The following is a 51,605-nucleotide window of genomic DNA, read 5'->3' on the forward strand; positions in this document are numbered from 1 at the left end:
ACAGAATACCCTTGTTCGGTAATAAGGCCGATTGCCTCTTCTTTAAATTCTTTCGTATAAGTTCGATATTGACGTTTTGTATTCATATTCACCTCGATTGATTATCGTATTATCCACAATCAAGGTGCCCAGATCGATTAGACCAGAATACGCCTTAACGGATTAGGCAGATAAGGCGTTATGAATTCAATTTTTGAGGCGATTAACAACCGGGTCCGCAGTCTAGGCAATGTTTAATTGTGTCTGGGCCTAAATGCAGTTTGGCATTTAAATCTCGTAGCGCGGTTCGTACTCCCTCTTCGATCACTGGGTGATAAAACGGCATATCTAACATTTCTGAGATGGTCATCTTATTTTGATGTGCCCACGCCAATAAATGCGCTAAGTGTTCCGCATTTGGCCCAATCATCTCAGCGCCTAAAAAGCGTCCGGTGCCTTGTTCGCCATAAACATGCAATACACCTTTATTACGCAACATTACTCGCGAGCGACCCTGGCCCTCAAACGATACTTCACCGCGGCTAAAGCAGCCACAATTGCCTAAACGAGCTTCTAGCGCTTTATAGCTTTCACCGACCATCGCAATTTGTGGATCGGAAAACACCGCTGAAATGGTGGAGCGACGCAGACCTGCACGAATATGAGGGAAGCGTCCAGCATTATTGCCGGCAATTCGAGCTTGGTCGGCAGCTTCATGCAATAACGGTAGTTGGTTACTGGCGTCACCGGCGATAAAAATGGACTCGACCGAGGTTTGCAGCGTGTAAAAGTCGGCACTTGGCACGCCACGCTGATCAAGCTCTAAGTCGGTATTATCAATATCAAGCTTATCAACATTGGGGCGACGACCCGTTGCAGCTAACAGATAATCGGTAACGAAAGTTTCTAACTCGCCATCATGGTTGATAAACTTAATTTCAACTTTATCGCCATCTTCTGTTTCGATCCGTTTGATGCTTTCGGTTTTCACATCGGCATCAAGGTAAAACTCATCTTGGAAGGTTTTATACGCATAGGCCATTACATCAGGATCGGTGAGAGGGCCAACTTGTCCGCCAAGACCAAACATCTTCACTTTCACGCCAAGGCGATGCAAAGCTTGACCTAATTCAAGGCCGATAACTCCAGGGCCAAATACAGCCACCGATTGAGGTAAATCGTCCCACTCAAATACATCATCATTGATGATCAGTTTGTCGCCCAGTTCATTCCAAGCGCCAGGGTAAGCAGGGCGAGATCCAGTAGCGATCACAATGCGCTTAGCGGTAATTTGAGTATGGTCATCCACTTGTAAGGTGTGGTTATTCATAAACTTAGCCAAGCCGGCCAGTTTATGCTCGCTAGGGATCTCATCAACCCCTTCCAATACAAAGCCGACAAAGCGATCACGCTCACTTTTGATACGCGCCATAACTTGTTTGCCATTAATGATGGTTTCGCCTTGCGGGTGGACACCAAAGGCATGAGCTTTTTCAATATGATGCGCACTTTCTGCTGCTGCAATAAGTAATTTAGATGGCATGCAACCGACACGCGCACAGGTTGTACCATAAGGACCACCTTCAATCATAACAAGGCTATCGGTATACTCTTTGGCGGCGCGATAGGCCCCTAATCCTGCTGTACCACCACCAATGATGGCGACATCGACTGATATTTTTTTCATAATAGAATTCTCACCACAAGTCAAAAAAGCGGAGGTCAAAGCTGACCTCCAAAACGAGTATTTTAATGATGCGCTCTTAGGGGCGGTTGATCTTTCGTGATTAAATTTTGTTCGAGATAAAAGCCTTTTAATCGAGGCAAGTCGATTGAAGCCTAGTTATTCTAAGTAAATGAGACTTAACGAAGAGTAAAAGGCTTTTAGCCGAACCCTTCGGGCTGCGTTTGTTGGTCTTTTCTACTTCGTCATCGGCTTTTCGTGTAGCCAGCTACACCACAAAGCCTCTTCCTTGTATAAAAACCCAACAATTCGCAGCAAAAACAACCACGAAAGATCAACAGACCCTAGTATTAACCTAAGTAGGTTTCTAGTTCTTCACTACCACCAATATGTTTCCCACCGATGAAGATTTGAGGAACGGTGCTACGACCACTCACGGCGCGCAGGCTGACGGTTGTTGCGTCTTTACCTAATACCACTTCTTCATATTGCAGCCCTTTGTCGATTAGGTTCTGTTTTGCTTTGGCGCAGAATGGGCAACCCGGCTTGGTGAATACCGTGATGGACTCTTGCAGTTTTTGCTCTGGCGCGATGTATTTCAACATGGTGTCAGCATCAGAAACTTCAAACGGGTCACCTGGTTTGTTTGGCTCAATAAACATTTTTTCTACCACACCATTTTTAACTAACATGCTGTAGCGCCATGAACGCTTACCAAAACCAATGTCATTCTTGTCGACCAATAAACCCATACCATCGGTAAAATCGCCATTGCCGTCTGGAATAAACGTAATGTTTTCGGCTTCTTGATCGGCCTTCCAAGCGTTCATAACAAAAGTATCGTTAACCGAAACACAGACGACTGAATCGACACCGTGCTGTTGGAATACTGGGAATAACTCGTTATAGCGAGGCAAGTGGCTTGATGAACATGTTGGGGTAAATGCCCCTGGAAGGCTAAATACAATCACGGTTTTATCTTTAAATAACGCTTCTGTAGTGACATTAACCCAGCTATCACCCTGACGAGTTGGGAAAGTAACGTTTGGAATGGTTTGGCCTTCTTTTGATGTAAACATAAATAACTGTCCTTTAAATAAATTATGTTGAGAGAGTAAGACGGATGTTAGTACAACATCGTGACACTACAATGTCTGTGAGTGTGGCCTTATTCTCTATAGTGTAATCAGTTTAATTGCTACGTTTTGTTTCGATGGAGTGATTATGCTAAAAAACCGTTGATAGCTCTAATCGTTTAATGTTATCGTTTTGATAGTTTTTATCTATTATTTTATCATTGAGGAGTGGCGGCGTGAATATTCGAGACTTTGAATACTTGGTGGCATTGGCACAGCATCAACATTTTCGTAAAGCCGCAGAGGCGTGCTTTGTCAGTCAACCGACCTTAAGTGGCCAAATTCGTAAATTAGAAGATGAACTAGGAACCTCGTTACTTGAGCGCAGCAGTCGCCGGGTGTTGTTTACCGATTCTGGTTTGCAGTTAGTGGCCCAAGCTCAGCGTATTTTAGATGAGGTCAAAACCTTTAGGGATATGGCAAGCTTGCAAGGTAAAGAGATGAGTGGCCCATTGCATATCGGTTTTATTCCCACCGTCGGCCCTTATTTATTACCTAAAATCATTTTGCCGCTTAAACAAGCGTTTCCTGATTTGGAGTTATTTTTGCATGAAGCTCAAACTAATCAATTAGTTCGTCAATTAGAAGAAGGGCGTTTAGATTGTTTGATCTTGGCATCGGTGGCAGAGACCGCGCCCTTTATTGAATTGGATTTACTGGAAGAGCCGTTAAGTTTAGCGGTGCCGGAAGCGCATGAATGGGCGCAGTTACCCCAGATTGATTTACAGCAATTGAATGGTAGAACGGTGTTGTCATTAGGCGAAGGGCATTGCTTAAGAGATCAAGCGCTTGGTTTTTGTTTTGCTGCAGGGGCGCGTGATGATGAGCGCTTTAAAGCCACCAGTTTAGAAACGTTGCGTAATATGGTGGCCGCAGGTGGCGGGATCACCTTGTTACCTCAATTAGCGCTGCCAGCAGAAAAAATCAAAGATGGGGTGTGTTATTTGCCGGCTATCAATCCCACCCCTTCACGCAAGCTAGTATTGGCTTATCGTCCCGGCTCACCATTGAAACAACGTTTTCAGCAACTCGCCCGTTTTATTGCGCAGACAGTGAAATAAATGTAATTAAATCGTCACTCCATACGCGAGTAGAACGAGCAGATAGGGAGTCTCGCTTTTAAGAGCGACTGCAATAAAAAATGGCCACCGGATCGCTCTGGTGGCCATTATTGCTTATGTACACAATCGTTGATTAGAACAAGCTATCGCCGTCTTCATCTTCATTGTACAAATTATTCGTTGCGGCATCGGGTACATACTCTGTTGGTTGAGTGCCAACTTTAAAGTATTCCCACATCGAAGAATCATCATTCTTACGAGTCAACAAACCACTGTCACGGTCAATACGAACGCGAATAATACCAGCTGGTAATTGCAGATCTTTTTCTGGTACATCTTTCAATGCCACCTTCATAAAGTCTACCCACGCAGGTTGGGCGGTCGTACCACCCGATTCACCACCGGTATATTGCTCTTTACGAGTAAAGTTCGGGTTTACGCTTGTGTAACCTAATGGACGGTTAGCCTGATCAAAACCAACCCAAGTAGTGGCAACAATGCCAGGGCCATATCCGTTATACCAAGTATCGACTGAATCGTTGGTAGTACCGGTTTTCCCACCGATATCACGACGTTTTAGCGCTTGTCCACGCCAGCCCGTACCATTCCAACCGGTCTTATTACTCCATAAACCGCCACCCCAAATATTGCTGTACATCATTTGACGTACTAGGAATGCGGTTTGTGGTGAGATTATTTTCTCAGCGTAATTTGGTACTTCGGTCGTGCCCTTATTATCAACCACAATCGGTTCGTGTGAGCAGTTGTAGGTGCAAACACGAGTCGGATTAGCACGGAACACTAAGCTGCCGTAAGGATCGTTAACATGATCAATATAGAACGGCTTCACATAGTAACCACCATTGGCAAAGGCAGAAACACCTTGCGCCATCTTGATTGGGGTTAAGCTACCTGCGCCTAGTGCGACGGTTTCTGAATGTGGCAGTTTTTCTGGATCAAAACCAAAACGAGGTAAGTAATCCAGCACATAATCTAAACCGACACGACGCAGGGTGCGCACTGCCATCACGTTTTTAGATTGAGCTAGACCACGACGCAGCATGGTTGGGCCTAAGTAAGTTGGTGGCGAGTTTTTCGGTCTCCACGCAGTGCCTTGTCCTTCATCCCACTGGTTAATAGGCGCATCATTGATTAGTGTGGCTAAAGTTAACCCTTTATCAATTGCAGACGAATAGATAAATGGTTTAATACTTGAACCCACTTGACGCTCGGCCATGGTGGCACGGTCAAATTTACTATGAGTAAAGTTAAAGCCACCCACAAGAGACAACACGGCGCCATCTTCAGGGTTGAGTGCTACAAACGCGGTATTCACAATTGGCACTTGGCTAAGCTGCCACGTCATTGGTGCTTGTGCATCTTTAGCGTCAGTATTCGTTGCTGTATCACTGGTTGCATCTGTATCAACGATTTCAGTATTCTCATCGGCATCGTTAGCAGATACAGAATGTAATATTCCAAATGGACGCACCCAAATTGCTTGACCCGTAACTAAAATATCGGAAGCACGACGTGGTGGTGGACCTTGATACTTATCATTATAGTACTTACGAGCCCATTTTAAGCCGTCCCAAGCGATGGTTTGTGCACCAAAGTGTTTGATATAAACCGTCGCTGTTTTGCTATTTATGCTGGTGACAATCGCAGGGCGAACCAAACCAAAAGTCGGTTGCTTATTTAGGTATTCATCCATTTTATCTTGCGATAATGCAGGTTGACCTTTTTTCCACAATTCAGCAATCGGACCGCGATAACCATGACGTTCATCGTAGCGGAATAAGTTGCCAATCGCCGCTTCATTAGCCGCTTCTTGTAGGTTTGATTTTACTGTGGTGTAGATCTTCATACCCGATGAATAAGCATCTTCACCGTAGTTTTTTAGTGCCCAAGAACGTGCTAATTCCGCCACGTATGGAGCATTAACTTGTATCTCTGCACCATGGTATTTACCATCAATCGGTTCGGCATTAGCTGCATCGTATTCGGCTTTGGTGATGTATTTCTCTTCTAGCATCCGCAATAAAACCACATGACGACGAGTGGTCGCACGGTCAATCGAGTAAATCGGATTCATGGTCGATGGCGCTTTAGGTAAACCCGCAATAATCGCCATTTCACCAAGAGTTAAATCTTTTGGCTCTTTACCAAAATAGGTCAGTGACGCCGCACCGACACCATAAGAGCGGTAACCTAAATAAATTTTATTTAAGTACAACTCTAAAATTTCTTTCTTATTTAATACTTGCTCAATATGAATCGCGATAAAGATCTCTTTGATCTTTCGCATGATCTTTTTGTCATTGGATAAGAAGAAATTACGAGCAAGCTGTTGAGTAATGGTACTGGCACCTTGTTTGGCATGACCAGAAATGGCCACCACAAATGCAGCGCGAGTAATACCAATTGGATCAATACCATAGTGAGAATAAAAGCGACTATCCTCAGTGGCAATAAAGGCTTCCTGCATTTTGACAGGAATATCATCGATTTTAAGTGGTATGCGTCGCTTTTCGCCAAACTGAGCAATCAATTTGTCGTCTTGGCTAAACACTTGCATTGGGGTTTGTAGCTGAACATCTTTCAATGTCGCGACGTCTGGGAGTTGTGGTTTTAGGTAAAAATAGAACCCAAAAATCGTTGTCACTCCAAGAATAATGCAAATTAATGAAAATATAAGCAATGGCTTTATGAACTTCACCGGATATTCCCTGATTGTATGAGGATGTGTCGATATAAACACCTGTACAGTAGGCGATATATTAGCATAACGACAAATAAATTCGTTCTTAACTTTTTTATTTAACCTTTTTTAAGAGTACGAATACTCAAGCTGGAGCCTAGTTAAATGGGTAAATCTTTTGTTACAGGCATTGATATTGGTCACCACAGCATTAAAGCAGTAGTACTAAAATCGGCCGGAGAACAGTTCGAACTGGTGAGTTATAAAGAAATTCCAGTTTCGGAAGGCATTTTTGCAGAAAACCATACCTTTAGTCATCAGGGCATTGTTAAAAAATTAAAAGAGTTGAAGAAACAATTGCCGCTGATGTCGCGTCAGGTTGCTTTAGCGCTGCCAGATAATGCCGTTATCAGTAAGTTATTGCATATTGACGGCGATCTTGAAGATCGCGAAAAAGAATTCGCCATTTACCAAGTGTTCGGCCAGCAATCGCCATTTCCAATCGAAGATCTTAGCTTAGATTACGTCAAAGTAGAGCAAGACAGCTTAAAGCGTGGCACCACCGCCACCTATCAAGTGTACGCCACGCGTAAAGAAGTGGTCGAAAGTCGAGTGGAGGTGATTAAAAAATCAGGCTTTAAACCAGTGGTTATCGATCTGCAAGCGCATAGCTTATTGCGAGTGTGGCAATTAGCGGCGCAACAACAGGAGGATAAGCAAGCGTGGATGATGGTCGATATTGGTCAATCTCAAACCTCGATCTGCATTATTCCGAAAGGCCGCCCGGCTTATTACAAAGACCTACCTTATGGCATGAGCAATATGCCAGAGGCGACGCAAAAACTTGATCTTAATGTGGTGGAGTTTGAACACGGCGAAAGCGTGATTGATTTAGGCAAGGCGAAAGACAGCGGGATTGATCACCATGAAGATGAATTTATTGCTGAGCTGGCCGACCGCCTGACGCGACAAATGAGTTTATATGGTTCAGTTAATCAGCAGACAAAAATTGAAGGATTGTGGTTGACGGGGGGCGGCGCGTGTATTTCGGGGATCACCGAAGCGTTAACCCAACAATTACAAATCCCGGTTGAAGTCCTAAACCCATTTCAATTACTCGAAAGCAAAAAGAATAAAAAAGTTTCCAACTTAGCACCATGCACTTTTAGTGTGGCGGCCGGATTAGCCATACGCGGCCTGCAATGGCAAAGGAGGATTCATGTTGCATGATATTAACCTCTTGCCATGGCGAGAAGAGAAGCGTGAAGAATATAAGCAACGTTTTTACGGCATGGTGGTATTGGGAGTGTTACTCGCGCTCGCACTGCAATGGTTTGGTAGCTTGTATATCGATCACTTAAAGACGCAGCAACAAACCCGTAATCAGCAGTTGCAAACTTACGTTAAAGAACTGGACAAACAACTGGTCAGTTTAAAAGCAATTGAAGCCAAGCATAGATCTATTTTAACTCGTCTGCGCTTGGTGGAGTCACTGCAAAATGAGCGTAATAAAACCACCGATTTTATGAACCTGATGCCAGAACTTGTTCCTGAAGGGGTCTACATCGATAAGATGAAAATGAATGGTCGAGAGGTTGAAATTGCTGGTATCAGTGATAGTACCGCACGCTTAGCCACCATGCTCGATAGTTTTGAAAGCTCAGCTTGGTTAAGTGATGTTGAAATGCACTCTATTATCTCTGGTAAGGTTCTGTTTGGTAAAAAATTTCAAACCTTTAAAGTCTCGTTTCGTTTTGAATCCAAACAGCCAGAAACCGCGCAAGCTAAAACGAAAGGAGCGAAATAATGATCGACTTTCGTGATTTAGATTTTGAAGAAATGCCTGAGTGGCCAGTACTGCCACAGGTGATTGTGATTGGCGTGTTGGTTCTGATTTTGCAAGTTGTTGGTGCTTGGTTTTATTTATCTCCTCAGCATGATGAGTTAGATCAAATTCGCCAACAAGAAGTTACGCTCAAAAGCTCTATTCGGATTAAAGCGGCAAAAGTGGCTGCATTGCCTCAATTGCAAGCGCAGTTAGATGAATTGAATACACGTTATGAATTCTTATTGAAGCAGTTACCAGTACAAAAAGAATTGGCGAGCATGTTGTCATCTGTGAATGATTTAGGACTTAAAAATGACTTGTCTTTTACGCGTGTGGATTGGGGGGAAAAACAAGTACAGGAGTTTTTATATCGGCTGCCACTCAATATTGAATTAACCGGTGCTTACGACAATATTGGTCAATTTTCTGAGGCGATAGCCAAATTGCCCCGCATCATTAGTTTGCATGATGTGGAATGGAACCGTGTTAGTCAGGAGAGTGGCACCTTGCACTTTAGGGTTCGAGCTTACACCTATCAATTTAAACCGGAGGAGACTAAAAAATGAGACCTTATTGGATCTTAATGGCTCCGGCTTTGCTGGTGGGGTGCGGACAAGAAAACGATTCGATTCATGCTTTTATTTCGCAAGTTGAAAATCAATCTCGCAAAGAAATGGCACAATTGGCTCCAGAGAAACCTTATGTTGCAACGGTTTATCATGCAACGGAACAGCGTTCACCTTTTTTATTGCCTAAAGTTGCGCTGGTCGCCAATCAACCGAGAACCAAGCAAGATTGTTGGCAACCTGGCTTTAGAAGTAAGAGCGGAGCGTTAGAAAAATTCCCATTAGATAAGTTGCGTTTGCGTGGCGTGATGGGGCGTGAAAATAACATTTCAGGTTTGGTTCAGACCCCAACAGGTAATGTGCTTAAAATACAAAAAGGTGAGTACATGGGCTTAAACAACGGTCAAGTATCGGAAGTCAGCTCGCAATATATTGTGGTCAAAGAAACCCTACCGGATGGTTTGGGCTGCTGGCAGCAACGTAGTGTCAAATTAGCCCTGAAATAAACAATCAGAGTATTAACTATTTATTGAGTAGGAAACTATGCATAAAGGAATAACGCATACAGGATTAACGTGCACCGGATTGAATAAAGCGTTCTCATCGCTATTGAATAGCTTAAGAATCTGTTTGTTGCCGGTTTGTTTGATATTAGTCGCTCAAGTCGCCTCTGCTGCGCCAGCCTCAAGCATTGCGGCCAATGCCAATAAACCGTTGGTCAAAGATAATGGATTGAAAAATACATTCTTAGGCTTGGATTTTCGGTTAAACCAGCAAAAAGAAGCAGTGATAGTGGTTAAATTATCCTCGTCAGTGTCAGCGGTGGATATTAAGAAGAACAAAGAAGGTTTAGAAATTGAGTTAATCCATACAGAGGTTAAAGATGATGATCTTTATGTGATTGATGTAAAAGATTTCTCTACCGCAGTAAGCACGGTGGAAGTGTTCCGCGATAATGATAACACTCGTTTGCAAGCTCATATCCGTGGCGAGTTTACTTATGATTACCGGTTGAAGGGGAAGCAGCTTGAAATTACCGTCACCGAAGTCGCCCCAGAAGCGGCTAAAAAAATCAAAGACAGTAAAGGCTCGCTCGGGGCGGATAACAAGTTAATCTCAATCAACTTCCAAGACATTCCAGTGCGTAATGTCTTGCAGTTGATTGCCGATTACAACAAATTTAACTTGGTAGTTTCTGATTCAGTGACGGGTAATTTAACCTTACGTCTGGATGGCGTTCCTTGGCAGCAAGTGTTAGATATTATCTTGCAAGTCAAAGGGCTAGATAAACGAGTGGAAGGGAATGTGGTATTAATTGCGCCCAAAGCTGAAATGGATGAGCAACAAAAGAAGCGTTTAGAGCAAGCGCGTTTACAAGATGAACTGGGTGATTTAGCGTCCGAGCTTATACAAATCAATTTTGCTAAAGCCTCAGATATTGCTGACATGATTGGCGGTGAAGGTGAAGTGAGTATGCTATCAAGCCGTGGAAATATTACGGTTGATGAGCGCACGAACTCATTATTAATTCGTGATTTACCCTCTAATATCGAAATTATCAAAGGCATTGTTGAGTCTTTAGATATTCCGGTTAAACAAGTGCAGATCGAAGCGCGCATTGTGACGATCAATGAAGGTAATATCGAAGACTTAGGGGTTCGTTGGGGCGTCGCGAGTACCAATGGTAACTTTTCGACTGGTGGCAGTATAGAAAGTACTACGGGGCAAGCTGGTATCGCCGATGGCCGAAACGGGATCAATTTTATTCCAGGTCAAGGTGATTCAACGACAGGCATCGACGACTTCTTGAACGTTAACTTAGCAGCGACAAGTGGTAATGCTTCAAGTATTGCATTCCAAGTAGCTAAATTGGGCTCCGATACATTACTGGATTTAGAATTATCAGCGTTACAAAGTGAGAATAAAGCGGAAATAATTTCAAGCCCACGTTTGATCACCACCAATAAACAACCTGCTTATATTGAGCAAGGCACTGAAATTCCTTATTTAGAGGCTTCTTCTAGTGGTGCGACATCGGTTAGCTTTAAGAAAGCAGTACTGAGCTTAATGGTAACGCCACAAATCACACCCGATAACCGTTTGGTGCTTGATTTAAGTGTGACTCAAGATAGGCCAGGAGCGGTAGTGAAAACCGGTGATGGTGAAGCGGTGGCGATTGATACTCAGCGTATCGGTACTCAGGTACTGGTTAACAATGGCGAAACTGTGGTACTCGGTGGTATTTATCAACACTCGGTACAAAAAAGTGTCGATAAAGTGCCACTACTGGGCGATATTCCTTATTTAGGCGCGTTGTTCCGTCGTAGCTATGAAAACTACGGTAAGAGCGAGTTGTTGATATTTGTTACCCCAAAAGTGATCTTGCAGTAATGACATTATCACTAATATACCCGTGGTACTTGAATCTGCAGCTTTGTTAGCTACGCGCACTTACCCAATCACTTAGACGATAAGTGATTGGGGATTCGTTTACTTGCCGCCTCGCTGTAACCTCAAATACTTAGGGTGCAACCTGTGTATATTGGTGATTTTTTATCGGGATTTCGCAGTAAGATGTGAAATAAATAAAATTAAAGTTGCATTAGTGGCACCATACTTAGATAATTTCAGGTCTGATCACGAATTATCTGTGAGGAATTTGGTGCCACAATGATGTCCAGTCTGGCTTCCCGCCTAGTTTTAGGGGATGTAGACCTGCGATATCGGATGGCAATGTCCATTATATTAACGTTGAATTAATGCTAAACATGGCCGAAAAACGCAATATTTTTCTTGTTGGCCCTATGGGTGCCGGCAAAAGTACAATTGGTAGACATCTAGCGGAGCAACTCCATATGGAGTTCCTAGATTCTGACACTGTTATTGAACAACGCACTGGTGCGGATATCAGCTGGGTGTTTGATGTTGAGGGTGAAGCAGGTTTTCGCGTGCGCGAAGAGTCTGTACTCGACGATCTTACTCAAGAGCAAGGTATCGTACTTGCAACTGGTGGTGGTTCAGTAATTAGTAAAGATAATCGTAATCGTTTATCTGCGCGTGGTGTTGTCATTTATCTTGAAACCACAATCGAAAAGCAATTAGCACGCACTAACCGTGATAAAAAGCGTCCGTTATTACAAACGGAACAACCACGAGAAGTATTAGAAGAATTGGCTCAAGGTCGCAATCCTCTTTATGAAGAAATTGCTGATTATACCATTCGAACTGATGATCAAAGTGCCAAAGTGGTTGCGAATCAAATCGTGAAAATGCTAGAAGAGAGCTAATCTTTTCTCTAAGGAGACCCTACCATGGAACGGCTCAATGTAGAGCTCGGTGAGCGCAGCTATCCTATTTCGATTGGCGCTGGATTATTAAGCGATCCAGCGCTTTTCTCTTACTTAAAGCCTAATCAAAAAGTTGTTGTGATCAGTAATGTCACCGTCGCGCCTTTGTACGCAGATCGTTTAATCACGACACTGCGTTCCTTAGATTGCGATGTTGCTTTGTTGAGTCTACCAGACGGCGAGCAATACAAAACTCTCGATACCTTCGATACTATTATGAGCTTTTTGCTACAAGGCAATTACAGCCGTGATGTGCTCTTGGTGGCTTTAGGTGGTGGTGTCATTGGTGATTTAGTGGGTTTTGCTGCGGCAAGCTATCAGCGTGGTGTGGATTTTATTCAAGTTCCCACCACATTATTGTCTCAAGTGGATTCATCAGTAGGGGGCAAAACCGCTGTTAATCATCCGCTGGGTAAGAATATGATTGGTGCTTTTTATCAGCCTAAATCGGTGATTATCGATATTGAATGCCTGACTACGTTACCTGCCAGAGAGTTTGCCGCTGGAATGGCAGAAGTAATCAAGTACGGCATTATTATTGATGGCGACTTTTTCAGTTGGTTAGAAGCCAATAGTGAGCGATTAAATCAACTCGACCATGCGGCATTAACTTATGCGATAGCTCGTTGTTGCCAAATTAAAGCCGATGTTGTTAAAGCAGATGAAAAAGAGAACGGTGTGCGCGCGTTGTTAAATCTTGGTCATACCTATGGGCACGCAATTGAAGCGCAAATGGGGTACGGTAATTGGTTGCATGGTGAGGCGGTCTCAGCTGGCACTATGATGGCAGCCAAAACCTCACTGTTACGGGGCTTACTTAATCAAAAGCAAGTTGAACGAATTGAAGCCTTGTTACTCAAAGTAGCGCTACCGATTCATACTCCCAGCAGTATGAATTTTGATGATTTTATGCAACATATGATGCGAGACAAAAAAGTACTTGCGGGACAATTAAGGTTGATTTTACCTATCGCGATTGGTCAAGCAGAAGTCCTAGCGGACACTCCTCCCGAGATGATTGCACAAGCTATTGAGTTATGTCGTATTAGTGGCTGATCTGATATTCAATCTAGTCATGATGTTCGCTTTAAAATTGAATGAATGTTGAGCTGTATTAGTGAGTGAGAAAACCATGAGTCATGATGTAAAGTTAGGATCCCAAACACAGTTATTTGAAGCATTACAGTTATTTACTCAGTTTAACTCTAATCTTATTAGTGTTGAAGGGGATACTGGTTCGGGTAAATCTTGGTTAGCTCAACATTTTTTAAATAGTGATAAAGAAATTCAAACCCTCTCTTTTTTACTGTGTTTGCCTTCACAAACTACCAAGCAGCAACGTTGCATCTTAATGGGGCAATTACTGGCAGATAGTTTGTGCGGTACTGATGAAACCCTGACGCAAAGTCTAGAGCATTACCGAAAAGATCAAGAATGCAATACCACTTTGATTGTCGATGATGCCGATTTATTGTGCCAAGGCCTGTTGAGTGAGTTGTGTGAATTAATCGTAACGGCACAAAACAATCCTTTATGGCAGGTTAATGTCATTTTATTTAGCAAGCCTGGTGCACTTGATCAGAAGTTGTCAGTTGTTGCGCAGTTACCGGATATTAAATCAATCATTATTCCACCATTTAATGATGAAGATACTCAAACTTTTCTTGAACAGTTGGTTGTACCACATGCCAAAAAAGACAAACAACGTATTCGCATTTATCAAATCGCAGAAAAAATTGACCACACCCCAGGTAAATTATTAGCTTTAGCTGAACCTTATATTCATAACTCACATTGGATGCGCCGATTTTTATTGGTTTTAATTGCGTTATTGATTGCGATGGGCGGGTGGTCATGGTGGACCAGTTATCAATCTCGTATTGATGATCAAAAAAATGATGCGATGCTTATTTCTCAGCCTCAAATAAAACCCGAACAATCTTTAACTGATAGTGAGCCGGCCTCAAGTGCACAAGCCACTTTACCTAATACTCAGCCTGTAAAATTAGAAGATGATGCTAAAAATTTGCCACCAGAGGTGATGGAAAAAACCGTCAGTGTGGGAGAACAATCGGCTGATAATCAAAAACGTGTTGTGGTATCGGCCAAAGTAGTTGATGCATTAGTCGATGGTGATAACTCTGTCGGTAACAAGTCGACGGTGGAGAATACATCGGCGGTAGTCGCAAATAATGCCGTGGCCACGTCAGGTGATAAATCTTCAGCCACTGCAATCACAAGCTTAGTTTTGAATACGGATGAATTACTTAATATCTCTGAAGATCGCTATACGTTACAACTGGCCGCGGTAACCTCTAAGCAAGAAGCACTTGGTTTTATTAATCAATTTTCGCTGCAGCATAAAGTACGAGTCTACCGTACCATTCGCAACCAAAAGCAATGGTTTGTTGTGACTTACCAAGACTTTGCCACCATTCAAAAAACGAGCGAAGCGGCACAAGATTTACCGATTAACTTGCAAAAAGAATTACCTTGGCCAAAATCAATGGCGCAAGTGCAACAAGAAATCCTACGGGCGAAGTAATCGCTATATAGGCTATACGATGCAGTTACTTGGGTATAAATATAGTAAGGCAGGGGCTAAATGTGGTACATTCCTCTGCCCATCGAAACATACGGTGGATTGAAGGTATTAATAGTCGTCGGTGAGTAGTTAACGTCATGAAGAAGCAACGAGCTTTCCTCAAATGGGCAGGTGGTAAATACGGTTTAGTCGATGATATTCAACGTCATCTACCTGAAGGTAGGAAGTTAGTTGAACCTTTCGTTGGTGCTGGCTCTGTCTTTTTGAATACCGATTATGATCAATATTTGCTGGCAGATATTAATCCTGATCTGATCAATTTTTATAATCTTCTTAAACAAAAACCAGACTTCTTTATCGAGGAAGCGCTGCGTTTTTTCACCCCTGAACATAATAACAAAGACGTCTATTTAGGTATCCGTGCTGACTTTAATGCCAGCGATGATATTGTCTTTCGTTCTTTAGCGTTTTTATATATGAATCGTTTTGGTTTTAATGGCTTATGTCGTTATAACAAAAAGGGTGGCTTTAATGTGCCATTTGGTTCGTATAAAAAGCCGTATTTTCCAGAAAAAGAATTACTTAACTTTGCTGAAAAAGCCAAAAAAGCCACGTTTGTGTGTGAAGGTTATCCGCAGACGTTTGCTCGTGCACGTAAAGGTTGCGTGGTGTATTGCGATCCGCCTTATGCCCCATTAGCACAAGCCAGTAATTTCACTTCTTACGCCGGCAATGGCTTTTCGCTTGATGATCAAGCTCAGTTAGCCAGCATTGCCGAACAGGCCGCCACCCAGCGTGATATTCCGGTGCTTATTTCAAATCACGATACCGCGTTAACTCGTCGCTTATATAAAGGCGCGAGTTTAAATGTCGTTCGCGTTAAACGTACGATCAGCAGTAATGGTGCTGGCCGTAATAAAGTGGACGAACTGTTGGCTTTGTTTGAAGCGGGTTCTAAAGCAGAAAAGCCTGAGTAGAATAATGCGTGACGAATAAAGCGAGATTCCCTATCTGCCCGTGCTACTTGCGTATGGAATGACAGCGTTTTTTCAAAACCTCGCAGCGTCCTCGTCTTCTATAACTCATCTTTACGCTTTGACATAAATATCTCGATCACCCAACCAGCGTTCAATAATCGCTTTGGTATTATCTGGATAGTGATCATAAAGATGGCGAGCAATACGCTGAACTTCGGGGATTAAGTACTGATCTCGCATCAAATCGGCAATTTTAAAATCAGTCACGCCCGTTTGCTTGGTGCCAAGTACTTCACCTGGGCCGCGGATCTCAAGATCCTTTTGCGCGATCACAAAGCCATCGTTACTTTCACGCAAGACTCCTAAACGCTTTTGCGCCGTTTTCGATAATGGGGCGTGATAAAGCAATACACAATGGCTAGCAACTTGACCTCGACCGACGCGTCCCCGTAATTGGTGCAACTGTGCCAAGCCTAGACGTTCAGGGTTTTCGATGATCATCAAACTGGCATTTGGTACATCCACCCCAACTTCAATCACGGTAGTGGCGACTAATAAATGCAATTCGCCTTGTTTGAACTGCTGCATTATTTTCTGTTTTTCTGCCGGTTTCATGCGGCCATGCACTAAGCCAATATTAAGCTCGGGCAATTGACGTTGCAGATCCTCGGCAGTATCGGCGGCGGCTTGCGCTTCTAATACTTCAGACTCATCAATTAAGGTACACACCCAATAGGCTTGCTTACCAGCTTGTCCATTCACATCAGGACTACAAGCTTGTCGTACTCGTTCAACAATATCTTGGCGACGAGTATCGGCGATCGCAACAGTTTGAATCGGAGTACGGCCAGGTGGCAGTTCATCAATAATTGAGGTTTCGAGATCGGCATAAGCGGTCATGGCGAGGGTACGCGGAATAGGCGTGGCGGTCATAATCAACTGATGCGGGTAACTGGCGTGTTCGCTATTCTCACGTTGCTTCTTGCCTTTTTCTCGTAACTCTAACCGTTGGTGTACCCCAAAGCGATGTTGTTCATCAATGATCACCAAAGCTAAATGATCGAACTCAACTTGATCTTGAAACAGGGCGTGTGTACCGACCACCATTTTTGCCTCGCCCGATCTAATTGCATCGAGTTGGGCTTGCTTGGCCTTACCTTTTACTTTACCGGCTAGCCAGCCGACTTTAATACCTAGAGGTTCAAGCCACTGGGCAAAGTTGATCGCATGTTGCTCGGCCAGTAATTCGGTCGGCGCCATTAATGCGACTTGATAACCTTGTTCGAGCGCATGGGTGGCGGCTAATACTGCCACTAAGGTTTTACCTGAACCCACATCGCCTTGCACTAAACGCATCATAGGGTGAGGTTTGGCTAAATCACGCTCAATATCTTGTACCACTCGAGCTTGGGCATTGGTGGGAGTAAAAGGTAAAGCTTGAAGTAATTGTTGTTTTAATTGGCCAGCACAAGCAAGTGGCAAAGCAGGATCTTGCTGACCTTGGTTACGAATGTCGATCATTGAAAGGTTTTGCGCCAACAACTCTTCCATAATTAAGCGGTGTTGGGCGGGCAGTTTGCCTTGTTCGAATTGCTGCATATCCAAACTAGGGGGGGGGCGATGTACCGTATGCAGCGCTTGATTTAAGCTAATTTGGTTATCGTATAATCCGGCGGGTAATAACTCACTGACCGTTGCACTATCGAGCAATTCTAATGCTTGGTCGGTGAGATTTTTGAGTGTGGTTTGGCGCAACCCCTCGGTGGTAGGGTAAATAGGTGTTAAGGTTTGTTCCAACTCTGGCCCATCCGCGCCGCTAATAAAATGATAATCGGGATGCATGATCTCAAGCCCCATACCACCACGCTTGATTTCACCATAAGCATAAAGCAAGCGACCTTCGCTAAAACTGTTTTTCATACCGGCGTTAAAATTGAAAAAGCGTAAAGTCACGGTGCCATGGCCATCACTGATCTTAACCGTCAGCATCTTGCGTCGACCAAAGTGGGTATCACAATGCATCACTTTGCCTTGCACGGCGGCAAATAGCCCAGCATGTAATTGCGGCATCGGATAAATTCGAGTGCGATCTTCATAGCGCAAAGGCAGATGAAACAATAAATCCTGAATCGAATTCAAACCTATTTTACTCAGCTTTTCAGCGGCTTTCGCGCCAACACCAGCAAGAGAAGTTAAAGGCACCGCCGAAAGAAGTTGAGTTTGCATTACTTATACCGAATCCCTTTATTTTTACCATCCGGCATACTTTTAAAGCGTTTATGCACCCACATCCATTGATCGCCACCACGTAGAATTAAGTCTTCGACCACTTTATTCATCACTCGTGCTGCCCCTTCTGGATCGCGACGAGGGAATTTATGGCTAATATCTTGCTCAATCCTAAAGTCATAACGGCCACCAGTTCTAAAGCATGATACGGGCAATACTGCACATTTACTGGCATCGACTAAAACACCGGTTCCCATGGTGGTACAGGCTTCATCAATGGCAAATAAGGGGACAAAGACGGAGTTTTTTTGGCCGTAATCATGATCGGGTAAATAAAACAGTTTTTTGCCTTTTCGTAAAACTTTGAGCATACCCTTTAGATCTTTACGATCGACCATAATATTGCCGAAATGAGTACGGCCCCAATGCTGAATAAAGTCATAAGCTGGGTTACTGTGCGGGCGGTAAACACCATAGCCTGGCGAGAATAAGGCGCAGCAGCGTGCAGTTAATTCAACATTTAAGGCGTGCACACCACAAATTAAGGTGCCGCGTCCTTGGTCTTCAAAGGTGGTTAAACGATCAACATGGTGATAACTGACAATGCGCTTTAAACGCCAGTCAGGCCAAAACCAAGCAATAGCACTTTCGAACAGCGCAAAGCCGGTATTTTTAAAGTTCTCTTTCACAATAAAGTCGCGCCGAGTACCGCTAATATCAGGAAAGCATAACTCTAGGTTGCGACGAGCAATATGCACTCGTTTTTTGGCTACGAACATGGCGAGAAAACCAAGTCCGCGACCAGTCCAAAATAATAAGCGATAAGGAAGAATATTAACTAACACCGCCAAAATACCAAAGCCTAGCCAGACACCCCAATATTTAGGGTGCAGCAAAGAGAATGAAAACTTCGGTGGGATGAAGTTCACTAAGGACTCAGGTTTATCTGATGGTTGTTTTTCTGCCATTCTTTTTTCTCTATTCTATTTGTGCTTTTAACAAGGCCCAATATTGGTCAAAATTTTCTGTCGGCTGATATTTGAAATCAGAACGAACAAAGCGATTCAAACTGCCTTCCACTTGACCAAGCAATTGCGCGGCTAAAATGGACTCATCAACTGGAAAGCTTTTTCCTTCACGCAGTTGACGCTCGCGTAATATTTGGCGTAATTGAGCTTCAATTCGGTCGTATAATTGATTGATACGACCACGCAGGCGCTCATTTTCAAACATTAATGCATGACCAGACATAATGCGTGATAAACCGGGGTTACGCTCGGCAAAGGCTAACAATAATTGTAGAACTAAACGAATACGTTTTAAGGTATCTTTTTCTTCATCCAGAATACGATTAATCCGCGACAATAATGAATCTTCAATAAACTCGATTAAACCTTCAAACATTCTGGCTTTGCTGGGAAAGTGGCGATACAACGCCGCCTCCGAAACGCCGACTTGTTTGGCTAGCTTAGCGGTAGTAATGCGAGCTGCGCCATCGGTGGATTCCAGCATTTGCGCTAAGGCTTGTAAGATCTCTTCGCGGCGATTGTGTTTTCTAGAGCCTGCCATGGGGCGACTTCCTTTGTTTATGTGTTGAGGCAATGTTGAAAATTGTTTTTTCTGGTTTTTCTAGCTTTTACCCGAGTGACCAAATCCGCCTTCACCGCGTTCGCTGCTATCAAAACTATCGACCAGATTAAACTCCACTTGAACCACAGGCACGAACACTAGCTGAGCAATGCGATCGCCCGGTTCGATAGTGAAAGCTTCTTGTCCACGGTTCCATACCGAAATCATTAGCGGGCCTTGGTAGTCAGAATCAATCAAACCGACTAAATTGCCAAGCACAATGCCATGCTTATGGCCTAAACCTGAACGCGGTAAAATAGTGGCCGCTAAACTTGGATCGCCAATATGAATTGAGAGGCCGGTTGCCACTAGGTGAGTTTGACCCGGTGCGACGATTAACGCCTCATCTAAACAGGCGCGCAGATCTAAACCAGCCGAGCCTTCGGTGGCATAAGTTGGCAGGGGAAATTGGGTGCCAATGCGGCTATCAAGGATTTTTAAATCAATCTTATTCATCATTCTATGGCTCACTAATATGGTTTACTAAATATGGCTAATGGGTTATACCCGCTTTACTTACAGCTACAAGGTCAATGGCTTTGGGTATAGTTTACAATGTAGCTTAATGCTTATATTGCTCGGCGATCAAACCAAGTAATTGTTGTGCTAGTTGCTGCTTATTGGCAATGGCGAGGGCTTGATCGCCTTCAGGCCAATACACATGCAGCGCATTATCATCACTATTAAAGCCTAAACCTTGCACCGACACATCGTTGGCGCAAATCATATCGAGATTCTTTTTGTCGAGCTTGCCACGCGCATAACGTTCGACATCTTGGGTTTCGGCGGCAAAACCAATCGTAAATGGGCGATCTTGCGTTAACGCAGCAACCGAGGCGACGATATCGGGATTTTTCACCATAGTAATGGTCATTTGATCGCTGTCATCGGTTTTCTTGATTTTCTGGTCTGCCACTTGGCTCGGGCGATAATCGGCCACCGCAGCGCAACTAATAAAGATTTGATGAGTGGGTGCATGCTGCATTGCCGCTTGGTGCATCGACTGAGCACTATCAACATCGATCCGTTCAACATTCTTCGGAGTTGCTAATGACACTGGGCCACTAATTAATGTTACTTGAGCGCCCATTTGAGCTGCGGTATCGGCAATCGCAAATCCCATTTTTCCAGAGCTGTGATTGGATATATAACGTACCGGATCAATCGCTTCACGGGTTGGCCCTGCGGTAATGGCGATGCGAATACCTGCCAATGGTTTCGGGCCAAAGAATTGTTCACACAAAGCGACCAACTGCATCGGCTCTAACATGCGGCCATAACCGACATCGCCACAGGCTTGTTGTCCTGCGGCGGGGCCCCACATCATCATGCCGCGTTGGCTTAATGCTTGGATATTATCTTGAGTGGCAACATTGGCATGCATTTGTTGGTTCATTGCTGGCGCCACGGCGATAGGGGCGTTTGAGGCAAGTACCAAGGTTGAGAGTAAATCATTGCCCATACCGGCGCGTAAACGGGCAATTAAATCCGCCGTCGCTGGCGCCAGTAATACCAGATCGGCCCATTTAGCTAATTCTATATGTCCCATAGAAGCTTCAGCAGCAGGATCTAATAAACTTAATGAGACCGGCTTACCCGACACCGCTTGCATGGTGAGAGGAGTAATGAATTCTTTAGCTGCGGGGGTCATCACCACTTGTACTTGCGCGCCACGTTCGATCAAACGGCGAGTTAAATCGGCGCATTTATACGCGGCAATACCCCCGCTGATCCCAAGTAGGATTTTCTTTCCTGCAAGAGTTTGTGCGATGGCGCTTGAGGTCGTTGGGCTGGTGATGTTGAGTTGTGACATATCCATTCTCATCAATGAAATCAGGCTCAACTTTACCATAGCTTGGCTTAAAACGTACTGCCAAACATGGAAAATTAGCCAACAAATTTATAAAAAAACCTGTTACAGGCTGCTTTGCTGGGTATGCGGTCACTCTCACTTTTGATGTAAGCGATGTTGCTTAACGTCAGATCTAAGATTAAGACGATAAAGCGAAGATTAAAGCAATAATGTGACTGTTTGAATTTGAATCTCGCTTACTTGACTGCTTTTATTTGATTACTTCCTTATCTATAGACGCTTGTTATGTCCTTAAAACAATTACCACCAGAATCTCGTCCGCGTGAAAAACTGTTAGCCCGTGGTGCGTTGGCATTATCCGATGCAGAATTACTGGCGATTTTTTTGCGTACCGGTTTACAGGGAATGAATGCGATAGAACTGGCCGATCATCTATTAAAACAATTCGGCTCATTGCGCGCGCTGTTGTCGGCTAGCCAAACACAATTTTGCGATTATAAAGGCTTAGGTCCAGCCAAATTCGCACAATTGCAGGCGGTGGTCGAAATGACTAAACGATATCTAGCCGAAACCATGAAAAAAGGCGATGCGCTAACCAGTCCTGAAAATACCAAGCAATATTTAAGTAGCATGTTGCGCGATCGTCATCGAGAGGCTTTTTATGTACTCTTTTTGGATAACCAACACCGAGTAGTGGAAGATGAGATTTTGTTTGAAGGTACAATTGATGCCGCGTCGGTCTACCCACGCGAAGTCGTGAAGCGCGCGATGCAACATAATGCTGCGGCGTTAATACTGGCGCATAACCATCCTTCTGGTATTGCCGAGCCGAGTGACGCCGATCGCCGAATCACTCGCCGCTTGGTGGACGCCCTTGCATTGGTGGATATTCGGATTTTAGACCATTTTGTTGTTGGTGATGGCGAGGTGGTGTCGTTTGCTGAAAGAGGGTGGATCTAGAGTCTGAAGTGGTCTCTTTGTTCAGATTAGGAATCGAATTAAAATTAGCGTTTCTTTTCCCTTGCGAGAGCTCGAAAATCTGCTACAATCCCGCCACTAATTTTTAGAACCTGATTCAGCTCTTTGTTCTTAATTAATAAGCATCAAAACTGCACTGCTCAAAAAAAGATCGCGTTTTTCCTGAAAAGGATCGGTACAGGTCTTGAGCAATGCACGTCAAGTTAGTATAATGCGCGACCTTTGATAGCCTTGGTATGGTTTTTTCCATAGCGGTTTTTGCCCCAAGGTGATATCGAGCTGAAACGATTTGGAGAAGACATTCATGTCCCGAGTATGCCAAGTAACTGGTAAGCGTCCAGTAACGGGTAACAACCGTTCACACGCACGAAATGCTACCAAGCGTCGTTTTCTGCCGAACCTACAAACTCACCGTTTCTGGGTAGAAGGCGAAAAACGCTTTGTTAAACTACGTCTAACTGCTAAAGGCATGCGTATTATTGATAAGAAAGGCATCGAAGCTGTTCTTGTTGATATCCGTGCTCGTGGCGAGAACGTATAAGAGGAATTGAACAATGGCTAAAGGCATTCGTGAGAAAATCCGTCTAGTATCATCTGCTGGAACTGGTCACTTCTACACAACTGATAAAAACAAACGTAACATGCCAGGCAAATTTGAGATCAAGAAATTTGATCCAGTCGTTCGCCAACACGTTATGTACAAAGAAGCTAAAATCAAGTAATTGATTTAAACTCTTGAAAATATTAAAACCCAGACTATTTCGGTAGGCTGGGTTTTTTGTGTTTAAATTAAAAGCCCCACAATTTAGCAAACGATTGCTTTTTTGTATGCGATTCCTATAATAGCCACAAAATTACTGACATTTAAGTCAAGTAAGACGGGTATATATCGTACTGTTAAGGATGAACATGACTACGCCAAACACACCGCGCCCAACTGAGCTTGTGTATCAACTCAATGAGCGGCCACCGTTACCACAAACTATTTTTGCCGCAATGCAGCACCTGTTGGCCATGTTTGTCGCCGTAATTACACCATCCCTTATTATTTGCCAATCTTTAGGTGTACCGAGTGAACAAACTAATACCATCATTAGTATGTCTTTGTTTGCTTCCGGGATTTGTTCTTTTATTCAAATAAGAACCATAGGTCCGATTGGCTCGGGTTTGCTCTCGATCCAAGGCACCAGTTTTAACTTTCTCGGTCCGATTATTGGCGCGGGCTTGTCATTAAAAGCGGGTGGCGCGTCAATTGATACTATGATGGCGGCTATCTTTGGCACTATTTTGGTCGCGTCGAGCGCAGAAATCTTTTTATCTCGCATTTTGCAGTATGCGCAAAAAATCATTACCCCATTGGTGTCAGGGATCGTAGTGACCTTAATTGGTCTTACGCTGATCCAAATTGGTTTGGTCTCGATTGGTGGTGGCTATGAAGCGATGGCAGATAACACGTTCGGTAGTCTAGATAATCTCGCGTTAGCCGGTGTGGTGTTGGGCTTGATTGTGTTACTTAACCGTTCAAAAAATCCCTATTTACGAGTTGCATCGATAGTGATCGCGATGTTTGTTGGCTGCATTGTGGCGTACTTTATGGGAATGTTAGATCTCTCTATTCCGACCGAACATAAATTGATCGCTTTGCCGATCCCGATGCAATTTGGCTTAGGCTTTGATTGGTCTTTGTTTATTCCATTGGTGTTGATCTTCTTGATCACCGCACTAGAGGCGATTGGTGATATTACCGCTACTTCAGAAGTGTCGGGTGAACCGGTTGAGGGGCCAGTGTATCTCAAGCGTATTAAAGGGGGTGTATTAGCGGATGGTTTAAATTCGGCTATTGCGGCTTTGTTTAATAGCTTTCCCAATTCAACCTTTAGCCAAAATAACGGCATAATCATGTTAACTGGCGTGGCAAGTCGCTATGTGGGGTACTTTATTGCAGCGATGTTGATTTTATTAGGTCTGTTTCCTGGAGTGGCAAACTTTGTTCAGTTGATCCCTGAGCCGGTGTTAGGCGGTGCAACCATTGTGATGTTTGGCACCATTGCTGCCGCTGGAGTGCGGATCATTTCTCGGGTCGATCTTGATCGTCGCGCGATTTTAATCATGGCGTTATCATTTTCAATGGGACTTGGGATCGCGCAAAAGCCTGAGATCTTGCAATTTATGCCTGACTTTATAAAAAGCATCTTCTCCTCTGGCGTGGCTGCGGGTGGTATCACCGCGATATTACTGAGTATTATTTTGCCGCGCAGTGATGAGCAGGCTTAATCAGGTAATTAACTTAAACGCTTTAAAATATTAAAACCCAGACTATTTTCGGTAGGCTGGGTTTTTTATGCGATATAAAAACGGTCATCCCGAGGAGCCGAAGGCGACATTAGGGATCTCATGCCGCGCGTTGAGACTCAAATAATGATTGGTAAAGAGTAAAGCGAGATTCCCTATCTGCTCGCTCTACTCGCGTATGGAATGACGAATATTTAGTGTGATATCAACATTATAAAAACACTGACACCTCAGAAGAGATAAAGGAAAGTCCGCGATCTTGCTTTCAATTTTTCTCTTTTCTTATCCGCGTTTTTTCTTATACACTGGAATGCTGATCTGAACTTTTAACCCACCTTCACTACGGTTAGTGACTAAAATTAATCCTTGGTGCTGGCTAACAATCCGTTTAATGATCGCAAGCCCCAGACCTGCTCCTTCACTACTGCCACGCGCCGCATCACCACGGGTAAACGGTTCAAATAACGAATCAAGCTGCTGCTTATCAATCCCAGGGCCATTATCTTCAACACACACCCAAACTAATTTATTGTCGGCGGTGATCCCAGTCGACACCTTGATCCAGCCATTACCATAGCGAATCGCATTGACGATCAAATTCGACACCACACGTTTTAGCGCAATTGCTTCTCCTAAAGCATGGCGCAAATCATCACCAGTGGTTAATTCAAAATCCACCCCGTGCTTATCACGCTCAGCATTGACTACCTCGGTAACAATTTGATTAATATCGACATCGTTATGATTGGCTAATTCGGCCGGTTTTAAATAGTCCATAAATTGACTAATAATGTCATTACACTCTTCGGTATCTTTGATCATGCTCTCGGCTAAATAATCGTCTTGCGGCGACATCATTTCGGTCGCTAGACGAATTCGAGTCAGCGGTGTGCGCAGATCGTGACTAATGCCCGACATTAACAAGGCGCGATCCTCTTCTAATGCTTTAATGCCTCTCGACATTTGATTAAAGGCTTTGGTTACCGCTAAAATTTCTGATGCGCCGCGCTCTGGTAGTGGGGCTGGAATATCGCCATGGCCAACCGTGATAGCGGCTTTTTCTAGCGCTACTAATGGCCTATTTTGCAATCGCATAAAGAACCACATACCGGCAATAAGCAGTAAGGCGATCAATAAACTATTACGAAATAAGGGTGCAAAGTCTTTCTCTTGTAGCTCGGTTAATGGAATACGAACCAGTTTATTAGGAAGCGCGTCTATTTTAAGCCACAACACATAGTTTTTTCCGCCTAAAACCAATCTAGCTTCGGTTGGGGAATCAACTTGTTTGGTCATGTCCTCGCTGAGGAAATCAATCGGAGCGGCATGCTTAAATTCGTTCGCTTCAATTGAATTATCTGCATAAATTGACACTCCCAATTCGGAGAGCAATTCTCGGCGTAATGGATGATTACGATCGTCGCTTTGCTGAATTTTATTTTCATCGAGCATAAGTTTTACTTCGTGCGATAAAATTCGATTGAACTGCTTTAAGCTTGGCAGCAAGGCGTAATTAAACATGATCAGGTAAGAAAGCACTTGGCTGGCGATCAATAAGAACACCAAGAAGAAAACGGTTTGAGTACGAGAGCTGCGTAAGCGAAGCATGAGAAATATTCCGAAAAATTGGGCAATGTTGTACGAGTATCTTGAAAAATATCATGCTGTTATGACGTTGAGTGAAAGGTGGCGCTGAAATTGAACGAGGTGGCTACAACGTCGAAACATTACCGAGATAAAAGGAATGTGGCTCGATATTTAATTATATCGAGCCACGAAAAAAGCATATTAGACTAGCGGCTATACCTTTTTACCATCAGGAACGAAGACATAGCCTAATCCCCAGACAGTTTGAATATAACGAGGGTGACTTGGATCTTCTTCAAGCATACGACGCAAACGTGAGATTTGAACATCAATCGAACGTTCCATTGCGGAATATTCACGACCGCGTGCCATATTCATCAGCTTATCTCGCGACATTGGGGTACGAGAGTGAGTCACCAAAATCTTAAGTACCGCAAACTCACCAGAGGTCAGTGGCATTGGCTCTTCTGCGCGAAACATTTCACGCGTCCCTAGGTTTAAAGTGAATTCACCAAAAGTGACAATTTCTTCATCTGAGCTTGGCGCGCCTGGGGCTTCAACCGATTGACGACGTAGAACCGCGCGTAAACGAGCCAGTAATTCGCGTGGGTTAAATGGTTTTGGTAGGTAATCATCGGCGCCCACTTCTAGCCCAACAATACGATCAATCTCATCGCCTTTAGCGGTTAACATCACAATCGGCAGTTGGTTGTTGTCATGGCGCAGGCGACGACAAATAGAAAGACCATCCTCGCCTGGTAGCATTAAATCGAGCACCATCAAGTGGAAGTTTTCGCGAGTTAACAAGCGATCCATTTGCTCGGCATTGGCCACACTACGTACTTGAAAACCTTGCTCGGTTAGGTAGCGCTCTAATAATGAACGTAAACGTGCGTCGTCATCGACCACTAAAATCTTATAGTTCTCTTGCATCTTATTTTCTCGCATTATTGAAGGCTTTCCGAAACATCTTGTCATCATGACAAAACATGAGCAAAGAATAAAATAGAATCGAAATTTTAATATAAAGCAAATGTAACGGATATTCTTTGATTTTATCTATTTTATTCATTGTTAACCTCAAAATATCGAGTTTTTGACTCAACTAACGAGGATGGGGGTCATGCAGATATAAACTTAAGTTTGTATTTTATGTGATATAGGTCATGATTGCACGATGTTCATTTGCTATTGTGTATCATTATTAACCTATTTTGTTACCTCTGTTAAGCGATTCGTTATTAATGAATCGAAAATTGATCTCATAAGGACCTATCAATGAAAAAGTTAATGTTAACTGCAGTTTTGACCAGTGTATTTGCCGTGACGGGTGCTCATGCTGATACTACACCTGTTATGTTTTCTAGTATTAAACACTTTAATGCTCCGGCTAAAAATGAAGTTAAAGGCGTTCGAGTGAGTGCGCTTCATGGTCAAGTTGACAAAGTTACGGGTTTGGATGTTTCTATTCTTGGTATGTCGCAAACCAAGGATACGGTTGGAGTAAATATTGGCTTATTCTTTGGTGGTAACCGAGTCACAAACAGCATGACTGGTGCATCATTTGGTTTATTTAACATTCATGATGGTGACGATTTAGGAGCAAACTTAAGCCTTGTTAACATTACTAATAATGTGAGAGGCGCTAACGTTTCTTTTGTTAACTATTCTGAAGGCAACACGATGGTGGATGTCGGCGCGGCGAGTATTTCTGATGCTTCAACGGTTCAAGTTGGCATTTTTAATATGACGAAGAAAATTGAAGGGGTGCAAATTGGCTTGATCAACTGCGCTGAAAACGGTTTCTTCCCATGCTTCCCTATCGTGAACTTTGCCAAATAATCGTGATTAAAGGCAATTAAAAACGGAAAAGACTGAAAGGGATCCTTAAAGTAATATGAGGATCTCTTGTCTTTTGGGGTTTTAGTGCTCTATTGTTGGTAACGAATAGCGTTAACACACCACTCTTTTTCACCTTCTGGGGTTTTTACCACCACTTCGTCATCGACTTCTTTTTTGAGTAACGCACGCGCCATCGGCGAATCAATTGAAATATAGTTTTTCGCATCGCCATAGATCTCTTCTGGCCCGACGATTTTAAATTGCTTGATTTCTCCCACTTCATTTTCGATCTCTACCCAAGCGCCAAAGAACACTTTTCCTTCTTGTTGTGGGGAGTAATCGACCACGGTCACTTCAGGTAGAAACTTGCGTAAAAACCGTACTCGACGATCGATTTGGCGCAATAAACGCTTGTTGTATTGATAATCGGCATTCTCACTACGGTCGCCTAAACTGGCCGCCCAAGTCACTATTTTAGTCACTTCAGGACGCTGCTTATGCCACAAATGGTCGTGTTCAGCTTTTAGTTTATCGTAACCCTCACGGGTGATCAGTTTGGTTTTCACTCACGTATCCAACTGGCTTTATAGTTAAGGGCCAAGCGAAGCCACCAAAGCAACCGCTTAACCTATAGGGAGTTTGAAATTATCGTTTTTTAACCGGATAAGCAATGCTGGGTTATAAAATCCGTCATGATTGAGTGAATTTGTGCAACCACAGGGATTAATCACTTGCCCCCACCAACATTAGCTTGCAGAATCAGTAGCAATGCCCATGCCCATAAAAAGTAAAACTAATTCCAAAGAAGAGAGACCATGAGCCAATCGAATCAAATTTGTAAAATTATCGCCCAAGAGTTGAATGTTCGACTAGAACAAGTGACCGCAACGGTGACTTTAATTGACGATGGCAATACGGTGCCATTTATTGCTCGTTACCGTAAAGAAGTGACCGGCGGCTTGGATGACACTCAACTGCGTAATCTCGATAGCCGTTTAAGCTACTTGCGCGAGTTGGACGATCGCCGTCAAACCATTCTCAAATCGATTCGTGAACAAGATAAACTGACTCCAGAGCTTGAGCGAGAAATCCTTGCCACAGACAGTAAAACACGCCTTGAAGACTTATATTTACCTTATAAACCTAAGCGTCGGACTAAAGGTCAAATTGCGATTGAAGCTGGGCTTGAACCGCTCGCCGACTCACTGTGGAATAACCCGCAATTTGAGCCAGAAGTGGAAGCGGCAAAGTATGTTAAAGATTCCATTGCTGATACCAAAACCGCATTGGATGGTGCGCGTGCGATCATTATGGAACGAATGGCGGAAGATGCCAATTTACTCGAGAAAGTGCGTGCTTACTTACAAAAAAATGCAGAGCTGCAATCGCGTGTGGTGACGGGAAAAGAGCGGGAAGGTGAGAAGTTTAAAGATTATTTCGAGCACAATGAACGCATTAGTCGGGTGCCATCTCACCGCGCTTTGGCGATGTTACGCGGTCGAAATGAAGGTTTCTTGCAGTTAAGCCTCAATGCCGATCCCGCGCAAGAAGAAGGCGTTCGCGGATCATATTGTGAAACCATTATTGCGGAGCATTACCGAGTGCACTTTAATCAAGCTCCGGCGGATATGTGGCGTAAACAAGTGATCAGTTGGGCATGGCGCATCAAAATTTCGATGCATCTTGAAACCGAATTGATGGGCGCAATGAAAGAGCGCGGCGAAATTGACGCGATTGAAGTATTTGCTACCAACTTAAAAGATTTATTGATGGCAGCGCCGGCTGGTCCTCGGGCAACACTAGGTTTAGATCCTGGTTTACGCACAGGTTCCAAAATTGCGGTGGTTGATGCCACCGGTAAAGTACTGGCTACCGACACCATTTATCCGCATCAGCCGCATAATAAAATTGAGCAATCCGCGCGCGTAGTTGAACAATTAATCAAGCAACACAACGTGGATTTAATTGCGATTGGTAACGGTACCGCCTCGCGTGAAACCGATACCTTTGTGGCCGATATTATTAAACGCGGCAACTTAAGCGTGCAGAAAATCATTGTTAGCGAAGCGGGGGCGTCGGTGTATTCGGCCTCTGAGTTAGCAGCTAAAGAATTCCCAAATATGGATGTGTCGATCCGTGGCGCAGTATCAATTGCACGTCGCCTGCAAGATCCATTAGCAGAGCTGGTGAAGATAGATCCTAAAGCGATTGGTGTGGGTCAATATCAACATGATGTGAGTCAAAGCATGCTGGCAAAACGGTTAGATGCGGTGGTGGAAGATTGTGTTAATGCGGTGGGAGTGGACGTTAATATGGCCTCGGCGGCATTGCTGACTCGGGTAGCAGGGCTATCTACTACTATGGCGCAAAATATTGTCGATTACCGTGATGAGCAAGGTCGATTTGAAGCGCGTACCACACTGAAAAAAGTCCCACGTTTAGGGCCAAAAGCGTTTGAACAGTGCGCGGGTTTCTTGCGCATTATGAACGGTAAAAACCCATTAGATGCGTCTTCGGTTCATCCTGAAGCTTATCCTTTGGTGAAAGCCATTGCCGAGAAAAACGGTAAAACGGCGAAGAAAATCATGGGCGACAGTGACTTCTTGCGTAACTTGCACGCCAGTGACTACACCGATGAGCATTTTGGTCTGCCTACCGTGACCGATATTATTAAAGAGTTAGATAAGCCAGGACGAGATCCTCGCCCAGAGTTTAAAACTGCCACTTTTGCTGCGGGTATAACCGAAGTTAAAGATCTCGAGATTGGGATGATTTTGGAAGGTGTGGTCTCGAACGTTGCCAACTTTGGTGCCTTTGTTGATATTGGCGTACACCAAGATGGTTTAGTGCACATTTCCGCTTTAACCGACCGTTATGTTGCCGATCCGCGCGAAGTGGTTAAAGCCGGTGATATTGTGAAAGTGAAAGTGATGGAAGTGGATATCCAGCGCAAACGTATTGCCCTCACCATGCGCTTAACCGATGAGCCAGGTGAGCAAAACAGCCAACGCAGTGCTAAGCCCGACTCTCGTAATCAATCTGCTGGTAATCAAGCCGCTCGTAACCAGCCTGCAAGAAATCAACATCAAGCTAAAAATCGTTCATCGGCACCAGTAGAAAACGCCGCTATGGGAGGCGCATTTGCCGCGGCATTTGCCAAAGCGAAGAAGTAATAAAATACGCTGTCATCCCGAGGAGTCGAAGCGAACAAGATACAGGATCTCGCTTTTTATTTTGCCTATAAACTAAGAGCGAGATTCCGGATAGCTCGTTCCTCGCTTCCGGAATGACAGCAATAAAAAACGTCATCCCGAGGAGTCGAAGGTGACATCAGGGCTCTGTTAAAGCGTGTTGGGTCTTAAACTGTGGGATGTTTTTTTCGGCCCTCGAAACTAGGCTCTCGAAACTAGATTCTCAAAACCCGAGCGAAGCATCCCAGCTTTACCTGTATAAGGATATTTATGCCAGAACTACCGGAAGTCGAAGTCAGTCGTATGGGGATCACACCTCATCTGCTTGGGCAGACCATTGATAAGATCCACGTTAGACAACCCAAATTACGCTGGCCAGTACCAGAAGAAATCCAACGCTTGCAAGGCCAAACCATTGTAGCGATTTCCCGTCGCGCCAAATATTTGGTGATCGAAACGAAACAAGGTTGTGCGATTATCCATTTAGGCATGTCGGGAAATCTGCGGATATTGGATGGTTTTATTGAGCCCAATAAGCACGATCATGTCGATTTAGTCCTCACCAATGGCAAAGTGTTACGTTATCACGATCCAAGGCGTTTTGGTGCTTGGTTATGGTGTGAGCAAGGCACAGAACATGCGGTAATGGCACACCTTGGCCCTGAGCCTTTAACTGATGAGTTTAATCCTGAGTATTTATTTGCCAAATCACGCAATAAGAAAGTGGTGACCAAGCAATTTATTATGGATAACAAGATCGTAGTTGGGGTAGGAAATATTTACGCCAGTGAATCCTTGTTTAGCGCTAAAATTCACCCTAAAACGCCAGCTAATCAACTGACATTAAAACAAATCACCCTGCTGGTGGCCGAAATCAAAATCGTGCTAGAGCGCGCGATCAACCAAGGCGGTACTACGTTAAAAGATTTCAACCAAGTGGATGGCAAGCCCGGTTATTTTGCTCAAGAGCTGCAAGTGTATGGTAAAGCAGGTAAACCTTGCCCTGTCTGTTCAAACTTGATTCAGGATGAGAAAATAGGGCAAAGGAATAGCTTTTATTGTGAGAGTTGTCAGGTGAAAAGTTAGAAAAGCGGATCATTACACCTTCGTAGATTCGAGCTATTGGTTAGATTTTCAGATCCCGAACGCAGCGTCTTAGCTGTTATTTTAAGCGACTCGGAGCCGTATTTAATCTACCTTTTATACTTTCGCTTTGACCTTTCCTACCACATACGGATGCAAAAACTGGGTCACATCGCCGCCATGGATTGCCACTTCACGCACAATGGTTGAAGATAAAAAGGCAAACTCTTCGGTTGGGGTTAAGAACACGCTTTCCAGTTCTGGCATCAGCTTTTTATACATACTGGTTAAGCCAAATTCATATTCATAGTCTATGGTTGTGCGCAAACCACGGATAAGAATGTCGGTTTTCTGCTGTTTAGCAAAATCGACTAACAAACCTGAAAAGCCGATCGCTGTTACGTTATCTAATCCTTTTATCACTTCGGTGACCATATCAACCCGCTCTTGCAGATCGAACATGGTATTTTTACTTGGACTTTCTGCCACCGCGACAATCACACGATCAAACAGACGAGCACTGCGTTTGATGAGTTCAAAATGGCCATTAGTGATAGGATCAAAAGTGCCAGGATAAATCGCTTGAGTGGTGAGTTTAGTCATGATTAGTTTCACTGAACCTTAGTTTTAATTTATATCGCTATTCTACATGTAAGATTAAAGTATTATATACTGAAATGAAAAGGTTAGAATTGATTGTTGTTCACATTTTTATATGAGGTTACTAATGAAATACTTAATCACAGGTGCTGCTGGTTTTATCGGCAGTTCAGTTGTTGAACGCTTATGTGCACAAGGTCATCAAGTTATTGGTATTGATAATTTAAACGACTATTACGATGTTTCATTAAAGCAAGCCCGTATTGAGCGAGCAACCCATCAAAACTATCAATTTATCCAACTTGATTTAGCCGATCGTGATGGGATGGCGAATCTGTTTGAACAACAGAAATTTCAACGAGTGATCCACTTTGCCGGTCAAGCGGGTGTACGTTATTCAATTGATAACCCAATGAGCTATGCAGACAGCAACTTGGTGGGTTTTTTAACCGTACTAGAAGGTTGTCGTCACCATAAAATTGAGCACTTGGTGTATGCGTCTTCAAGTTCTGTTTACGGCTTGAATCAAAAAATGCCATTTAATACCAGTGATACGGTTGATCACCCAATTTCGCTTTATGCGGCGACTAAGAAATCAAATGAATTAATGGCACATACTTACGCACACTTGTATGGCGTACCCACTACAGGACTTCGATTCTTTACTGTATATGGTCCTTGGGGCCGCCCTGATATGGCATTATTTAAATTTACCAAAGCGATCATTGAAGGCAAAGAAATCGACGTTTACAACAATGGTGATATGCAGCGTGATTTTACTTACGTTGATGATATTGTTGAAGGTGTTATGCGAATTCAAGATGTTATCCCACAACCGACACCCGATTGGACAGTAGAAGCGGGATCGCCAGCCACCAGTTCTGCACCTTATAAAGTGTACAACATTGGCCATGGTAGCCCAGTAAAACTAATGGATTACATTGAAGCGCTAGAAGAGTCTTTAGGCATCGAAGCGAAAAAGAACTTTATGCCAATGCAACCGGGTGATGTGTATGCTACTTACGCTGATACTGATGACTTGTTCAAAGCTATTAATTACAAGCCACAGGTTAAGGTTAAAGAGGGTGTGCAAGCGTTCGTTGATTGGTATCGTGGGTTTTATAAGGTTTAACTGTAGGCAAATAAATGGGCAGCGGTAATATTGAGGATATGTAACTTTTAAAATGGCAATATCTAGATTATCTAGATACTGCCATTTTTATATCATGAGTTTTTATAAATCGAAATCACTTCTTACTATCTCAAACATAGCTATAACACTTTCGGGGGAAATCAAATTCATTGCTCGAGGATCTTTAACTCTTGTTCTCCACGGTAATTGTTCAATGGGGAGCGTGTGTTCTTTTGCTATCGCTTCTTTATATGCAGAAACAATATATTTTCGATATTGATATGGGCCTGTTCTTTCTGGATTATGGTGAGCATACAAACCTATAACGGGTGTATTCATTGCATTTGCCATATGAGTTGGCCCAGTATCTGGTGCAATAACTAAATCAGCAAGATCAATCAAAGCCAGTATTTGCTTAATTGAACTTTTGCCGACAAGATTGGTAACATTCGTGACTTGTCGTTGTATTCTTTGCGCTAAATCTAATTCGATTTGTGCGGGGCTACCCGCTAAAAAAACATGCCATCCTAATTTTTGAGCATGCTGAATAACCGCTACATAACCTTCTACTGTCCAGTTTTTATAAGCTTTACTTGCCGCGGGTACAATAATTAAATTTTTAGATGCGTTATTTTGATTGCTAAGATGTTGCAGAACCCATCGATTATCGTCTTCAGAATAAGGGATTGACCAAGTTGGGGTAATATCGGTTATCCCGAGCGTACTAGTAAAAGCCAGTAAGCCATCTAAAACATGTGGCGCTTCAGGTGATGGTACTTTCACATTGGTAAACCATGTTTGAAAATCCTGACTACGCTTAGCATCAAAACCTAATTTGTATTTCGCTTTTATTCCTAACGTTGCAACGCTGGCTCGCAAGGCATATTGCATATGAAGTAAAGCATCAAATTTCTGATCTTTAAGCTTCTTCCATAAAGAAAAATAGCCTTTAATGCCTTCTTTTTTATCAAAAACGACCACGTCAACCTTAGGAAGATCGTGGATTAACTGAGCTTCCAGTTTACCTGTTATCCAAGTGATTTTTGTGGTTGGCCATTGGCGTTGAATGCATTGTACTGCTGCAATGGTATTACACACATCACCAATGGCCGATAAGCGTAGGATGCAGATAGAGTTTGGTGCTGTGGTAAAAAGAGCCATGATAAAATTAACATCCTAAAGTTTGAGCAGCATAAAGTATAACCGTCCATGTTTTTGATTCGATTACTCTGATAATTTAAGATGTAATAAGAGCCTATTTGTCTTTATTGAGTAAAGATCGAATATACATGTCTTGTAATTTAGTATAATCATTTAAAAAATGAGGTTTTGGGTTATTGACCGGTATCTCTTTAGTGTGAATAAGGTCTTTATCCCAATAATAAAGATCTTGTGGTCTAGTTTTTGAATAGGCACCATCTGATGTAACGAGATGTGTTTCATTATAGCCAATATTATCAACAGTTTGTGTGCTTAATAAATTTTGGCCACCTAATGTGATGTAATCAGAATCAGATAAACTAAAGTGATATAGGGTTGGGAAGATATCCCGATGAGAGCCTATACGGTTACGATCATATTTATACGTTACATGTTCTAAAATGTTCTTAGGAATATGTAAATAAAATGGGACCGCATAACTGATGGCGTATTCATTCTTTAAACCTAGATTGATATTACGCATGTGATGGTCACCAGATGCTGCAATAATAGTCTTGCTGCCTAAGTTTGAGTGTTTAATTTCATGAATAAAATCACCTAATGAATTACTAGCATATTGATAAGTTTTTTCTGCCATGAGCGCTTCACTTTGACTATTGGCAATATTATCCTTTAACCTTTGTGTTAAATGAACAGGTTTTGCTTGGTAAGTACTTGGTAATGTATATGGGGGGTGATTGGTAATCGACATCATAAATATCATCTGGGGTTTTTTTGCTGTTTCTAATACATACTGAGCAAACTTAAAGGCGTATTCATCCGCTAAGCCCCATTCTGATTTGGTTTTCTTAGCTTCTGGATATTTTGCTAAAATAGCTGCTTCATCATAGAAATGATCAAAACCTTGATGACGCAAGTACTCACCAGAGTTCCTCCAACCACTATCCCCTGCATATATAAAGCTGACTTCATAACCTGCCTTTTTATAAGGAATGGTAGCTAAACTATCTAATTTTATTTTTTTGTAGGATGATTGACTAATGGTTGAGTGATTACTTTGGGTGAGCATCATCATAATGCTAGTCCATGTACCACTCGTTCCTGCTTGAAAACGCTTAAAAGTGAAGTCATCATTAAATTGTGAACGTAAAGAGCCTAGTAAATCGTTATTTTTTTCATCATCATCAACCAGATAATTGGTTCCCATGCTTTCCATTAACACAAGGAAAACGTTCGGCTTATTTTCTGCTAAGTAATTGTTTTTAGATGTACGATAAACAGGCGTATCTTGGCCAATGACCTTCTTCATTTGTGCTTCTAAAGCGGTTTTATCTACCGGCGGAAGGTTTTCTTCTTTTAAGTAATCTTTACGAGCCCAATCCATTGCCATGAAAGCATTGGGTGTAACTTTATTTAATGGAATAAAACTTGATATATTAGCATCATATCGGCCTAAAGGGAATGATCCTAATGCACCTCGAGCAAGTATGAAAAATACCAACACACTGATGAAGGCTGTCATTCCAACTCGTAATTTTGAAGGTATTTTATCGCTTGGCCTTTGTGTTAATTGTTGATGTCTTTGGATGGCAATAACTGAGATGTAGGAAATGATAATAGCGAAGGCGACAGCGCGTAATACTGGGTAGTCTTGCCACATACTAAGCGCGACAGCTTGAGTGTCATCATCAAAAAAACCAAACATAAACACATCGAAAAAATTACCATAGGTTTTATAGAAATAGTAATTCCCGATAGAAAATGCGACCCACAAGAAGACAATTAGAGAGGTATAGTAAAGGGAAAACGATTGAAATCGACGTTGCCATTTCTCTTTTATGGCTGTAATTGAACCTGCAAGAAACAACGGCATAAAAGCGATAATAGAGACTTTTAGATCAAACCTTAAACCAACCACTGTAGATAGCCAGAAATCATGTGTATACTGCAACACCTCATGAAGAGTGGTGATATTTAGCAGAAAGACAATGCGCGCAATACCTAGAATAAAAGTCGAGATCAATATTAAGATTAAGGTTTGGCGCAAGTTTTTTAAAAAAGTCAGTCGATACATAATTTTAATACCATTAAATAATTGAGCGTATTTTATAGAGTATTGATTATTTTGTCGATTGATTGATGGCAAAATAGAGCTTAATTTACCGGCAGAATGCCATACTTAAGTGTTAAATTATTTGGTTATTGATTTTTATGAAAAAAATAGTAGATGCTAGCTATCAAATTTGGTACGACGAATTTTTAATCTCTGAATCGGTTGCTTACAGTCTTGATCCTTGTTATTGGCAGGAAAATGATAAAATCATTGGTTCAGCACAAGGTCGAGGTACTACATGGTTTGTTCAGACACCAAAGCTAGCTGGAGCATTACGCCACTATCACCGAGGAGGGTTGTTGGGACGAATAGTGCGCGATCATTACTGGTTTATTGGTTGGAATAAAACGCGAAGTTATCAAGAGTTTATTGTGTTAGAGCATTTACTTAACAACGGAGTTCATGTCCCTAAGCCCATCGCCGCTAGAGCAACGAAAAAATATTTGTGCTACCAAGCCGATATATTGACTGAAAAAATTCCCAACGCTCAAGATATGATATCTATATTGAAAAAAGGCCCGCTTAGTTCAGAGATTTATATTAAAATGGGTGAGGAAATTCGTAAAATGCATGCCGCAAACGTAAACCATACCGATCTTAATATACATAATATCTTGATAGATGATGGCGGGAAGGTATGGATTATTGATTTTGATAAATGCCATATTGAATCTTCCTCTACATCTAATAGGACATGGCCATTATCTAACATGGAGCGTTTATTTAGGTCTTTTAACAAAGAGTTGGATAAGCATCAGATATACTGGAACAAAGAACAAGATTGGTCTGCACTGCAAGCTGGTTACTCTAATTAACCCACTCATTTAAATAGGTGTCGTTTTGAATCTAACATCATCAGATTTACCCACATTCAAGCAAAAACTTCATAGCCATGGTTGGGTTATTTTAATTAATGCTCTAATCGCCATGCTTATTTCATTGCGTTACTTTTCGTACTTACCTGTATTTCCTCAAGATGCTCTGAGTTTAAGCTTTATAGCTACAGGCATTTGGAGTCAAATGGCATCGCTAGCGGCAGTGTTCGGTCTTATTACTATTCCGATGTTGTTATTGCCTCGTTTGCCTCGACGTATTGTTATTGCCGTAATTGCTTCGTTTATGATTGGCATCTTGGTTATTGATACTTTTGTTTTTGCTCAATACCGTTTTCATATGAATGCAGTGATTGTTGCTTTGGTTTTCTCAGGTGATGTTGTTGATTTTCCACTTGTCACTTGGTTAATGGCGGCGGCTGGTGTTGTAGCGTTAATTGCTTTTGAGTTTTGGTTGGTGTGTAAGATGGAGTCTAACCCTAAATGTACGCAGCTTAAACTGGGGCGTAAATTTACTTACATTACAATTATCATGCTATTGATTTGTAATGGTCTGCATATTTGGGCGTCAGCTAACGTTTATCAACCAATTAATATTGTTAAGCAGTACTTACCCTTATTTCAACCTGCGACGGCCAATAGTTTTATGGCAAAACATGGTTGGTTAGATGAAGAGGCTGTAGCACAGCAAAAGGCAATGTCTTTAAAGGGCAATAGTAATCTTAACTATCCACTAAAACCATTAGTGTTAACGCCAGTTAAAAAACCCGTCAATATCATGTTTCTGATGATTGATTCATGGAGAACTGATACTTTTAATGCTGAAAATAGCCCAAATTTGTGGGCGTTAGCTCAACAGGGGGAGCGTTTTGATAATCACATATCGACTGGAAATGCGACCAGAACCGGAATCTTCGGTTTATTTTATGGTGTGCCTGGTACCTATTGGCACAGTTTTTTAGCCAACCATAAAGCCCCCGTGTTTATGGATCGCTTACAGCAAATGCATTATCAATTAGGGTTATTTGCCTCGGCTAAATTAACCTCACCAGAGTTTGATAAAACAGTTTTTGCCAATGTTCCGAATTTACGAATTCGCTCAAAAGGGGAAACATCACCAGAGCGTGATATTAATCTAACCAATGATTGGAAAAGCTGGTACGACAAACGAGATCAATCTAAGCCTACATTTTCTTTTCTATTTTATGATTCCCCGCATGCGTATGATTTTCCTAAAGGGTATTCTCATCAATACAAACCAATACTAGAGGATATCAATTACCTAGAATTGAATAATAAAACAGATGTGACACCGTTTATGAACCGTTATAAAACCAGTGTTCACTTTACCGATAGTCTAGCAAAACAAGTAATTGATAAACTGAAACAAACTGGTGATCTTGAAAATACGGTGATTATTATTAGTGGTGACCATGCTCAAGAACTCAATGATAATAAATTAAATTACTGGGGGCATAATAGTAATTTCACTCCAGCGCAAACTCATACTCCGTTTGTCATTGTTGGCCCTAATGTTCCGCATAATATAGGGGCACAATGGGGTAATAAGTTCACCAGTCATGAAGATGTGATCCCAACCTTGATGAAAAACTATCTTGGCGTGTCAAATGCAACCGATGATTACTCAACAGGTATCGATTTATTTGGTAAAGTCATCACAAGACCTTGGATGCTGATATCGAGTTATAGTGGTTATGGTGTTGTCACCAAGTCATCTATTTTAGAAGTGGGCGCTGCCGGTCAATCAAGTTACATGGATACTACCAATCATCCGAAAGAGGGCTCGCCAAACTTTAAATATGTTCAGCAAGCATTAGAACAAATTAGTCGCTTTAAAAAGTAATGATAAATAGAATGCTGGATATCTAACGGATCGGTATCCAGTGTTCTATTAAGTTCAATGTCTTAGCGATCGAGCCTTTGTTTTGCTCGACATAATCTTGCGCTACTCGGCCTTTGTTTTTTGCACTGTTAAGGTTAGAGAATAGAGTGTTTAGAGATGAATATAACTCTTGAGCATCATTGATAATCGCAACGCTATTGTTATTTATCAATGTGTTAGTAATATCTTTGAAGTTATAATAACTTGGCCCAGTTAGAATGGCTTTCCCTAGTGCTGCAGGCTCTAATAAGTTATGCCCACCAACTTTATCGCCAAGTAAACTCCCTCCCATAAAACAGATATCGGCAGCTTGAATTAAAAGCAGCATCTCGCCCATGGTATCGGCAAGATACACTTGAGTATTGTTACTTAAACTATCATTGTTTGCTCTTCTGGCGGTAATAAGGTCTGTCGATTGACATAGAGAGTAAACCCGGTCAAATCGCTCTGGATGTCTTGGTACTAAAATTAATAAGGCATCCGGTTGTGTCATGAGTAGTTGTTGGTGAGCTTGTAAAATGATCTCATCTTCACCTTGATGAGTACTTGCCGCAATCCATACAGGTCGCAATTTTGGCTGATCTTGATTGATGGTATCGCGCAATTTATTGCCATTAGAGATAACCGAGCTTGGAATGGTGATATCAAACTTTAAGCTGCCGGTGACATTCAGTTTTTGTACATCAACCCCAAGAGATTGAAAGCGGTTAGCATCATTTTCGTGTTGGCATAAAATAGTTGAGAGCCCATTAGATAGCAAATTGAATACAGATTGAATTTTAGCGTAACGTTGTGCGGAACGAGCAGACAAACGAGCATTAATGACGGTAATTGGAATATTACGTTTGGACACCAAATGTATCGTATTCGGCCATAGCTCCGTTTCCATTATCAGCATCATTTTTGGTTTAATCACGTTTAAAAATCCGCTAATGGCAAATGGCAAGTCTAGGGGCATATAACGATGCTCGGCTATACCGCTAAGCTTTTTAGCCTGCTCTGCACCTGTGCTGGTGGTCGTTGTGATCACGATAGGTGTATCTGGGTATTTATTCTTTAACGCTGTAATAAAAGGTGTCGCCGCAATGGTTTCACCTACAGAGACTGTATGGATCCATATAGGTTGACCTGATTGATTTTTTAATGGGGGAGTGATACCAAAATGTTCCTTCCAACGGGCACCAAATTTAGGTTTATTGGGTTTATTTTTGTATAGTCCAAGCAGTAAAAACGGACTAAATAGGCACAGAAGTAGGGTATAAAGAGATCGCAATATCATAATATAGGCCGTCATACTCATTGGAGTAGCAATAATTAAAACAAAATATCGTGAAAAGAGTCACAGTTAGGTAGAATAGCAGTATTAATCAAAACTCTAAATAGAGGAAGTAACAGTGGACCAACCCCGTCGCTATCTGATGTATATTTCACAAAATTATTCATATGCTATGTTGCGACCTCTACAAGCTGAAATAATTAAGCAAGGTGGGGAGGTTTGTTGGTTCATTGAAGGAAAGGAAGCCAATCCAAATTTTTTAACGTCAAATGAAACTCGCTTACTGAATGTAGAGCAAGTGCAAGACTGGAAGCCAGATGCAGTGTTTATTCCTGGTAATATTGTTCCAAGGTTTATTCCCGGCATTAAAGTGGGCGTTTTTCATGGTTTTCATTCAGGTAAAAGACAATTACAACACTTTAAAATCCGTGGCTGCTTCGACTTATACTGCACGCAGGGGCCGAACACAACAGAAACGTTTGAACAATTAGCTAAACAACATGGCTTCTTTAAAGTAAAAGAAACCGGCTGGGCAACTCTCGATCCATTGTTTACACCAACGGACAATAATCCTTATCAGTCTTTGGCCGATAAGCGCCCTGTAGTATTGATGTGTTCAACCTTTACTGAGCGTTTGTCCTGCGCCGAAACGGTTTATGACGAAATTAAGCGTTTATCGAATAATGGAAAGTGGCGTTGGTTAGTGCAATTCCATCCTAAAATGTCGAAAAGCACGATTGCTAAGTACAAGGCATTGGAAAGCGATAACCTAACCTTTGTTGAAACGGATAATGTAATACCACTGCTACAAGCTGCTGACATCATGTTTTGTGATACATCATCGATTATCCAAATGTTTTTACTGCAAAATAAACCAGTTGTAACATTTAACAATCAAATGGCCGATAACTATTTAATCAATGTTACCGAAGTTGAGGCAATAGAAAATGCATTGAAAGCAGCGTTCAATCCAAGTGATGAATTAATATCTAATATAGAACAATACTGTCAGCTATTACATCCTTATCGAGATGGCGTATCGAGTCAACGAGTACTTATGGCAACTAACGAACTGATCGATACTGGACTGGTCGGATTAAAGAGAAAACCGTTGAATTTAGCGCGTCATTATAAACTTCGAAAAAAGCTAAATTATTGGAAATTGAAATGAAAGGACGAGATAAAATGCAAAGTAAACCATTAAAACACACTTTATCTGTCATTGTGATTACCAAAAATGAAGAAGATAGAATTCGAGGTTGTTTAGATTCAGTTAAAGATATTGCCGACGAAATTATTGTTTTTGATAGTGGTTCGGATGATTCAACGGTTGAAATTTGTAAAACCTATACCGAATATGTATACCAAACAGATTGGCCTGGTTTTGGTAAGCAAAAGCAAAGAGCTTTATCGAAAGCTACTTGCGATTGGGTGCTAACTATTGATGCTGATGAAGCTTTAGATGAACAGCTAAAGCAATCTATCCAACAAGTTTTATTACAAGAAACAATCACTCCTACAGCGTATAAATTTAAATGGGGAGTGACTATTTACGGTACAACGTTAAAGTATGGTCGTAGTGCGCGATATGTTACCCGTTTAATTAAGCGAGAAGGTGCCTACTTTACCGAAGATGAAGTACATGAGTCGATCATCGCGCCTAAAGGTTCAACCGGAAAATTAACCGGTTTTTTACTCCATTTCACTCATCGTGATTTTGGTCATGGACTTGAAAAATCGGCTAAATATGCCTGGCTAGGATCGCAAAAATATCACCGTAAAGGTAAGAAAAGCCATGGACTTTTTGTCGCACTATTACGTTCATTTTGGGTTTTTTTCCATATCTATTTTATTCGTAAAGGTTTTTTAGATGGTGGGATCGGTTTTATTATGGCAATTCGCTATGCGACAGGCAGTTTTAATAAGTATGCTGGACTGTGGGTTTTGGAACGAGGAAAGGCATAATGCCATTAAAATTAGAATATAGCGTAGCGAAAGAATATAACTTTGGCGACGATTTAAACCCTTGGTTATGGCCTAAATTATTAGGTAATGTTCTAGGAGAAAGCGAGGACCGGTTCTTTTTAGGCATTGGTACTGTGTTAACCGATAAACGTATAAATCAGCAATTAAAAGATGCAAAAGAAATCGTTATCTTTTCGTCCGGAGCGTGGGGGAAAAAAAGTTGCCCTACATTAACCGAAAACTGCAAAGTGTATGGTGTTCGAGGCCCAAGAACCGCCAAATTGTTGGGTTTAAGTGACGACTATATTATTGGTGATGGTGCATACTTAATTAACCAAGTCGATTATCCTAAAGCGGATAAAATCAAAGGTCGAATTGGATTTATTCCTCACCATAAAAGTGAAGATTATCTCGATTGGGAAGCAGTTTGTAATAAGGCGGGATTAACTTTTATTTCAGCCAAACAACCAATAGAAGATTTCTTAATTGCGATTCAACAATGTGAATCGATAATAGCAGAGGCTATGCATGGTGCTATTATGGCTGATGCATTAAGGATCCATTGGATTGGTGTGACTTATTCACCTCTTTTTGAGTACGAAAAGTGGTTTGATTTTACAGAAGCGCTCGGAATTAAGTTAGAGTTGCAACCATTGCCATTTATTGCAAGTAAGCCATTATCGATATCTAAAAATATTGAAAATACCTTTAAGAAAATAATAAGCAAGCTATTCATCTCAAATGAAAAATGGGATAGATTGCCAGTTGTTTGGTCGGGAGTTAGTGCTGATGGAGTTCAACCAATACTCGCCCATATAAACAGTATTATAAATGGAAAAAAGACACAGCTGAGCTCAGAGCTATGTTTTGAAGCTATTTGTAATGCTCAAGTCGTACAATTGAATAAACTGAAATTTAATTATGCTATTAGTGGTGATGGAATATGAATGAAAATATTCATGCAATATGGCTAGGTGATAAACTTACTCCTTTAGCTCATGTATGTATAGATGATTGGAAAAAGCAAGGTTATACGTTTAAATTATGGACAGAGAAAGATCCTGAAATAATAAGCTGGATAGAGTCATGTGAGTTTACGAGAGAGTGCTATAAACGAAAACTATATGCTTTTGTCAGTGATTATTTGAGATTAAAAGTGTTACAGCATTCGGGCGGATTATATTTAGATACAGATGTGACAATACAAAAAAACCCATTTAAGCTTTTTAGTGGTTATAAATTTGTTGCTGGTTATGAGAGTGAAGGTGTGCTTGGAACTGCAGTTATTTATGCAGAAAAAGACTCAAAGATATTAGAGTCAGTAATATCATTTTATGAAAAAAAAATCATCCAGTCTGATTTATATATGGGGCCTGCGGTGTTGAATTATCTATCTGATCAGTATAATTTTAGTAATGTAGAAAAATGTGCGATGTATAGTGTCGATTATTTTTATAATTACAAAAATGAAGCGATAGAATTTATAAAACCTAACGAATCATATTTAACACATTGGTTTCAATTTAGTTGGAAGAAAAATAAAGGCTTAAATTATCTAAAGTCTAAGCATCTTGGATTGTGGGGGCGTATTTATGTTTGGCAAAAAAGCGTCTTTAGATTTTGAGTTTTAAATTCAAATAATTTATTAGTTAAGTGAAAAGTATAGAAACATGGGAATATAACATTACTTACAACTTCGCCTGTCTTTTGTAATGTGTATGATTCGAAGTTGTTCGTAATAATCCAGAAAATGAAAAATAATAAGCTAAGATAATACATTTCATTTGAGTCTTTTTGAAATGTAGTGCTTTTAATTAATGAAATATAGACGTATAGAAATAATAAAAGAGCCGGTGTGCCATACTGCACAACAAGCTCAATATAAGAGTTATGTAAATGCGAAAACTGAGCTTTAATATAGCTTGGTAAATCAGTTGATTGTGATATAACTAATCCTCGAGCCTCTTCACCGTAGCCAAATAGCGGGTTTTTCTGTATCCAAGGGAGTGCTTCAAGCCAGAAATGGATTCGTATTCCCGTGCTGGTATAAGGAAGATCTGAAATGTGACCGGTTAAAATTTCTGAAATTACATTCTTTTCACTATTACTGCGTTTGTCGACATAGCTAAACTGAGATGCAATCGATATCGCCAATAAAACAAGTGAAAGTGTAGATACTGATATCAAATAGAACATCTTTTTATTTGGCTTTTTAGTTATAATGTAAATAACAGGGGCAATTAAAAATGCCAAAGGGATTGCAAGCCATACTTGCCTCGATTGAGTTATTATAACGACAAGACCAAAATAAATTAGAAGTGTAATGAGACCTAAGAACATCGATGTTTTTTTTATCGTGAAGTGTTGAGTTAGAGAAAATACTGATTTTATGGAGTAAAAAACACAAATTATAAATGCTATACCGGAGAGAACCGCAGGGTGGTTGGCATTAACAACGCCATAATCTACACGCGTACCATTTAACCCTTGTTGAGTTTCTTGTATAAAATTAGTTGAGTGACTGTTGAATAATAAAAAAACCCCTACAATATAACAAGAAAGAAAAGCATGAACTCTTTTGGTGCTACCTTTTAACCAGTAAGCGATGATGATAAAAAAGAATAGCTTAGATAATACGCTGATTTTTGGCATAGATCTAGCTAGATCTGGGATGTAATATAATGATGCAACCCAAGCGGTAATAGTTAATAAGATGGAAATAAAAAGGCACTTAACCATTTTATCTTTAATGAAATAATTGCGATATTTATAAATGTGAAATAAACTACCTATAATCAGTATGGTTTGAAATATGTCACCTATTTCTCGATATGAATACTTGAGTAATGGATAGCAACAGGCACAAAAGAACATGATGTAATCAAATTGTTTAGAGTCTATTATTTTATCTTTCATGTTTTATCTTATATATTATCTTTTTTATTTGAGTTTTTAATCGATATAACTCTATGTAGATTTTATGGAATGCAGAAATACTGGGTTTTTGCTTTCTATATTTTGATATTGTACTTTCAGCATTAGAGCGACTAAATAAATCAGGTGAAATATGAATGCAATCTACGCCATGAATCCACGGTTTTTCCATATAATCATCAACCGGTTCGATAAAAATATCTGCGTAGTCTACGAATTTTTTAGCTGCAATTGGGCTTATGATATAGGCCGTTGTACCACAGGTATGCTTCTTATAGCGAATCAAGTGATGATTATTCTCCAGTTCAAGCACTTTCTTAAATGTGGACTTGTAAGTGGAAGATAACTTGATATATGGATGAATTTCAACATATTTTTCCATGTCGATGTGCATAGTGACGGTTTTTGCATCTTTACTTAGATCTACATTATCTTCAAGAATTACAATAGGCTCATTGATATCAATGCAGCGTTTCCATAACTCATAGTGACTAGCAAAGCATGCAATCTCGGTATCCAGTAAATAGTAGCCTTTTCTTTTATATGTTATTTCTGGCGCAGCACGTTCGGAATGCAGAAAGTGAGGAGTGGAGGCATCAATAGCATTAAAAAACTCAAAGATAAAACCTTGAGAGTCTAGTTGCTCTTTAATGCGTTTTCTTCTTTCTATTGAGCTACTTAAACTGACGACAAAAATCTTCATACCATTTTCTTCTTGGTTGAATAATCAAGTAAATTAACGTTATACGTCTTTTTTATGGGTAACAATGTAATCATTGTAAGATGTGATAGTCGTATAACATTATATTAGGGTGAAAACATTATGCTAAGCCTTATTAATCTCAGCCAAATATTCCGCCACACCATCAGCGACAGATTTAAACTCAACATCACAACCGGCAGCACGTAATTTAGTTAAACTTGCTTGGGTGTATTCTTGATAAGCGCCTTTTAGATGATCGGGGAACGGAATATTTTCAACAACCCCCTTCCCATGATGCTTAATGACTGCTTTTGCCACTTCACCGAAGGTTTCTGCGTTACCAGTACCACAGTTAAATATGCCAGATACGCCGTGTTCTAAGAACCAAAGATTCACCTTGCATACATCACCCACGTAGATGAAATCACGTTTAAATGTATTGCTGCCTTCAAACAGTTTTGCATTTTCGCCGGCTAGCAATTGATTGTTTAAATGGAAAGCGACTGATGCCATGCCGCCTTTATGTTGTTCACGAGGGCCATAAACGTTGAAGTAACGGAAACCAGTAATTTGCGACAGAGTTTCACCGTGCTGCTCGGCATCTAACCATAAACGACGAACGTAGTTATCGAATTGTTGTTTAGAGTAGCCATAAACATTTAACGCACCTTCATATTCACGTTCTTCGATAAACTCTTGATCTTGTGCACCGTAAGTTGCAGCTGAAGAAGCATACAAGAATGGGATTTCACGCTCTAAACTGTAATGAAGTAATTCTTTAGAGTATTCATAGTTGTTGAGCATGATGAATTTTCCATCCCACTCAGTAGTTGCTGAACAAGCCCCTTCATGGAAAATGGCTTCAATCGGCCCGAAATCGTCACCGGCCATTATTTGAGTCAGAAAATCATCTCGGTCCATATAGTCAGTAATGTCTAGGTCTGCTAAGTTTTTGAACTTACGACCATTCTTAAGATTATCGACCACTAAAATGTCGTTAAGGCCAGAATCATTTAATGCTTTAATAATGTTACTGCCAATCATGCCAGCGCCGCCAGTTACGATAATCATAAATCTTTCCTATGACTCAAATTAAGTATTTAGAAATTATAACAGAATCGGGGAATGTAATGATAGAAAAAGCATGGGTTTGTTGCTAGGTACTTCAATTTTCTGTCATCTGTCATCTGTCATCCTTGAGGAGCCTAAGCGACATCGAGGATCTACATACAACGCGCAGGAATGAAACCTGCGACTTTATCTTTTAAATGATTATTGGAATGCACCCAAGTTCTTTATTAAGGACGGCTTCAAATTCACGTTTAGTACTAGGCTCACCATGAATCAAATGTATTTGTTTTATCTCAGAGCCTATCCCTTTAATAAACGCCAATAAATCTTCTTGATCTGCGTGTGCCGAGTAACCAGACATAGAATGAGTGTGAGCATTCACTATCACTTTTTCATCAGCAATAAAAACCGATGGATCACCATCTTGTAACTGTCGCCCCAGCGTTCCTTGCGCTTGATAACCGGCTAGAATGACATCGGTTTGCTTGTTGGGAAGAAGAGCTTGCAAGTAATTCATAATTCGGCCGCCGCTACACATGCCACTAGCCGAAACCACAATCGCAGGTTCATTGGTCGACGCTAAGCGATTCACCAGTTTTTGATGTTGATGATGACTTTCAACCGTGATCAATTGCTCAAAAGAAAGAGGATGGCGGCGCTGCTTATGGGTATCCATCGCGACTTCTTGATCCCACAAATGTTTAAAATTTTGATATTGCTGAGTGACTTTTAATGCTAACGGGGAATCAAGAATAATAGGCAAACGTTGCCAAAAGTCATCCGAGGTAGATTGAGTCTCAATGCTATGGGCAATCAAACGCTCAATATCAAACAACAATTCTTGGGTGCGCCCGACACTAAATGCTGGGATCAAAATAACACCGCCATTTTCAAGTGATCGAATCACGATCTCTTCCAATCGCTTTGAACGAGTCGCCACATCATCATGACATTTGTTGCCATAAGTGGTTTCAATCACCAAATAATTTGCTCGTTTCGGGGATTGAGGATCGGGTAGTAGCGGAGTATTTCGAGGGCCAAGATCGCCCGAGAACACAATCACTTCGTCATTAGGCAAAGTAACCTCAACATAAGCTGAGCCAAGAATATGCCCAGCAGGCTGAAAACAAATTTGAATGGCGTTTTCATCCGCTTTTATCTCAAATCGTTGGTCATAATCTAAAGGCACGAGCAATTTTTGGATCTTGGAGAGTACTCTTTGGTGTTGTTTTTGGTTTAAACCCAGTTGTAGCCTCAGGCCGTCATCTAACATCAATGGAATTAAAGCTGCAGTCGCGGGAGTGCAATATATTGGCTTATCAAACCCTGCTGCCAACAACCAAGGCAAACGGCCGATATGGTCAATGTGGGTATGAGTCACGATCAAAGCTTCAATATGTTCAATTGGAAACTCAATACTGAGCGATTCGATAGGATTCGATGTTGCATCCTTACCTTGGAACAGGCCGCAATCAATCAACACGCCTAAGTTGTTGATATTAAGTTCATGGCACGAGCCAGTAACCGTGTTTTTACCGCCATGGTGGGTTAAGTAGTAGTGGTGCTGCGGGTGTAGTCTATAATTGGAGGGCGTCATAAGAAACCTATCAATAACAAAGTAAACAATATGTTGTAATCTATGGGGTATTGTTTAGGAAATCTATCATTTTCAAGATTGAAATCAAGAAACTAGAGTCAATTATTGATAGCAGAATGTAACAAACAAAACGTCTCAAAAATAAGAGAGTATCTTGACCAACAATTGTCTTGTGATGCTCGCGCAAAGTTTCGGTTAATGATAAACTTCGCACAAATTTTTTACTTTCTTTTTAGATATACGCCTTGAGGATGCGTTTAACCTTAGGGCGGTAGCGTGTCAATTTCAGGAGTTCATGTGACCCAAGCACAATCCCCACAACCTCATTCATCCGAGCAAGCCCCGTTGCCTCCACACTACTACTATCAACAACCTCAAGATGATGAAATTGATCTTAGGGAATTGTTTGCTGCACTGTGGCAAGGCAAATGGACGATTATTGCTTGCACCGCACTGTGTACCATACTGGCCATCGCTTATGCATTATTAGCGGAAGAAAAATGGACATCAACAGCGGTTATCGCAAAGCCACAACCAAGTGAATTTTCAGAATATCAAACTCAGGTTAGCCAATATCAACCGATCTTTGACGTATACCAACAAGATGGTACAGTCTTAGTCAGTCACAAACTCGATGATTTTAGTCAGCCTCAAACTTTGTTCGATATATTTATGCAAGAGTTTGATGTGCGTAGTAATAAAAAGAGATATTTAGAACATTCACGCTTATTCAAGATGGCGTTAGCAGATTTAAAAACAGATAAAGGTTCGGAGTTAACAAGTGATGATACCGCTAAATTATACTCTGAATGGTATAAAAAATTATCGTCAAAGCTTGTGGATTCAAAGCAGACGAAAGGCCCTTATATATTAACAGCTGAGTCGATTACCGCAGAAGACAGTTTTGAGTTTTTAAAAGGCTATGTCGATTCAATTAATAAGCGATCTCAGAAGATTGCGTTAGATAACTTACGCTCTGCAGTTAGCGCCAAGAAAAATGAATTATTGCAACAACGTAATATTTTAACCGACCAAGCAGAGAATCGCTTACAAGTAGAAAAAGAAACCACTCAATATGCACTCGATATTGCCAAATCAGCTGGCGTGAAAACACCAGTACAAAACCTAGGCGCTAACGAAGTATTCGCCATTAACTTAGGCACCAATGCATTAGCGGCCAAAATTACCGCACTGAATCAAGTCAAAAACTTAAGTATTATAGAGCCTCGCCTACAACAAACCGCGGCTAAGTTATCATTGTTGACTCATCTTAATATTGATAACAACGTAAAATTTGATGTTAAGCAGTACTTGGAAGAACCAGAGAAGCCAATTAATCGAACAGCACCTAAGCGATCTTTGATTGCGATGTTAGGATTATTGTTAGGTGGGATGATTGGTGTTGGTGTTATTTTAGTAAGATTTGTTTTTTCAGAAAAGAAGAGTTCTTAGACTATGAAAATCTTGATCACAGGCGGTGCAGGTTTTATCGGATCTGCTGTTGTTCGCCATATAATCGATAACACATCAGATAGTGTTATTAATCTAGATAAACTGACCTACGCGGGTAACCTTGAATCTTTAACTTCAGTTGAAAATAATAAGCGTTATTGTTTTGAGAAAGTTGATATCTGTAACCGCGCAGAATTAGATCGAGTATTTAAAGCTTACCAACCAGATGCTGTTATGCACTTAGCCGCTGAATCTCATGTTGATCGCTCCATCACGGGCCCTGCTGAATTTATTCAAACCAATATTGTGGGTACTTATAACCTACTAGAAGCGGCGCGAGAATATTGGAATGGTCTAGATGACAACGCGCAACAGGCTTTTCGTTTTCATCATATTT

Annotated in this window: 45 protein-coding genes; 26 read left to right on the top strand and 19 right to left on the bottom strand. The window is 41.6% G+C overall.

What is annotated here, in order from left to right; genetic code table 11:
* Positions 1-202 precede the first annotated feature (202 nt).
* Both HC723_RS10265 and HC723_RS10270 read right to left on the bottom strand, forming a co-directional pair.
* The gene (locus HC723_RS10265; protein ID WP_190338996.1) at positions 203-1,666 is read right to left on the bottom strand and encodes a dihydrolipoyl dehydrogenase; all 1,464 of its coding nucleotides are present in this window, start codon (positions 1,664-1,666) and stop codon (positions 203-205) included.
* A gap of 347 nt (positions 1,667-2,013) precedes the next feature.
* Positions 2,014-2,742 (bottom strand): glutathione peroxidase, encoded by a 729-nt coding sequence (locus tag HC723_RS10270; protein ID WP_153445869.1) that lies wholly within the window; start codon positions 2,740-2,742, stop codon positions 2,014-2,016.
* Positions 2,743-2,975: 233 nt separating this feature from the next.
* On the opposite strand from HC723_RS10270, the gene oxyR reads away from it, so the two are divergent.
* A complete protein-coding gene (gene oxyR / locus HC723_RS10275) occupies positions 2,976-3,860 on the top strand; it encodes a DNA-binding transcriptional regulator OxyR (protein WP_153445871.1) in 885 nt (294 codons plus the stop codon).
* 133 nt (positions 3,861-3,993) lie between these two features.
* On the opposite strand, the gene HC723_RS10280 is transcribed toward oxyR, so the two are convergent.
* Positions 3,994-6,579, bottom strand: coding sequence for a PBP1A family penicillin-binding protein (locus HC723_RS10280; RefSeq protein ID WP_190338997.1), 2,586 nt, complete (start codon positions 6,577-6,579; stop codon positions 3,994-3,996).
* A gap of 147 nt (positions 6,580-6,726) precedes the next feature.
* Here HC723_RS10280 and pilM point away from each other — a divergent pair, with 147 nt between their 5' ends.
* The 9 genes from pilM to HC723_RS10325 all read left to right on the top strand — a co-directional run bounded on the left by pilM (position 6,727) and on the right by HC723_RS10325 (position 15,824).
* The gene (gene pilM / locus HC723_RS10285; RefSeq protein ID WP_190338998.1) at positions 6,727-7,791 is read left to right on the top strand and encodes a type IV pilus assembly protein PilM; all 1,065 of its coding nucleotides are present in this window, start codon (positions 6,727-6,729) and stop codon (positions 7,789-7,791) included.
* Complete coding sequence (locus tag HC723_RS10290; RefSeq protein WP_190338999.1) at positions 7,781-8,368, top strand: PilN domain-containing protein; 588 nt, start codon at positions 7,781-7,783, stop codon at positions 8,366-8,368. Before pilM ends, HC723_RS10290 begins: the two co-directional genes overlap by 11 nt.
* On the top strand, positions 8,368-8,955 hold the full coding sequence (locus HC723_RS10295; RefSeq protein ID WP_190339000.1) for a type 4a pilus biogenesis protein PilO: 588 nt from the start codon (positions 8,368-8,370) through the stop codon (positions 8,953-8,955). The genes HC723_RS10290 and HC723_RS10295 overlap by 1 nt, the downstream gene beginning before the upstream one ends.
* Positions 8,952-9,461, top strand: coding sequence for a pilus assembly protein PilP (locus HC723_RS10300; RefSeq protein WP_153445880.1), 510 nt, complete (start codon positions 8,952-8,954; stop codon positions 9,459-9,461). Before HC723_RS10295 ends, HC723_RS10300 begins: the two co-directional genes overlap by 4 nt.
* A 37-nt stretch (positions 9,462-9,498) precedes the next feature.
* Complete coding sequence (locus tag HC723_RS10305; RefSeq protein ID WP_238925449.1) at positions 9,499-11,346, top strand: type IV pilus secretin PilQ; 1,848 nt, start codon at positions 9,499-9,501, stop codon at positions 11,344-11,346.
* Between the two features lie 377 nt (positions 11,347-11,723).
* Positions 11,724-12,242, top strand: a complete 519-nt coding sequence (gene aroK, locus HC723_RS10310; protein WP_190339025.1) for a shikimate kinase AroK — start codon at positions 11,724-11,726, stop codon at positions 12,240-12,242.
* A 24-nt stretch (positions 12,243-12,266) separates the two neighbouring features.
* A complete protein-coding gene (aroB, locus tag HC723_RS10315; protein WP_190339001.1) occupies positions 12,267-13,358 on the top strand; it encodes a 3-dehydroquinate synthase in 1,092 nt (363 codons plus the stop codon).
* 76 nt (positions 13,359-13,434) lie between these two features.
* Entirely contained in the window at positions 13,435-14,847 is a 1,413-nt protein-coding gene (locus HC723_RS10320) for an SPOR domain-containing protein (RefSeq protein ID WP_190339002.1), read from the top strand.
* A gap of 137 nt (positions 14,848-14,984) precedes the next feature.
* Positions 14,985-15,824 (top strand): Dam family site-specific DNA-(adenine-N6)-methyltransferase, encoded by an 840-nt coding sequence (locus tag HC723_RS10325; protein ID WP_153445886.1) that lies wholly within the window; start codon positions 14,985-14,987, stop codon positions 15,822-15,824.
* Between the two features lie 111 nt (positions 15,825-15,935).
* Here HC723_RS10325 and recG read toward each other — a convergent pair whose 3' ends face one another.
* From recG to coaBC, 5 genes are all read right to left on the bottom strand, one after another.
* Positions 15,936-18,050, bottom strand: coding sequence for an ATP-dependent DNA helicase RecG (gene recG, locus HC723_RS10330; protein WP_190339003.1), 2,115 nt, complete (start codon positions 18,048-18,050; stop codon positions 15,936-15,938).
* The gene (lpxL, locus tag HC723_RS10335; protein ID WP_190339004.1) at positions 18,050-19,021 is read right to left on the bottom strand and encodes an LpxL/LpxP family Kdo(2)-lipid IV(A) lauroyl/palmitoleoyl acyltransferase; all 972 of its coding nucleotides are present in this window, start codon (positions 19,019-19,021) and stop codon (positions 18,050-18,052) included. Before lpxL ends, recG begins: the two co-directional genes overlap by 1 nt.
* A gap of 10 nt (positions 19,022-19,031) precedes the next feature.
* The gene (gene slmA, locus HC723_RS10340) at positions 19,032-19,622 is read right to left on the bottom strand and encodes a nucleoid occlusion factor SlmA (RefSeq protein WP_153445891.1); all 591 of its coding nucleotides are present in this window, start codon (positions 19,620-19,622) and stop codon (positions 19,032-19,034) included.
* Positions 19,623-19,682: 60 nt separating this feature from the next.
* Positions 19,683-20,138 carry a dUTP diphosphatase gene (gene dut, locus HC723_RS10345; RefSeq protein ID WP_153448098.1) on the bottom strand — a complete coding sequence of 152 codons (456 nt, stop codon included), beginning with the start codon at positions 20,136-20,138 and terminating at the stop codon, positions 19,683-19,685.
* A 106-nt stretch (positions 20,139-20,244) separates the two neighbouring features.
* Positions 20,245-21,495: a bifunctional phosphopantothenoylcysteine decarboxylase/phosphopantothenate--cysteine ligase CoaBC gene (gene coaBC / locus HC723_RS10350; protein WP_190339005.1), complete on the bottom strand. Its 1,251-nt coding sequence runs from the start codon at positions 21,493-21,495 to the stop codon at positions 20,245-20,247.
* Between the two features lie 285 nt (positions 21,496-21,780).
* Here coaBC and radC point away from each other — a divergent pair, with 285 nt between their 5' ends.
* The 4 genes from radC (at position 21,781) to HC723_RS10370 (ending at position 24,747) form a co-directional block, all read left to right on the top strand.
* Positions 21,781-22,455 carry a RadC family protein gene (radC, locus tag HC723_RS10355; RefSeq protein ID WP_190339006.1) on the top strand — a complete coding sequence of 225 codons (675 nt, stop codon included), beginning with the start codon at positions 21,781-21,783 and terminating at the stop codon, positions 22,453-22,455.
* A gap of 322 nt (positions 22,456-22,777) precedes the next feature.
* Positions 22,778-23,014, top strand: coding sequence for a 50S ribosomal protein L28 (gene rpmB / locus HC723_RS10360; RefSeq protein WP_102523431.1), 237 nt, complete (start codon positions 22,778-22,780; stop codon positions 23,012-23,014).
* 13 nt (positions 23,015-23,027) lie between these two features.
* Entirely contained in the window at positions 23,028-23,195 is a 168-nt protein-coding gene (gene rpmG, locus HC723_RS10365; protein WP_002535344.1) for a 50S ribosomal protein L33, read from the top strand.
* A gap of 187 nt (positions 23,196-23,382) precedes the next feature.
* Positions 23,383-24,747, top strand: coding sequence for a uracil-xanthine permease family protein (locus HC723_RS10370; protein WP_190339007.1), 1,365 nt, complete (start codon positions 23,383-23,385; stop codon positions 24,745-24,747).
* 300 nt (positions 24,748-25,047) lie between these two features.
* On the opposite strand, the gene envZ is transcribed toward HC723_RS10370, so the two are convergent.
* Both envZ and ompR read right to left on the bottom strand, forming a co-directional pair.
* A complete protein-coding gene (envZ, locus tag HC723_RS10375; protein WP_190339008.1) occupies positions 25,048-26,373 on the bottom strand; it encodes a two-component system sensor histidine kinase EnvZ in 1,326 nt (441 codons plus the stop codon).
* Between the two features lie 192 nt (positions 26,374-26,565).
* Positions 26,566-27,285: an osmolarity response regulator transcription factor OmpR gene (ompR, locus tag HC723_RS10380; RefSeq protein WP_194704532.1), complete on the bottom strand. Its 720-nt coding sequence runs from the start codon at positions 27,283-27,285 to the stop codon at positions 26,566-26,568.
* 345 nt (positions 27,286-27,630) lie between these two features.
* Between ompR and HC723_RS10385 the strand changes: the two genes are divergently transcribed.
* Positions 27,631-28,194, top strand: coding sequence for a VC2662 family protein (locus HC723_RS10385; RefSeq protein ID WP_153445903.1), 564 nt, complete (start codon positions 27,631-27,633; stop codon positions 28,192-28,194).
* 89 nt (positions 28,195-28,283) lie between these two features.
* Here the strand turns inward: HC723_RS10385 and greB are convergent, their stop codons facing one another.
* Entirely contained in the window at positions 28,284-28,760 is a 477-nt protein-coding gene (gene greB, locus HC723_RS10390; RefSeq protein ID WP_153445905.1) for a transcription elongation factor GreB, read from the bottom strand.
* A gap of 249 nt (positions 28,761-29,009) precedes the next feature.
* Here greB and HC723_RS10395 point away from each other — a divergent pair, with 249 nt between their 5' ends.
* Both HC723_RS10395 and mutM read left to right on the top strand, forming a co-directional pair.
* A complete protein-coding gene (locus HC723_RS10395; protein ID WP_190339010.1) occupies positions 29,010-31,367 on the top strand; it encodes a Tex family protein in 2,358 nt (785 codons plus the stop codon).
* Between the two features lie 288 nt (positions 31,368-31,655).
* On the top strand, positions 31,656-32,471 hold the full coding sequence (gene mutM / locus HC723_RS10400; RefSeq protein ID WP_153445909.1) for a bifunctional DNA-formamidopyrimidine glycosylase/DNA-(apurinic or apyrimidinic site) lyase: 816 nt from the start codon (positions 31,656-31,658) through the stop codon (positions 32,469-32,471).
* Positions 32,472-32,585: 114 nt separating this feature from the next.
* Here mutM and coaD read toward each other — a convergent pair whose 3' ends face one another.
* Complete coding sequence (gene coaD, locus HC723_RS10405; protein ID WP_153445910.1) at positions 32,586-33,071, bottom strand: pantetheine-phosphate adenylyltransferase; 486 nt, start codon at positions 33,069-33,071, stop codon at positions 32,586-32,588.
* Between the two features lie 124 nt (positions 33,072-33,195).
* Between coaD and HC723_RS10410 the strand changes: the two genes are divergently transcribed.
* A complete protein-coding gene (locus HC723_RS10410; RefSeq protein ID WP_153445912.1) occupies positions 33,196-34,200 on the top strand; it encodes an NAD-dependent epimerase in 1,005 nt (334 codons plus the stop codon).
* 102 nt (positions 34,201-34,302) lie between these two features.
* Here HC723_RS10410 and HC723_RS10415 read toward each other — a convergent pair whose 3' ends face one another.
* Together HC723_RS10415 and HC723_RS10420 are read right to left on the bottom strand one after the other, a co-directional pair.
* Positions 34,303-35,361: a glycosyltransferase family 9 protein gene (locus tag HC723_RS10415; protein WP_190339011.1), complete on the bottom strand. Its 1,059-nt coding sequence runs from the start codon at positions 35,359-35,361 to the stop codon at positions 34,303-34,305.
* Positions 35,362-35,455: 94 nt separating this feature from the next.
* Positions 35,456-37,435 carry an LTA synthase family protein gene (locus tag HC723_RS10420; protein WP_190339012.1) on the bottom strand — a complete coding sequence of 660 codons (1,980 nt, stop codon included), beginning with the start codon at positions 37,433-37,435 and terminating at the stop codon, positions 35,456-35,458.
* A 137-nt stretch (positions 37,436-37,572) separates the two neighbouring features.
* Here HC723_RS10420 and HC723_RS10425 point away from each other — a divergent pair, with 137 nt between their 5' ends.
* Together HC723_RS10425 and HC723_RS10430 are read left to right on the top strand one after the other, a co-directional pair.
* Positions 37,573-38,289 carry a 3-deoxy-D-manno-octulosonic acid kinase gene (locus HC723_RS10425; protein ID WP_190339013.1) on the top strand — a complete coding sequence of 239 codons (717 nt, stop codon included), beginning with the start codon at positions 37,573-37,575 and terminating at the stop codon, positions 38,287-38,289.
* Positions 38,290-38,314: 25 nt separating this feature from the next.
* A complete protein-coding gene (locus HC723_RS10430) occupies positions 38,315-40,171 on the top strand; it encodes a DUF3413 domain-containing protein (protein WP_238925450.1) in 1,857 nt (618 codons plus the stop codon).
* A 22-nt stretch (positions 40,172-40,193) separates the two neighbouring features.
* Here the strand turns inward: HC723_RS10430 and waaA are convergent, their stop codons facing one another.
* Positions 40,194-41,489: a lipid IV(A) 3-deoxy-D-manno-octulosonic acid transferase gene (gene waaA / locus HC723_RS10435; protein ID WP_190339014.1), complete on the bottom strand. Its 1,296-nt coding sequence runs from the start codon at positions 41,487-41,489 to the stop codon at positions 40,194-40,196.
* A 115-nt stretch (positions 41,490-41,604) separates the two neighbouring features.
* Between waaA and HC723_RS10440 the strand changes: the two genes are divergently transcribed.
* From HC723_RS10440 to HC723_RS10455, 4 genes are read left to right on the top strand one after another with little or no spacing between them, the layout of a single operon-like run.
* The gene (locus tag HC723_RS10440; protein WP_342365714.1) at positions 41,605-42,657 is read left to right on the top strand and encodes a CDP-glycerol glycerophosphotransferase family protein; all 1,053 of its coding nucleotides are present in this window, start codon (positions 41,605-41,607) and stop codon (positions 42,655-42,657) included.
* Complete coding sequence (locus tag HC723_RS10445; RefSeq protein ID WP_238925451.1) at positions 42,654-43,451, top strand: glycosyltransferase family 2 protein; 798 nt, start codon at positions 42,654-42,656, stop codon at positions 43,449-43,451. The genes HC723_RS10440 and HC723_RS10445 overlap by 4 nt, the downstream gene beginning before the upstream one ends.
* Positions 43,451-44,398 carry a polysaccharide pyruvyl transferase family protein gene (locus HC723_RS10450; RefSeq protein WP_190339015.1) on the top strand — a complete coding sequence of 316 codons (948 nt, stop codon included), beginning with the start codon at positions 43,451-43,453 and terminating at the stop codon, positions 44,396-44,398. Before HC723_RS10445 ends, HC723_RS10450 begins: the two co-directional genes overlap by 1 nt.
* Positions 44,395-45,075 (top strand): glycosyltransferase family 32 protein, encoded by a 681-nt coding sequence (locus HC723_RS10455; protein WP_190339016.1) that lies wholly within the window; start codon positions 44,395-44,397, stop codon positions 45,073-45,075. Before HC723_RS10450 ends, HC723_RS10455 begins: the two co-directional genes overlap by 4 nt.
* On the opposite strand, the gene HC723_RS10460 is transcribed toward HC723_RS10455, so the two are convergent.
* From HC723_RS10460 to HC723_RS10475, 4 genes are all read right to left on the bottom strand, one after another.
* A complete protein-coding gene (locus tag HC723_RS10460; protein WP_190339017.1) occupies positions 45,042-46,367 on the bottom strand; it encodes an O-antigen ligase family protein in 1,326 nt (441 codons plus the stop codon). The two genes, HC723_RS10455 and HC723_RS10460, sit on opposite strands and share 34 nt — an antisense overlap.
* Complete coding sequence (locus HC723_RS10465; protein ID WP_190339018.1) at positions 46,357-47,088, bottom strand: glycosyltransferase family 25 protein; 732 nt, start codon at positions 47,086-47,088, stop codon at positions 46,357-46,359. Before HC723_RS10465 ends, HC723_RS10460 begins: the two co-directional genes overlap by 11 nt.
* A gap of 123 nt (positions 47,089-47,211) precedes the next feature.
* Positions 47,212-48,159, bottom strand: a complete 948-nt coding sequence (rfaD, locus tag HC723_RS10470) for an ADP-glyceromanno-heptose 6-epimerase (protein ID WP_190339019.1) — start codon at positions 48,157-48,159, stop codon at positions 47,212-47,214.
* Between the two features lie 193 nt (positions 48,160-48,352).
* Entirely contained in the window at positions 48,353-49,756 is a 1,404-nt protein-coding gene (locus HC723_RS10475) for an MBL fold metallo-hydrolase RNA specificity domain-containing protein (RefSeq protein ID WP_190339020.1), read from the bottom strand.
* A gap of 276 nt (positions 49,757-50,032) precedes the next feature.
* Here HC723_RS10475 and HC723_RS10480 point away from each other — a divergent pair, with 276 nt between their 5' ends.
* Positions 50,033-51,208, top strand: a complete 1,176-nt coding sequence (locus tag HC723_RS10480) for a Wzz/FepE/Etk N-terminal domain-containing protein (RefSeq protein ID WP_190339021.1) — start codon at positions 50,033-50,035, stop codon at positions 51,206-51,208.
* Positions 51,209-51,211: 3 nt separating this feature from the next.
* Positions 51,212-51,605, top strand: a 394-nt coding sequence (locus HC723_RS10485; protein WP_190339022.1) for a GDP-mannose 4,6-dehydratase, incomplete at its 3' end; no start/stop codon positions are given.

The sequence above is a fragment of the Vibrio sp. S11_S32 genome, from assembly GCF_014694465.1.
GTDB lineage: Bacteria > Pseudomonadota > Gammaproteobacteria > Enterobacterales > Vibrionaceae > Vibrio > Vibrio algicola.

What these genes read in the sequence shown, in the direction of transcription:
- HC723_RS10265 (WP_190338996.1), bottom strand. Translation starts at nt 1,666, where the DNA reads ATGAAAAAAATATCAGTCGATGTCGCCATCATTGGTGGTGGTACAGCA.
- HC723_RS10270 (WP_153445869.1), bottom strand. Translation starts at nt 2,742, where the DNA reads ATGTTTACATCAAAAGAAGGCCAAACCATTCCAAACGTTACTTTCCCA.
- pilM (WP_190338998.1), top strand. Translation starts at nt 6,727, where the DNA reads ATGGGTAAATCTTTTGTTACAGGCATTGATATTGGTCACCACAGCATT.
- HC723_RS10290 (WP_190338999.1), top strand. Translation starts at nt 7,781, where the DNA reads ATGTTGCATGATATTAACCTCTTGCCATGGCGAGAAGAGAAGCGTGAA.
- HC723_RS10295 (WP_190339000.1), top strand. Translation starts at nt 8,368, where the DNA reads ATGATCGACTTTCGTGATTTAGATTTTGAAGAAATGCCTGAGTGGCCA.
- HC723_RS10300 (WP_153445880.1), top strand. Translation starts at nt 8,952, where the DNA reads ATGAGACCTTATTGGATCTTAATGGCTCCGGCTTTGCTGGTGGGGTGC.
- HC723_RS10305 (WP_238925449.1), top strand. Translation starts at nt 9,499, where the DNA reads ATGCATAAAGGAATAACGCATACAGGATTAACGTGCACCGGATTGAAT.
- aroK (WP_190339025.1), top strand. Translation starts at nt 11,724, where the DNA reads ATGGCCGAAAAACGCAATATTTTTCTTGTTGGCCCTATGGGTGCCGGC.
- aroB (WP_190339001.1), top strand. Translation starts at nt 12,267, where the DNA reads ATGGAACGGCTCAATGTAGAGCTCGGTGAGCGCAGCTATCCTATTTCG.
- HC723_RS10320 (WP_190339002.1), top strand. Translation starts at nt 13,435, where the DNA reads ATGAGTCATGATGTAAAGTTAGGATCCCAAACACAGTTATTTGAAGCA.
- HC723_RS10325 (WP_153445886.1), top strand. Translation starts at nt 14,985, where the DNA reads ATGAAGAAGCAACGAGCTTTCCTCAAATGGGCAGGTGGTAAATACGGT.
- recG (WP_190339003.1), bottom strand. Translation starts at nt 18,050, where the DNA reads ATGCAAACTCAACTTCTTTCGGCGGTGCCTTTAACTTCTCTTGCTGGT.
- lpxL (WP_190339004.1), bottom strand. Translation starts at nt 19,021, where the DNA reads ATGGCAGAAAAACAACCATCAGATAAACCTGAGTCCTTAGTGAACTTC.
- slmA (WP_153445891.1), bottom strand. Translation starts at nt 19,622, where the DNA reads ATGGCAGGCTCTAGAAAACACAATCGCCGCGAAGAGATCTTACAAGCC.
- dut (WP_153448098.1), bottom strand. Translation starts at nt 20,138, where the DNA reads ATGAATAAGATTGATTTAAAAATCCTTGATAGCCGCATTGGCACCCAA.
- coaBC (WP_190339005.1), bottom strand. Translation starts at nt 21,495, where the DNA reads ATGTCACAACTCAACATCACCAGCCCAACGACCTCAAGCGCCATCGCA.
- radC (WP_190339006.1), top strand. Translation starts at nt 21,781, where the DNA reads ATGTCCTTAAAACAATTACCACCAGAATCTCGTCCGCGTGAAAAACTG.
- rpmB (WP_102523431.1), top strand. Translation starts at nt 22,778, where the DNA reads ATGTCCCGAGTATGCCAAGTAACTGGTAAGCGTCCAGTAACGGGTAAC.
- rpmG (WP_002535344.1), top strand. Translation starts at nt 23,028, where the DNA reads ATGGCTAAAGGCATTCGTGAGAAAATCCGTCTAGTATCATCTGCTGGA.
- HC723_RS10370 (WP_190339007.1), top strand. Translation starts at nt 23,383, where the DNA reads ATGACTACGCCAAACACACCGCGCCCAACTGAGCTTGTGTATCAACTC.
- envZ (WP_190339008.1), bottom strand. Translation starts at nt 26,373, where the DNA reads ATGCTTCGCTTACGCAGCTCTCGTACTCAAACCGTTTTCTTCTTGGTG.
- ompR (WP_194704532.1), bottom strand. Translation starts at nt 27,285, where the DNA reads ATGCAAGAGAACTATAAGATTTTAGTGGTCGATGACGACGCACGTTTA.
- HC723_RS10385 (WP_153445903.1), top strand. Translation starts at nt 27,631, where the DNA reads ATGAAAAAGTTAATGTTAACTGCAGTTTTGACCAGTGTATTTGCCGTG.
- HC723_RS10395 (WP_190339010.1), top strand. Translation starts at nt 29,010, where the DNA reads ATGAGCCAATCGAATCAAATTTGTAAAATTATCGCCCAAGAGTTGAAT.
- mutM (WP_153445909.1), top strand. Translation starts at nt 31,656, where the DNA reads ATGCCAGAACTACCGGAAGTCGAAGTCAGTCGTATGGGGATCACACCT.
- coaD (WP_153445910.1), bottom strand. Translation starts at nt 33,071, where the DNA reads ATGACTAAACTCACCACTCAAGCGATTTATCCTGGCACTTTTGATCCT.
- HC723_RS10410 (WP_153445912.1), top strand. Translation starts at nt 33,196, where the DNA reads ATGAAATACTTAATCACAGGTGCTGCTGGTTTTATCGGCAGTTCAGTT.
- HC723_RS10415 (WP_190339011.1), bottom strand. Translation starts at nt 35,361, where the DNA reads ATGGCTCTTTTTACCACAGCACCAAACTCTATCTGCATCCTACGCTTA.
- HC723_RS10420 (WP_190339012.1), bottom strand. Translation starts at nt 37,435, where the DNA reads ATGTATCGACTGACTTTTTTAAAAAACTTGCGCCAAACCTTAATCTTA.
- HC723_RS10425 (WP_190339013.1), top strand. Translation starts at nt 37,573, where the DNA reads ATGAAAAAAATAGTAGATGCTAGCTATCAAATTTGGTACGACGAATTT.
- waaA (WP_190339014.1), bottom strand. Translation starts at nt 41,489, where the DNA reads ATGATATTGCGATCTCTTTATACCCTACTTCTGTGCCTATTTAGTCCG.
- HC723_RS10445 (WP_238925451.1), top strand. Translation starts at nt 42,654, where the DNA reads ATGAAAGGACGAGATAAAATGCAAAGTAAACCATTAAAACACACTTTA.
- HC723_RS10450 (WP_190339015.1), top strand. Translation starts at nt 43,451, where the DNA reads ATGCCATTAAAATTAGAATATAGCGTAGCGAAAGAATATAACTTTGGC.
- HC723_RS10455 (WP_190339016.1), top strand. Translation starts at nt 44,395, where the DNA reads ATGAATGAAAATATTCATGCAATATGGCTAGGTGATAAACTTACTCCT.
- HC723_RS10460 (WP_190339017.1), bottom strand. Translation starts at nt 46,367, where the DNA reads ATGAAAGATAAAATAATAGACTCTAAACAATTTGATTACATCATGTTC.
- HC723_RS10465 (WP_190339018.1), bottom strand. Translation starts at nt 47,088, where the DNA reads ATGAAGATTTTTGTCGTCAGTTTAAGTAGCTCAATAGAAAGAAGAAAA.
- rfaD (WP_190339019.1), bottom strand. Translation starts at nt 48,159, where the DNA reads ATGATTATCGTAACTGGCGGCGCTGGCATGATTGGCAGTAACATTATT.
- HC723_RS10475 (WP_190339020.1), bottom strand. Translation starts at nt 49,756, where the DNA reads ATGACGCCCTCCAATTATAGACTACACCCGCAGCACCACTACTACTTA.